Origin of the sequence: Nostoc sp. (assembly GCF_036917755.1) — a bacterium.
GTDB lineage: Bacteria > Cyanobacteriota > Cyanobacteriia > Cyanobacteriales > Nostocaceae > Nostoc.
This window is the reverse complement of record NZ_JBALFC010000064.1, coordinates 1-57,671: the sequence shown is the minus strand read 5'-3', so window position 1 is coordinate 57,671 and position 57,671 is coordinate 1. Positions and strand designations below refer to the sequence as shown.

At 42.0% G+C, this 57,671-nt stretch carries 47 protein-coding genes, 1 tRNA gene and 2 pseudogenes (1 of these 50 running past the window's edge); 29 read left to right on the top strand and 21 right to left on the bottom strand.

All coding sequences use genetic code 11. The features are described 5' to 3' along the window. From V7L05_RS15695 to V7L05_RS15675, 5 genes are all read left to right on the top strand, one after another. Positions 1–640: the 3' portion of a class I SAM-dependent DNA methyltransferase gene (locus tag V7L05_RS15695; protein ID WP_335165282.1), read on the top strand. It extends 107 nt beyond the left edge of the window; the window shows 640 of its 747 coding nt (coding positions 108–747); its start codon lies beyond the left edge, outside the window; the stop codon is at positions 638–640. Positions 641–885: 245 nt separating this feature from the next. Then, complete coding sequence (locus V7L05_RS15690; protein WP_335165281.1) at positions 886–2,385, top strand: glycosyl hydrolase family 57; 1,500 nt, start codon at positions 886–888, stop codon at positions 2,383–2,385. 120 nt (positions 2,386–2,505) lie between these two features. Next, positions 2,506–2,985, top strand: a complete 480-nt coding sequence (locus tag V7L05_RS15685; protein WP_335165279.1) for a hypothetical protein — start codon at positions 2,506–2,508, stop codon at positions 2,983–2,985. A 603-nt stretch (positions 2,986–3,588) separates the two neighbouring features. Then, the gene (locus V7L05_RS15680; protein ID WP_335165277.1) at positions 3,589–4,746 is read left to right on the top strand and encodes an FIST signal transduction protein; all 1,158 of its coding nucleotides are present in this window, start codon (positions 3,589–3,591) and stop codon (positions 4,744–4,746) included. A 7-nt stretch (positions 4,747–4,753) separates the two neighbouring features. After that, a complete protein-coding gene (locus V7L05_RS15675) occupies positions 4,754–5,833 on the top strand; it encodes a sensor histidine kinase (RefSeq protein WP_335165276.1) in 1,080 nt (359 codons plus the stop codon). A 94-nt stretch (positions 5,834–5,927) separates the two neighbouring features. Here the strand turns inward: V7L05_RS15675 and V7L05_RS15670 are convergent, their stop codons facing one another. Then, the gene (locus tag V7L05_RS15670; protein WP_335165274.1) at positions 5,928–7,286 is read right to left on the bottom strand and encodes a sensor histidine kinase; all 1,359 of its coding nucleotides are present in this window, start codon (positions 7,284–7,286) and stop codon (positions 5,928–5,930) included. A 253-nt stretch (positions 7,287–7,539) separates the two neighbouring features. Between V7L05_RS15670 and V7L05_RS15665 the strand changes: the two genes are divergently transcribed. Together V7L05_RS15665 and V7L05_RS15660 are read left to right on the top strand one after the other, a co-directional pair. Then, positions 7,540–8,370, top strand: a complete 831-nt coding sequence (locus V7L05_RS15665) for a Uma2 family endonuclease (protein ID WP_335165273.1) — start codon at positions 7,540–7,542, stop codon at positions 8,368–8,370. Positions 8,371–8,471: 101 nt separating this feature from the next. Beyond that, entirely contained in the window at positions 8,472–9,647 is a 1,176-nt protein-coding gene (locus V7L05_RS15660) for an S-layer homology domain-containing protein (protein ID WP_335165271.1), read from the top strand. A 158-nt stretch (positions 9,648–9,805) separates the two neighbouring features. Here the strand turns inward: V7L05_RS15660 and V7L05_RS15655 are convergent, their stop codons facing one another. Then, a complete protein-coding gene (locus V7L05_RS15655; RefSeq protein ID WP_335165269.1) occupies positions 9,806–10,243 on the bottom strand; it encodes a CAAD domain-containing protein in 438 nt (145 codons plus the stop codon). Between the two features lie 973 nt (positions 10,244–11,216). On the opposite strand from V7L05_RS15655, the gene V7L05_RS15650 reads away from it, so the two are divergent. After that, the gene (locus tag V7L05_RS15650) at positions 11,217–12,941 is read left to right on the top strand and encodes a sensor histidine kinase (protein ID WP_335165291.1); all 1,725 of its coding nucleotides are present in this window, start codon (positions 11,217–11,219) and stop codon (positions 12,939–12,941) included. Positions 12,942–13,057: 116 nt separating this feature from the next. Here V7L05_RS15650 and V7L05_RS15645 read toward each other — a convergent pair whose 3' ends face one another. From V7L05_RS15645 to V7L05_RS15635, 3 genes are read right to left on the bottom strand one after another with little or no spacing between them, the layout of a single operon-like run. After that, the gene (locus V7L05_RS15645; RefSeq protein ID WP_335165289.1) at positions 13,058–13,759 is read right to left on the bottom strand and encodes a carbonic anhydrase; all 702 of its coding nucleotides are present in this window, start codon (positions 13,757–13,759) and stop codon (positions 13,058–13,060) included. A 27-nt stretch (positions 13,760–13,786) separates the two neighbouring features. Continuing rightward, entirely contained in the window at positions 13,787–14,098 is a 312-nt protein-coding gene (locus V7L05_RS15640) for a P-II family nitrogen regulator (protein WP_335165268.1), read from the bottom strand. 4 nt (positions 14,099–14,102) lie between these two features. Then, a complete protein-coding gene (locus tag V7L05_RS15635; protein WP_335165267.1) occupies positions 14,103–15,071 on the bottom strand; it encodes a sodium-dependent bicarbonate transport family permease in 969 nt (322 codons plus the stop codon). A gap of 449 nt (positions 15,072–15,520) precedes the next feature. Here V7L05_RS15635 and V7L05_RS15630 point away from each other — a divergent pair, with 449 nt between their 5' ends. Further along, positions 15,521–15,730 carry a hypothetical protein gene (locus V7L05_RS15630; RefSeq protein ID WP_335165265.1) on the top strand — a complete coding sequence of 70 codons (210 nt, stop codon included), beginning with the start codon at positions 15,521–15,523 and terminating at the stop codon, positions 15,728–15,730. After that, positions 15,720–16,046, top strand: a complete 327-nt coding sequence (locus tag V7L05_RS15625) for an acyl carrier protein (RefSeq protein WP_335165264.1) — start codon at positions 15,720–15,722, stop codon at positions 16,044–16,046. Before V7L05_RS15630 ends, V7L05_RS15625 begins: the two co-directional genes overlap by 11 nt. A gap of 86 nt (positions 16,047–16,132) precedes the next feature. On the opposite strand, the gene V7L05_RS15620 is transcribed toward V7L05_RS15625, so the two are convergent. Beyond that, positions 16,133–16,354 carry a hypothetical protein gene (locus V7L05_RS15620; RefSeq protein ID WP_335165263.1) on the bottom strand — a complete coding sequence of 74 codons (222 nt, stop codon included), beginning with the start codon at positions 16,352–16,354 and terminating at the stop codon, positions 16,133–16,135. Between the two features lie 144 nt (positions 16,355–16,498). Between V7L05_RS15620 and pcrA the strand changes: the two genes are divergently transcribed. After that, a complete protein-coding gene (pcrA, locus tag V7L05_RS15615; RefSeq protein WP_335165262.1) occupies positions 16,499–18,823 on the top strand; it encodes a DNA helicase PcrA in 2,325 nt (774 codons plus the stop codon). Positions 18,824–18,871: 48 nt separating this feature from the next. Here the strand turns inward: pcrA and V7L05_RS15610 are convergent, their stop codons facing one another. The 5 genes from V7L05_RS15610 to V7L05_RS15590 all read right to left on the bottom strand — a co-directional run bounded on the left by V7L05_RS15610 (position 18,872) and on the right by V7L05_RS15590 (position 22,858). Then, the gene (locus V7L05_RS15610; protein ID WP_335165261.1) at positions 18,872–19,165 is read right to left on the bottom strand and encodes an antibiotic biosynthesis monooxygenase family protein; all 294 of its coding nucleotides are present in this window, start codon (positions 19,163–19,165) and stop codon (positions 18,872–18,874) included. A gap of 93 nt (positions 19,166–19,258) precedes the next feature. Then, on the bottom strand, positions 19,259–19,909 hold the full coding sequence (locus tag V7L05_RS15605) for a retron system putative HNH endonuclease (RefSeq protein ID WP_335165260.1): 651 nt from the start codon (positions 19,907–19,909) through the stop codon (positions 19,259–19,261). Then, a complete protein-coding gene (locus V7L05_RS15600) occupies positions 19,906–21,348 on the bottom strand; it encodes an AAA family ATPase (RefSeq protein WP_335165258.1) in 1,443 nt (480 codons plus the stop codon). The genes V7L05_RS15605 and V7L05_RS15600 overlap by 4 nt, the downstream gene beginning before the upstream one ends. Before the next feature lie 60 nt (positions 21,349–21,408). Beyond that, positions 21,409–21,942 carry a GAF domain-containing protein gene (locus V7L05_RS15595; protein ID WP_335165256.1) on the bottom strand — a complete coding sequence of 178 codons (534 nt, stop codon included), beginning with the start codon at positions 21,940–21,942 and terminating at the stop codon, positions 21,409–21,411. Between the two features lie 4 nt (positions 21,943–21,946). Next, positions 21,947–22,858, bottom strand: a complete 912-nt coding sequence (locus tag V7L05_RS15590) for a metallophosphoesterase family protein (RefSeq protein WP_335165254.1) — start codon at positions 22,856–22,858, stop codon at positions 21,947–21,949. A 134-nt stretch (positions 22,859–22,992) separates the two neighbouring features. Between V7L05_RS15590 and V7L05_RS15585 the strand changes: the two genes are divergently transcribed. The 4 genes from V7L05_RS15585 (at position 22,993) to V7L05_RS15570 (ending at position 30,477) form a co-directional block, all read left to right on the top strand. Continuing rightward, entirely contained in the window at positions 22,993–23,856 is an 864-nt protein-coding gene (locus V7L05_RS15585) for a hypothetical protein (RefSeq protein ID WP_335165252.1), read from the top strand. A 201-nt stretch (positions 23,857–24,057) separates the two neighbouring features. Next, positions 24,058–24,891 carry an ATP-grasp domain-containing protein gene (locus V7L05_RS15580; RefSeq protein WP_335165250.1) on the top strand — a complete coding sequence of 278 codons (834 nt, stop codon included), beginning with the start codon at positions 24,058–24,060 and terminating at the stop codon, positions 24,889–24,891. Between the two features lie 303 nt (positions 24,892–25,194). After that, complete coding sequence (cobN, locus tag V7L05_RS15575) at positions 25,195–29,331, top strand: cobaltochelatase subunit CobN (protein ID WP_335165248.1); 4,137 nt, start codon at positions 25,195–25,197, stop codon at positions 29,329–29,331. A gap of 9 nt (positions 29,332–29,340) precedes the next feature. Further along, positions 29,341–30,477, top strand: coding sequence for a peptidoglycan-binding domain-containing protein (locus V7L05_RS15570; RefSeq protein WP_335165246.1), 1,137 nt, complete (start codon positions 29,341–29,343; stop codon positions 30,475–30,477). 131 nt (positions 30,478–30,608) lie between these two features. Here V7L05_RS15570 and V7L05_RS15565 read toward each other — a convergent pair whose 3' ends face one another. From V7L05_RS15565 to lipA, 4 genes are all read right to left on the bottom strand, one after another. Further along, the gene (locus V7L05_RS15565; protein ID WP_334951739.1) at positions 30,609–31,064 is read right to left on the bottom strand and encodes a Fur family transcriptional regulator; all 456 of its coding nucleotides are present in this window, start codon (positions 31,062–31,064) and stop codon (positions 30,609–30,611) included. Positions 31,065–31,483: 419 nt separating this feature from the next. Next, entirely contained in the window at positions 31,484–32,734 is a 1,251-nt protein-coding gene (sigC, locus tag V7L05_RS15560) for an RNA polymerase sigma factor SigC (protein WP_335165244.1), read from the bottom strand. A gap of 563 nt (positions 32,735–33,297) precedes the next feature. Continuing rightward, complete coding sequence (locus tag V7L05_RS15555; protein ID WP_335165242.1) at positions 33,298–34,227, bottom strand: NAD(P)H-dependent glycerol-3-phosphate dehydrogenase; 930 nt, start codon at positions 34,225–34,227, stop codon at positions 33,298–33,300. Between the two features lie 41 nt (positions 34,228–34,268). Then, positions 34,269–35,147 carry a lipoyl synthase gene (gene lipA / locus V7L05_RS15550; RefSeq protein WP_335165240.1) on the bottom strand — a complete coding sequence of 293 codons (879 nt, stop codon included), beginning with the start codon at positions 35,145–35,147 and terminating at the stop codon, positions 34,269–34,271. A gap of 149 nt (positions 35,148–35,296) precedes the next feature. Here lipA and V7L05_RS15545 point away from each other — a divergent pair. Together V7L05_RS15545 and V7L05_RS15540 are read left to right on the top strand one after the other, a co-directional pair. Continuing rightward, positions 35,297–35,370 (top strand) — tRNA-Pro (locus V7L05_RS15545). 101 nt (positions 35,371–35,471) lie between these two features. Beyond that, complete coding sequence (locus tag V7L05_RS15540) at positions 35,472–35,714, top strand: TOMM precursor leader peptide-binding protein (RefSeq protein ID WP_335165239.1); 243 nt, start codon at positions 35,472–35,474, stop codon at positions 35,712–35,714. 229 nt (positions 35,715–35,943) lie between these two features. Here V7L05_RS15540 and V7L05_RS15535 read toward each other — a convergent pair whose 3' ends face one another. From V7L05_RS15535 to V7L05_RS15525, 3 genes and pseudogenes are all read right to left on the bottom strand, one after another. Beyond that, positions 35,944–39,693: a beta strand repeat-containing protein gene (locus V7L05_RS15535; RefSeq protein ID WP_335165238.1), complete on the bottom strand. Its 3,750-nt coding sequence runs from the start codon at positions 39,691–39,693 to the stop codon at positions 35,944–35,946. A 1,082-nt stretch (positions 39,694–40,775) separates the two neighbouring features. Then, a pseudogene (locus tag V7L05_RS15530) lies at positions 40,776–40,922 on the bottom strand (transposase); the annotation flags it as partial. Between the two features lie 288 nt (positions 40,923–41,210). After that, positions 41,211–41,348, bottom strand: a pseudogene (locus tag V7L05_RS15525) (FAD-dependent oxidoreductase); the annotation flags it as partial. A gap of 116 nt (positions 41,349–41,464) precedes the next feature. Here V7L05_RS15525 and V7L05_RS15520 point away from each other — a divergent pair. The 9 genes from V7L05_RS15520 to V7L05_RS15480 all read left to right on the top strand — a co-directional run bounded on the left by V7L05_RS15520 (position 41,465) and on the right by V7L05_RS15480 (position 48,929). Beyond that, entirely contained in the window at positions 41,465–42,307 is an 843-nt protein-coding gene (locus V7L05_RS15520; RefSeq protein ID WP_335165236.1) for a YaaW family protein, read from the top strand. Continuing rightward, positions 42,289–43,728, top strand: coding sequence for an O-antigen ligase family protein (locus V7L05_RS15515; protein WP_335165235.1), 1,440 nt, complete (start codon positions 42,289–42,291; stop codon positions 43,726–43,728). Before V7L05_RS15520 ends, V7L05_RS15515 begins: the two co-directional genes overlap by 19 nt. 409 nt (positions 43,729–44,137) lie before the next feature. Next, complete coding sequence (locus tag V7L05_RS15510; RefSeq protein WP_335165233.1) at positions 44,138–44,650, top strand: hypothetical protein; 513 nt, start codon at positions 44,138–44,140, stop codon at positions 44,648–44,650. Between the two features lie 190 nt (positions 44,651–44,840). Beyond that, the gene (locus tag V7L05_RS15505) at positions 44,841–45,362 is read left to right on the top strand and encodes a Ycf51 family protein (RefSeq protein ID WP_335165231.1); all 522 of its coding nucleotides are present in this window, start codon (positions 44,841–44,843) and stop codon (positions 45,360–45,362) included. Between the two features lie 182 nt (positions 45,363–45,544). Beyond that, the gene (locus V7L05_RS15500) at positions 45,545–45,712 is read left to right on the top strand and encodes a hypothetical protein (protein WP_335165230.1); all 168 of its coding nucleotides are present in this window, start codon (positions 45,545–45,547) and stop codon (positions 45,710–45,712) included. A gap of 31 nt (positions 45,713–45,743) precedes the next feature. Continuing rightward, positions 45,744–46,934: an iron-containing alcohol dehydrogenase family protein gene (locus V7L05_RS15495; protein ID WP_335165228.1), complete on the top strand. Its 1,191-nt coding sequence runs from the start codon at positions 45,744–45,746 to the stop codon at positions 46,932–46,934. After that, positions 46,931–48,136, top strand: coding sequence for an aspartate aminotransferase (locus tag V7L05_RS15490; protein ID WP_335165227.1), 1,206 nt, complete (start codon positions 46,931–46,933; stop codon positions 48,134–48,136). The genes V7L05_RS15495 and V7L05_RS15490 overlap by 4 nt, the downstream gene beginning before the upstream one ends. A gap of 112 nt (positions 48,137–48,248) precedes the next feature. After that, positions 48,249–48,533, top strand: coding sequence for a hypothetical protein (locus V7L05_RS15485; protein WP_335165226.1), 285 nt, complete (start codon positions 48,249–48,251; stop codon positions 48,531–48,533). Between the two features lie 123 nt (positions 48,534–48,656). Beyond that, on the top strand, positions 48,657–48,929 hold the full coding sequence (locus V7L05_RS15480) for a type II toxin-antitoxin system VapC family toxin (protein WP_335165224.1): 273 nt from the start codon (positions 48,657–48,659) through the stop codon (positions 48,927–48,929). A gap of 273 nt (positions 48,930–49,202) precedes the next feature. On the opposite strand, the gene V7L05_RS15475 is transcribed toward V7L05_RS15480, so the two are convergent. Further along, entirely contained in the window at positions 49,203–50,417 is a 1,215-nt protein-coding gene (locus tag V7L05_RS15475) for a ScyD/ScyE family protein (RefSeq protein WP_335165223.1), read from the bottom strand. Between the two features lie 144 nt (positions 50,418–50,561). On the opposite strand from V7L05_RS15475, the gene V7L05_RS15470 reads away from it, so the two are divergent. Together V7L05_RS15470 and V7L05_RS15465 are read left to right on the top strand one after the other, a co-directional pair. Further along, positions 50,562–50,738: a hypothetical protein gene (locus V7L05_RS15470; protein WP_335165221.1), complete on the top strand. Its 177-nt coding sequence runs from the start codon at positions 50,562–50,564 to the stop codon at positions 50,736–50,738. A 108-nt stretch (positions 50,739–50,846) separates the two neighbouring features. Further along, positions 50,847–51,398, top strand: a complete 552-nt coding sequence (locus V7L05_RS15465) for a hypothetical protein (protein WP_335165288.1) — start codon at positions 50,847–50,849, stop codon at positions 51,396–51,398. A 71-nt stretch (positions 51,399–51,469) separates the two neighbouring features. Here the strand turns inward: V7L05_RS15465 and V7L05_RS15460 are convergent, their stop codons facing one another. Both V7L05_RS15460 and V7L05_RS15455 read right to left on the bottom strand, forming a co-directional pair. Continuing rightward, the gene (locus V7L05_RS15460) at positions 51,470–55,207 is read right to left on the bottom strand and encodes a hybrid sensor histidine kinase/response regulator (RefSeq protein ID WP_335165219.1); all 3,738 of its coding nucleotides are present in this window, start codon (positions 55,205–55,207) and stop codon (positions 51,470–51,472) included. A 1-nt stretch (position 55,208) separates the two neighbouring features. Beyond that, complete coding sequence (locus V7L05_RS15455; RefSeq protein ID WP_335165217.1) at positions 55,209–55,463, bottom strand: helix-turn-helix domain-containing protein; 255 nt, start codon at positions 55,461–55,463, stop codon at positions 55,209–55,211. Positions 55,464–56,208: 745 nt separating this feature from the next. Here V7L05_RS15455 and V7L05_RS15450 point away from each other — a divergent pair. Further along, the gene (locus V7L05_RS15450) at positions 56,209–57,276 is read left to right on the top strand and encodes a 1-acyl-sn-glycerol-3-phosphate acyltransferase (protein WP_335165216.1); all 1,068 of its coding nucleotides are present in this window, start codon (positions 56,209–56,211) and stop codon (positions 57,274–57,276) included. Positions 57,277–57,671: the final 395 nt, after the last annotated feature.

Below are 57,671 nucleotides of genomic sequence, written 5' to 3'. Positions count from 1 at the left end.
TCCCGCAATGACAACGCTGATTGAGAAAAATGTTAATCAACGTGATGTGTTAGATTTGGGCTGTGGCTCTGGGAATTTTGCTGCAAAAGTAAAGTCTTGGGGAGGAAATGTTATTGGTCTGGATCAATCGATCACAATGATTGAGATAGCTCGCAGAGAACATCCAGAAATAGAATTTTATGTTGGTACGGCTGAAAAAATCCCATTTAATGATAAAAGTTTTGAGCTAATTTATAGCTGTTTAATGGTTCACTATATTAGAGAATTAAGTCCATTATTTGCTGAGGTTGCAAGAGTAATCCGTAGCTTGGGTAAATTTGTCTTCTCGTTTCATCATCCATTTGATGAAGTTACCCATCAAGTTTGGAATGGTAGTGGTTATGACGTGACCATGCATCCATATTTTCACAACAATGAATATAGATGGAATATGTTTGATGAAATGGAATTAGTAAGTTATCACCATACTTTTGAAACAATAGTCAATTCTTTAAATGATAATTGCTTCGTAGTTGAACGCCTAATTGAACCTACCCCAAATGATTCAATAAGGAATAAATATCCCAGGTTTTATGAAAAGACTTCTAATTATCCATCATTTTGTGCCATAAGTGCAATCTATCTACCTAAAGTGAAATGAAGCCAAGCTTTACTTGGTGCATCCGCAGAGCGTAAACAAACTTTATCAAAAAATAGAACACAAAGATGCGAATATCTGGGTAGATTGCACCGATAATTATTAGACTTGCCTGAGTTCGCAGTTACTGAAAATCACCGAATTAAAAATGTTATGGCTCAGGGGATTTATTGTATCTATACTGAGTCAGGTGCTATTAGATACTCAGGCAAATTTGATAAATACAACTTATTTCGGAGCAACTAGAAATGCTTTCTTTCCCCACAACTCTCACTCCTCTGCCCGAAATCATTGATGGCTTACCAAATATTTCTGGTTGGGAAACAGAGGTTCTCTCTGTAGTTAACCACGATCAACCAGTATTTTTACCAACAACGAATATCCGCTTAGAAGACGTAAATGCTGTGTTTGCGATCGCCTTACATATGCACCAGCCAACTATACCTGCTGGAAATGGTGGTACACTGATCAGCAATCTGCAATATATGTTTGAACATCCAAATGTTGGGGATAACCACAATGCAGATGCTTTTGCTTATTGTTACAGCCGCATGGGAGACTTGATCCCCGAACTTGTAAATCAAGGTTGCAATCCCCGTGTGATGTTGGATTACTCAGGTAATCTTTTGTGGGGACTGCGGCAAATGGGACGCAGTGATGTTCTCGATAATCTTAAACGGATCACTTGCGACCCAACTTATCAACCTTATGTAGAATGGCTGGGTACAATGTGGAGCCATGCAGTTATTCCTTCCACACCCATAGCAGATATTAAATTGCAGATCATCGCATGGCAACATCACTTTGCAGCAATTTTTGGCTGGGAAGCACTAGCGCGAGTCAAAGGATTTTCGCCCCCAGAAATGCACCTCCCAAATCACCCTGATGCTCTCTTTGAATTTGTGAAAGCGCTGAAAGAATGTGGATATCGCTGGCTACTCGTTCAAGAACATTCTGTAGAAACAATTAACGGTCAATCTCTTACTCATAAACATTTACCACATCGTCTGATTGCCCGCAATTCCCAAGGTGAAACAATTAGCATTACAGCCTTAATTAAAACCCAAGGTTCGGATACTAAATTAGTCGCACAAATGCAGCCTTACTATGAAGCTAAAACTTTATCTAAACAACAAATCGGCAGTGTATTTGTGCCACCAATAGTTAGCCAAATTGGTGATGGTGAAAATGGCGGTGTGATGATGAATGAATTTCCTAGCGCTTTTAAACAAGCTTGGTGGGATATGGTGAATAACGGGGGAGGAAAATCAGGTATTGTGGGGATGTGTGGTACAGAATATTTAGAATTAATCGAAGCTGCTGGATGCAAACCTGAAGATTATCCAACTTGTCAGCCAGTGGGACAACATCAGATTTGGGAGCGAATTTCAGCAGACAATAGCCAACCGGAAGCTGTAGAGAATGCGATTCAAGAATTAAAGCAAATCAACTCTAATTTTCACATGGATGGAGCCTCGTGGACAAATCATATCAGTTGGGTGAAAGGATATGAAAATGTGTTGTCTCCTATGTATCAATTAAGCAGTTTATTTCATCAAAAGGTTGATACATTACAGCAAATTGACTCAGCAGAACCTGTTACCAGACAATCTGATTATCGTAACGTTCTTCTACATAACCTTTTGCTGCAAACCAGTTGTTTTCGTTATTGGGGACAAGGTGCTTGGACTGACTATGCACGGGACATTTACCAACGTGGCGAAAGTTTACTACAAACGATACTTTAATAATAAAGAATTCAGTGAGGGAATGAAACAGCCCTGCTTTTTTAAAGGTGGGGCTGGGGGTATATTCTGGGGTAAAATATCACTAAATCAAGTATATTGGTTTCTAAATAGGCACTATAAATGAAAAATCTTTATGAGATTTTAGAAATGATTAGACCAAGACCACAAATGTTTTTAGGACAGCGTTCTTTAACTGCGTTAGACGGCTTTATTGGTGGCTATTCTTTTGCTCTGGGGGAAAATGGGATCTTTTATGGAGAAGAGACACCTCCTTTTACACAGTTCCACGACTGGGTAGCTCGATATTATAAATGGTATGAATCAACAGCAGGATGGAAAAATATCATTCTCCGAGAAGTTGGAGACGAAGCAAAGGCATGTGATGTATTCTTTGAACTTCTTGAATTATTTAAGCAACGGTTTCTTGTAGTCAAGTATCGTGTTTTGTTAAATCCAAACCATAAATCTACCGGAGCTATATATCGACGTATATGTATAGATGGGATATACAAAGACTTAGATCCACCTAAAGAAATTAGAATTGTGCAATATACAACAGATTCTGGCTTTTACCGTTTCGATATATCACAAGCCGGATAAATTTCAGAAATAGGCTATTTTGAAACAGAAAAGTTAGCTATGGAAGAAGTTAATAGAGAGTTTCAAGTTTCTTTGGATGAGTGGGAAACCTCAAATACTATCTAAGTCTCTTAAACTTATAAAAAAATAATTTTAACACTATCTCATGCTGATTTAAAAATCAGTCAGGACTTACGCAAATAATAGCCGAAAAGAATGATTTTCTTCTTAGGGCAATTCATGTAGACGCATTCGCAAAGCATCTCCAAGAGTTGCGGCTTCCCGCAGGGTACATTTGTGTCAACTTAGAGCCTTCGGCACGCTGACGCGTAGCTTGCTTCTCCGTAGGAGTACGCGGCTACACAGGCAAAGTCCGCGAAGGCGGACTAAGGTAAAATTAAAGGTTTGAAAACCACCTCCGTGGGTTTTGTTTGTGTTGATTTTGGAGAAAATGCTCCCAAAGTTTTTCATGCAGTTTTTGTATCGTCAGATCAGGCGGAAAATAAAAAGTCGGGTGAATTGAGATTTGGTTCAACTAAGTGGGAAGACTAAATTGTAGGTTGCTAGGTGCTGCCTTCGGAATTGGATTAGCACGCTGCTATTTAAACTTACAATGAGGTAGTTATGTTTCGAGTTGTTGTTGGTCATAGTGACGATCCTGATTCTGAAAGTGCGATCGCTGAAGTTCTGCAAGAATGTAGTCGTTCCCTAGCAGGGTCAATTCCTCAAGCTGGAATTTTATTCACTGCTATAGACTTTGACCATGCGTTAATTTTGCAGCATATTCAGGATGCTTTCCCCGGAATTGAGTTGATTGGTGGAACTACAAATGGAGAAATCTCCTCAGTTCTGGAGTTTCAGCAAGATTCTCTAACCTTAATGCTGTTTGCTACCGATGAAGTGGAAATTTGGGCAGGTATTGGACGAGAAGCATCTAAAAATCCACATCTTGCAGCCCAACAAGCAATTGAACAAGCAAAAGCAAAAAGTGCATCTCTGCCACAATTATGTCTTACCTTCCCCGAAAGTCTGACTAGTAACGGGGTGTTGATATTACAAGGTTTAAAACAAAGCCTGGGAGAGGATATTCCGATCATTGGGGGAATCACTGCCGATGACTATACCTTTGAGAAGACCTATCAATTTTTCCAGGGTGAAGTATTAAGTGATTCAGTGCCAGTGCTGCTATTTTTTGGAAAACTACTATTTGGGCACGGAGTTGCCAGTGGTTGGACTCCTGTCAGCCAACGTAGCCGTATAACTAAAGTGGATGGCAATGTAGTCTATGAAATTGATGGACAGCGTGCCTTAGATTTCTATCAACACTATCTTGGTGAAGAAGGATTTGCAGCCAACTTTGCGATTCACGCCCTAGCAGTTTTTGATGATCAAGACCATTTCTATATGAGAGCGCCTAAAGGTTATGATCAACAGTCTGGTAGTATGACATTCTTTTCAGATATTCCTGAACAGGCAATTGTGCAAATTACCGATGCTACTCGTGAAAATATATTATCAGCTTGTGAGACATCCCTGAAAAATGCGATCGCCCATTATCCCGGTGTAGAGCCAACAGCAGCATTGCTTATTTCCTGTGGAGCCCGCAGGCGAATTCTGGGAACTCAGACTATAAAAGAGTATCAGCTAATCAAAAAGCACTTACCAGAAGCATTGCCCTGCTGTGGTTTCTACGCTTACGGTGAAATTGCTCCTTTGGTGGACAAAGGTCAAACGCAATTTCACAACAAAACCTTTGTCACACTGCTAATGGGAACAAAATGAGTAATGTATGGATAACCAAGACAATTCCATACAGATTCAAGAGTTAGAAAAGACCACCCGCATCTTGCGGAAAAAGCACGAACGTTGCGAAACTGAGCGTCGTCACCTAGAATCTCAAATTGCCACAAAGGAATTTTTACTTAAGAAGATCATTTGTGAGTTAGAAGAGTCTCAGACAGACTTGCAGCGAAGAAGCCAAGAGTTAGAAAATACGCTAAATACTTTGCATACGATGCAAGCTCAAATGATTCAAAGTGAAAAGATGTCTGCTTTGGGTCAAATGGTAGCTGGCATTGCTCACGAAATCAACAATCCCGTTAGCTTTATTTATGGAAATCTCAGCTATATCAGCCAATACACCCATGACTTACTACGACTGGTACAGCTTTATCATTGTTACTTCCCCAACCCACCTGCTGAAATTCAAACGGAACGCAAAACCATCGATTTAGAGTTTTTGGAAAAAGACGCGATCATGGTATTGAACTCAATGAATATAGGGACGGAGCGTATTCGGGATATTGTGCTTTCACTGCGTAACTTCTCCCGCCTAGATGAAAGTGAGTTCAAAGCCGTGGATGTTCATGAAGGCATCGACAATACTTTGATGATTTTACAGCACCGCTTCAAAGCCACTGATAAAAGTCCAGAAATTCAGATCATCAGAGACTACGGCAATTTATCCAATGTAGAATGCTATGCCGGACAGCTCAACCAAGTATTTATGAACATTTTAGTAAATGCGCTCGATGCGCTCGAAGAATTCAATACCAAACGAACTTATCAAGAAATCCAGCTTAATCCCAGTCGGATCACGATTCATACTTCTATCGTTGATTTGCAATGGGTGAAAATTGCGATCGCAGACAATGGATATGGAATTCCCGAATCGATTCAAAAACAGATTTTCAATCCCTTCTTTACAACAAAACCTGTCGGTAAGGGAACAGGAATGGGAATGGCTATCAGCTATCAAATCATCACCGAAAAACATGGCGGTAAGTTAGAATTTTTCTCGACACCTGGAAAAGGAACGGAGTTTGTGGTTCAAATTCCTATCCAGCAGCAAGTTTTGTCAGAAATTTAAATAATTCGTAATTCGTAATTCGTAATTTAGAGGATGTTTGAAAAGTATTGGGCGAATAATAAATTAGACTTTTCAAACATCCTCTTATAATCAATCAAACTAAAGGCAATAATATTTCAAATTCAGTGCCTATACCAATTTGTGAATGAAAACTCAATTTTCCGCCATGTCTCGCGGTGATAATTCGATAACTTACTGCTAAACTAGTATTTTTACCAGTCTTTTTTTCCAGAGAAAAAGACTCTATAATCTGCTGTTGCAATTCTTGAGACATTCCAGAACCATTGTCAGCAATCCGAATTAAAACCCAGCGAGAATCTGGTGCATCGGGGTTGCTTGCTTCTTGTGAAATAACTTCTGTAGTAATCTCAATTCGGGGTTTTTGAACAGTCTTTGTATCTTCCAGATGCAACTGCTGTCGGACGCCTTCATTGAGTAAAGTATCCACAATTTCGCTGAAAATATTCATCAAAACCTGATTTAACTGCCCCATAAAGCAATACACTGGCGGTAATTGACCGTAGTATTTGACGATTTCAATTTCTCCTTGAAGACGACTATTAATTAATAAGATAATACTATCTATACAGGCGTGTAAATCTACCGGCTTGGGATAAAGTTCATCGATATGACAGAAGTTTTGTAAGCTGGTGACAAGTTTTTTTAATCTTTCTGCTCCAGTGCGGATACTAGCAAGCGATCGCGACAAATCTTGTTCTAAAAAATCAAATTCAATATCTTCTTTAATCTGATTAATTGCCTGGGACGCTGATGGTAATTCTTTGTCGTAAGCCGCTATCAGCTTGAGTAAATCTTGGCTGTAGGTTGAAACATAAATTATATTACCCCAAATAAAACCCACTGGGTCTAAAATTTCGTGCGCTACGCCGTCTACCAAACGCCCCAGATTTGCCATTTTATCATTTTGAATCATTTGGGCTTGGCTGCGTTCATACCGCACCAAATTGTCGATTCCTCGAATTTGCCAAGAAATAATATTCAACTCTTGGACATCTAACAATCTATAAGCACCAGATTGTGTTTGTACTACAATTGGCTCTGCTAATAATTCTGGCGATCGCTTTAAGCTAAGTTGCATCGCAGTTAAAATCGATGTTGTATCAGCAAGCAGCAACATCGGTATCCGTGCATAGCTGTAGAGAACGGTTAATGGTTGCTGAACAAATAACTCTTGTCCATAGGGGCGAATCAAAAATTCCAGCAGTCGCCGCCGCGAAATCATCCCAATGAACTTTCCCTGTTCTACCAAAATTACTCCTGGTAGCAGGGGGTATTTTTCCAAAAAATGAGCGACTTCCATCCCAGTGCGGTTGATTTCCACTGGGAAATTATACATGGGTAGTTCTTGGAGGGTTGACTCTAAACCGAGATCGCGATCGCTACCCTCAGACAAAAATGGCGGTGAGATTTGGTAACTGAATTCTTCTGACACTAGGCACCCTGATTTTTACAAAGATTAGGTAAACGATAAGTTAATATTTTACATTTTGTCACCCTCTAAATTCGCCTTCGGTTTAGGTATCTAGCACGACTAGCCCTTTCAAGGTGAAAATTCGTTTTAATATCTTCCACTAGGCGACTGGAAGCAACTGGTATGCGATTTCTCATCTGGATGGAGAATATAAAGAAGTGCGATCGCAAGCTACACTAAAAACAACCTTTACAAAGAGTGCAAAGGTAGCGTTATGACTTCTACAACCAATCCACCCACCGCCCTCACTCCTTTCCCCGATCATACCCAGCTTCCAGACTCTGATGGTACGTTTGTAAGCCAGTCGCTTGCGGGGGTTCCCCCCGTTGTGCGAACTGGCACGAAAAACTGGCAAGAGCATCCCCAAAGCATCTTACTGACTGACTCGATTACACCCGTTCTCAAGCAATTAAATCCTGAAGGTGAATATTGTATTGGCCAGGATTTAGGCATTTACTGGCGCTTGACCGATCCCCCTGAAAAAGGCGCAGAAGCACCGGATTGGTTTTATGTACCGAATGTACCATTTTTGCTGAATGGGCAAACGCGACGTTCTTATGTATTGTGGCAAGAGTCTATTGCCCCGTTGATTGTCTTAGAATTTGTCTCTGGCAATGGTGCAGAGGAACGAGATAAAACTCCTTGGAAGGGTAAATTTTGGGTTTATGAGCAGGTGATTCGTCCTCCTTTCTATGGCATTTATGAAGTGAGTAAAGCCAGTATAGAAGTTTATCATCTGATTGAAGGACAGTATCAGGTGTTACCAGCAAATGAACGTGGGCATTATCCTATAGTTTCTTTGGGTGTTGAATTAGGCTTATGGCTAGGAGTTTATCAGAATGTGGAATTACCCTGGCTGCGTTGGTGGGATTTACAAGGTAATTTGTTGTTGAGTGGCGATGAAAGAGCAGAACAGGAACGCGAAAGAGCAGAACAGGAAAGTCAAAGGGCAGAACAGGAACGCGAAAGGGCAGAACAAGAACTTCAAAGAGCCGATCGCCTAACTGCCCAATTGCGATCGCTCGGCATTGAACCAGAAGCCTAATAGGTTTACTATGAATTACGAATTACGAATTACGAATTACGAATTAAATTTGTAGCTTAATTTGTTTAGATACAAAATTTACTGCTATCAGGGTAATCACGATGACAAATAGACCTCCTTCCGAACCGGAGTCATCCCAAAAAACTGCCCTTGGCTTTGATGAATTTATAGCCATTCTGGTTGCCTTCACCACTATCGGAGCGATTCTTTTTTGGTCATTGTCCCGCAGGGATTCTAGCTGGAACTTAAACGCGCTGCTGTCGCCTTCTTCCACTCCGTCTGGTAGTGTTCAACCAAATCAAGTATTGCCCTCCCCTACTCCCAAGGTAGAACCAAATGCAGTCCCTAGATTCAGCGTTTTGCCATCATCTTTGCCTGCGGCTGTTTTTGAACCCAAGACGCCTTCATTGCCGACTAACAGCGCAACTCCTGACCGCGCAGTGTTACCATCTGCTCAGGTAATCCCAACTCAATCTCCACAACCACAGACACCTGTATCCTCTTCAACAGGACTTGAGTCATCAATTACATCATCAGCATTGCCTTTAGTAACTCCGGCAAAACCAAAATCAATCATTCCACCACCAATTGCATTTAACGATGTGCCCAATAATTTTTGGGGTCGGCGTTTTATAGACGTTCTTTCTTCCCGTGGTATTCTCAAGGGGTTTCCTGATTATTCTTTTAGACCAAATCAGGCTGTAAACCGCGCCGAATTTGCTGCCATACTCCAAAAAGCCTTTGACCAAGAACCGTCTAAGACTGCGATCGCATTTCAAGATGTATCAGCAAAATTCTGGGCAACTCCAGCAATTGACGAAGCCATCAGTACCGGATTTCTCAAAGGCTACCCGAAAAAAACCTTCAAACCACAACAAAATATTTCGCGAGTGCAAGTTTTAGTTGCTCTTGTCAGTGGGTTGAATTTGAAAGCGCCCACTTCCCCAAATCAGATTTTAAGTGTCTATAAAGATGCTAAAGATATTCCAACCTATGCTACTAAGAAAATAGCCACTGCTACAGCCAATGGTCTGGTAGTTAACTATCCAAATCCACAAATTCTTGATCCCAACAAAGTAGCTAGTCGGGCTGAAGTGGCGGCGATGATTCATCAAGCTTTAGTAAAACGTGGCAAGTTGAAGGCAATTCGATCTCAAAGTATACTGCTGCATCTACGCCCAACCCAGGCATCGCCCAAAATATCTTCAGAACCTTGGCAGACTCCAAAACCGAACCCAAAGGGGAAATTGTCCGACAGAGGTTCGTCTCAACAATAATTCGTAATTCGTAATTCGTAATTAAATTAAGGATAAATTTTGAGAGAAGTCTGATCGCCGACTTTCGGCGATCAGACTTCGGTAATTTAGAATTAGAGCGTACTCCTACACAGGAGCAAGCTAGCAAGAGCGTCTGGTAGAGAAGCGATAATTAGATATTAAGCTTCTGGAATTTCTTTACCGACAACTTGTGATTTAAGAACGGTGATTTCACCAGTTAACTCTTTCCTGGTTGAGGCTTTGAGTAAATAGCGGTAAACAAACCAAGCAGAGTAACCAATACCGATCAACTCAAAAGTAGGTGCTACCAAGGGGATATCATTCAAAGCATCTAATATTGCCAAGAGTACTTTAACCCCAACAATCGCCCCGACAATTAAACCAACTGTTACCAGGGGTTGCTTATATTGATTAAAGAAGCTTCCCAGATATTCTGGCAATGTTGCTAAAAAGGTAGAAACTTGCTCCCCGTATTTTAGCCATTCGTCTTGAGACTGCGCGGGAGGCTGAAGTTTGGTGATGCTTCCCGTTTGGTTGTTGATCTCTGCCACTGTAGTCTCTTTGGATGCGGTTTCGGTAAATTCTTGTTCTGGCATTTTCACTCCCATAAATTTGACAGTTGAGTTTTTCTAATCTGGATAATTACAACCAAAAGGCTGTTGATTAGGTAATGCACAAGTGCATCAGTACAATTGGGTAAAGGGTACAAGAGGGTTTTAGTATCCTATAACCATAATCGCCACCTAATACCTACTGCATCAACTACAAGGTAGACAGTCAGTAGGAGGATATAACTCAGAAGGCAGCAGGATGTATTATAATCAACCTTCTGAGTTCTATTTTTTGGAATCAACTGGAATCCTCAGGTTGTGATTATCCCATTCCGTGTCATTTGCTCATAATCGTACTAAATCTAAGTACAAATCATGCAAAAATCAGTCTACCTCTCATTTATATAAGCCTAGAAGCCGATTTTATCTGATATTAAAGCTATCTTAAGCCGCGTTCGTCAATTAACGCATTCGTATTGATATTAATACGTAATAAAACTTTTTGTGTATTCAGATAGACTAGACTTTTAAGCTATTTTATGATAAGCGTACCTGTGGGACTGCGAAGACGAGGGGGATGAGGGAGATGAGGGAGATGAGGGAGAAATAATCAATGCCCAATGTCAAAGCTTTTGTTTTTTTCCTGATTGTATTAATTTTATAAGGAAGCAGTAAGGTAGAGTAGTGGCATACCTGATGGCAAGAACTCATTGCTATCAACTGTATATTCAGGAAAGTGTTGTGGTAAGGAGAAGACGGCCTTAGACAGGTCTTTAGTGCAGGAAATTATTCCTTGCTGCTGAAAAAAGTGAATTCTATTCACTGTCAGTAAGTGTACTTAGCAGCATTGCTATCTAAATCACTTATACTAGATTATAAGATTATACTAATTATCTAGTGAGCAATGATTTGCTCTTACTATAAAAGAAGATAATCTAGATGTTAATCATCAATTGAAGTGTTTGCACAAGCTAGACTGATTTGGTGATTTTTGCGGGAAGGCAAGGAGGTTTGAGAAATCCGAACTCAAAAGCCAACCCCGATCGACAAAAGTTCAGAAAGCAAAAAAGTGTCAGCCGAAGAGCCATCGACAGACGAACTCCCAACCATAGAATTCCCCTCACGAGGGAAACTCAAAGCTAGTTCTTGGCGCATCCATCAAAAAATTGGCTATGGGTACTTTGTAGCTATCGGAATTGGCTTTTTTGGCTCACTGACTGGGTTAGTGATCGCCAGCTACTACCGGGGAAGGGAAGTCAGGCAATTCAATCAAGCCTATGAACAAGGGCAACTACTGAGTAATTATAAAGATGCAGTAATCGGGGCGCAATTACATAGCTCTAACTTAGTTGCGGTATTAGAAAATTCCCAACAGCTACAAAGCAAAAAAGCTGATTTTCTGAAAAATGTTGAAAAAGCTCAAGAATTAGAGTCAAAAATTGCTGGATTTATCGATAGTAAACCTAAAAGACTAGCAGCAACAAGTTCGACTTTACAGACCTTATTGCTGGATTATAAGAATAATTTAAAAGCTTACGTTGACCAAATCGAGGTCGTCTTACAGAAAATTGACTCCCAACAAGTGCAGCCTCAGCAAATTTCTTCTGCCCGATCGCAGTTATTGACAATTATGCGTGGTGAAACAGCCGTGCGGCTAGAGCAGCTTTCGCAAAACTTGACTAACATCCTGCAAACTGCTGAAGATCAAGAGCAAGAAAAGCAAAAAGCCGTTGAGCAGGCAAAAGTAGTTGAGCGATTGATTGTGATGATCAGTATGCTGGTTTCGGTGGCGATCGCAGCCATTGTAGCTTGGCGTACCAGTCGTGCGATCGCTGAACCAGTGATCATTGTCACCCAAGTAGCTGAACAAGTTGCCAGAAAATCTAATTTCGATTTGCGAGCGCCCGTCACCACTGAAGATGAAATTGGCCTACTCGCCAAATCTCTAAATCATCTAATTGAGCGAGTATCTGAGCGAACAAAAGAACTACAACAAGCTAAAGAATTAGCCGAAGCTGCTAGCAAGGCAAAAAGCATATTTCTGGCAAATGTCAGCCACGAATTACGCACACCGTTGAATGCTGTGATTGGCTTGAGCCAACTTTTAGAAGACGACGCTACCGATCTGGGTTTATCGGGAGACTTTATTACAGATTTAGAGACAATTAACTCTGCTGGTAAGCATCTACTGCACTTGATTAACGAAATCCTCGACTTGTCAAAAATTGAAGCGGGGAAAATGACCCTCTATCCAGAGATATTTGAGATTGCGACGCTGATTCATAACGTCGTCCTCACAGTCAAACCAGCTATAGAAAAAAATGCCAATGTTTTAGAAGTGGATTTTGATCAGCAGCTTGGCACCATGTACGCCGATCAGACTAGGATGCGGCAGGTATTATTAAACTTACTCAGCAACGCCAGTAAATTTACTACAAACGGTAAGGTGACGCTGACAGTCAACCTGGAAAAGGATGAATTCCGACCAGAGGCACCTTTGGGTATGATTACTTTTACCGTTAGCGACACAGGTATAGGTATGTCTAACCGTCAACAGCAGCAGTTATTTCAACCTTTTACACAAGGAGATACCTCCACTACGAAAAAGTATGGAGGTACAGGACTGGGGTTGGCAATTAGTCGCCACTTTTGCGAGATGATGGGTGGTGAGATTATTGTCAAAAGTCAGCCGGGAGTCGGCTCTATTTTCACTATTCGTTTGCCAATGACTGTGCAAGATTGAATGGGTCATGGGGCATTGGGCATTGGGCATTGGGCATTGGTTACTAATTCTCCTCTCTCACTCCCTTATCTCTCTCATCCCCCTCATCCCCCCTCATCTAGCAATTCTTTGCCGAACTAAGTAATAATATTCACCCTCCCTGTATCCAAATCGTAACGACCCCCGACAATTTTCAATTTACCCGATCGCACCTGCTCAGTTAAAAGCTTTGAGTGCTTCAACCGTTCAATTTGATATTGCACATTTGCAACTACAGCATTTTCAACCGCATCACCCGGCTGATTCTTGACCTTTTTCAGGGCTGGCTTAATTGCCTTAACAAAAGTACTAATATCACCGAGTAACGATTCATTTTGGACAGCTGCGGTTACAGCCCCACAACGCTCATGACCCATCACCATCAGCAGTGGAGAACCTAACAAGACAACCGCATATTCAATACTGCCGATCGCTTCATGGGTGGCAATATTTCCGGCAATCCGAACATCAAAGATGTCCCCAATGCCTTGATCAAAAACAATTTCTGCGGGTACTCGTGAATCCGCACAACTGAGAATAGTTGCAAATGGATGTTGAGCTTGAGCAACTTCCTGCAACCGCAGCGCAGTTTGATCGGGGTATTGGGGTTGATGAGCAACAAATCGCTGATTCCCCTCCATCAGCTTTTGCAACGCTGCATCGGGATTGAGGGATTCAGGGGAGTTTGAGGGTATTTCGGCAGCTTTAGCCTGTTTAACCTGCCAGAGTAGATCGCTGGCAGTTAGCATCATCCCAAATGCCCCGGTCATTCCTAACTTCAAAAAGTCACGACGTTCCATGAAATGCTTCATTAAATTTACAATTTTTTACAGAGACGCGACACATCTGACAGAGCGAATTTCCATCACATCGGAAACGTAGCAACTACCTCCGAACTTATTCAGGAGTGGTCTGATATTTTCGACAACACGCTTGAGTTGTTCTGGCATACAAAACGCGAGGACATAAACATTATCAAGCATGGTCATGTCTAAATCTTCTGTCGTTCCTCGTAATCCTTTACCAACAACATTTCTAATTACGGCATGGCTATGTACACCAGACTTGTCTAAACTATCTAAAATTTTGGCAAGCTCAAAGGAGTTGGCGATAATTTCTATCTTTTTAACTACGTGCATATTATTACCTCCAAAATAGGTTAATTCCGTAGAGATATAACGGAATTCCCACAATAATATTGAACGGGAATGTCACTGCTAGAGCGGTAGAAACATACAGGCTGGGATTTGCTTCGGGAACAGTCATCCGCATCGCAGCTGGGACAGCAATGTAAGAAGCACTAGCACACAATACAGCGAATAACAGCGAATTTCCTTGAGGCATACCGATGAATTTGGCAATCACCAACCCAATGCCTGCATTGAGTATTGGAATTAGTATCGCAAATAAAATCAGGAAAACTCCGGTTTTTTGCAAGTCTTTAATTCTTCTAGCAGCGACTAGTCCCATATCCAGCAAAAAGAAGGTGAGAATGCCATAAAACAACCCTTGAGCAAAGGGTTCTAATACGTGCCAACCACGTTGTCCTGTCAAGACGCCGATTAAGAGGCTACCGACTAGTAGAAAAACTGAACTATTAAGAAATGCTTCTTGCAAAACTTCCGACCAAGCAAACTCTCGCTTCTCATTAATTGTGAATATACTCACCAAGATCAGACCAACAATGATCGCTGGAGATTCCATCAGTGCAAGAGCTGCTACCATGTAGCCATCATACTGAATCCCAAGCTCACTCAGAAAAGCGCCAGCAGTGATGAAAGTAACGGCACTGATAGAACCGTAGGTTGCTGCGATCGCCGCAGCATCGTAAGTATCCAATTTCAACTTCAGGATAAAAAAGGTGTAAATTGGAACAAAACAAGCCATCAACATTGCTGCCAGGAGCGTGAGAATTACTTCCTGATTCAGTCCGCTTTTGATTAGTTCTACCCCTCCTTTAAAACCAATGGCAAACAGCAGATACAACGAAAGGAGTTTGGGTACTGGTGGGGGAATTTCCAGATCAGACTTGACAAAAACGGCAGTCATGCCTAAAAAGAAAAACAGGATTGGCGGATTCAAAATGTTGGATACAATTAAGCTAAAATCCATATCCACCCCTCTTTATACTGGTGAAACCTGCAATTAAAGAAATTTTTCATCTTTAAAAATTTAACGGTTCAATGATGATGTATCGTGTATTGCTACCCAATGTCAATTGGGTACTCAAGGAGTGAATAGTCCGATTGGTGACTATACTCTCAGTTAGGTATTACAGCGTTTTTCAAGCAAATAAACCACGGGCTAGGGAACATTGCTGTATCCCTACGAAAATTTGTGGTTCAATTAACTGAAAATAGCTGTAAGCTCTGTTGACAACAGAACAAGTGAGAGTTTGCCCACCATGTTTTGATGTTTGATTCCCCGTCGCTGATTTTACGACACAACGCGCAGGAATAACTAGCGGCTAACTTTTCTACGTAGAAAAGTTAACGTATTGTCGGGACATGAGCCGGAGCAGCCGAGTGCAAAACGGAGCTAGAACAGTTTAAACTGATAAAATGCTGGAAGACCCGGAAAAACCAAAGGAAATCTGGACTGATTATGTTTGGGCTGACACTGAAGCAGAAGCTATGCAAAAATGTCAAATAAAAGCACAAGAAGCGACTGTGGAAGGGAAAGCACTCGTGAAGTTAATTGGTCAACCCAAGAAAGTAGGTAAAGGAAAACGTTACGAATGCCAATTTGAGGGAGAGATTTATGACGCTTGAGCTTCCAGTCATTCCGAAACCTGGAGAAGTATTTTTAGCAGTAGAACTGACTGCTGTGCAAAATATGACTCTTGCACAAACCCTGAAGTTATTGGAAGATATGGGCTACAACCCGTCTTTGCGATATCGGCAATCCCCAGATGGTAGGGTTTGTGTTTATGCTCTGCTCAGACATGATTTTGTCAATCCAGAAATCTTGCAAAATTCTGATTATCTTGGAGAACAACTAGATGCCTTAGCTGAGGTAATTGAACCTGTCGATGCTATTACATCACCTCGTGGCATTAGTAGCGCCAAAATACGTGCTGTTGTATAGAAGACATCTGTGATGATTGTAGAGACGTAGCACTACTACTTATCTACAAGGGTTTCAGGCAACGAATAATTAATTTTTGGAGATGTCTAATGGTGATGCTGGTGTGCTAAATCGCCTATATCTGTATCAACTGCACAGTTTTTAATCAACTGCCTCAGTTTATCCCAATCTGAGTCTTCTGGCGTTGCTGGCCCAGGTATGCGGTTTTCTTCGACAAACACGATTATAACTGACTGCCCCTCATGCCCTTCAATTGGTTCGTTAGGATGAACCACACCGTTTTGGAATGTGCCTTTGACTGACAGCATAGGTTTTTCTTGCTTCTACATAAATCATGATAGAGTACCATTCTGGTTAAGAATATTGCTACACAATCTTTATTGACCAAGTTTCGTTAAGATGTTGTAACCTGGGCAATAGCGACTCTCTCAGGCGATCGCTTTTTCACATCCATGACTACAACCCTCGACTTTCTCAGTCACCTTAACCCTAGCCAACGTCAAGCTGTCGAACATTACTGCGGCCCGTTGCTAGTTGTTGCTGGCGCAGGTTCCGGTAAAACACGAGCGCTGACTTATCGCATTGCAAATCTGATTCTGAAACACCGCGTTAATCCAGAAAACATCCTGGCGGTTACTTTTACCAACAAAGCCGCGCGGGAAATGAAAGAACGGATTCAACGGCTGTTTGCGGAACAACTGGCTATAAAACAACATGGTCAGAAGTGGGATTTGTTGACAGAATATCAACAAATGCAATTGCGATCGCAAGTTTACAAAAATACGATCAAAGACTTATGGTGTGGCACTTTCCACAGTCTATTTTCTCGCATTCTCCGTTTTGATATTGAAAAATACGTAGACGAAAAAGGACGCCGTTGGAATCGAAATTTTTCTATCTTTGATGAATCAGATGTTATAACTCTAATCAAAGAAATCGTTAATAAACAGCTAAATTTAGACGATAAGAAGTTTGACGCTCGCTCTGTCCGCTATGCTATTAGTAATGCTAAAAACCAAGGTTTATCACCTCAAGAATTTGAGCAAGAACAACCCAATTATCGCGGACGAATAATTGCTCAAGTCTACAATTTATATCAAGATAAGTTAGCACAAAACAACGCTCTCGACTTTGATGATCTAATTCTTGTACCTACTAGATTATTTCAACAAAATGAGCAAGTATTGGGTTACTGGCATCGCAAGTTTCACCATATCCTTGTTGATGAATATCAGGATACTAACCGCACTCAGTATCAACTTATTCATTTATTGGTTACTAATGGCGAAACCAGAAAGAGCGAATGGCAATGGCAAAATCGCTCAGTTTTTGTTGTCGGCGATGCAGATCAATCCATTTACAGTTTTCGGATGGCAGATTTCACCATCTTGCTGGGATTTCAGGAAGACTTTGGTGATGGTTTGGTAGATGATGACACCCGGACGATGGTTAAGCTAGAAGAAAACTATCGTTCTTGTGAAAATATTCTGCAAGCGGCTAATGAACTGATTGAAAATAACACCCAACGGATTGATAAAGTCCTCAAACCGACGCGGGGTCCGGGTGAGCAGATTACTTGTCACAAAGCCGATGAAGAACTTGCAGAAGCGGCATTTGTAATTAATCAGATTCGCACTTTAGAAAACCAAAATCCAGAGTTGAACTGGGGTAGTTTTGCCATACTTTATCGCACAAACGCCCAATCTCGCCCCTTTGAAGAATTGTTGGTGAAATATCAAATTCCTTACACAGTTGTGGGAGGAATGAAGTTTTACGATCGCAAAGAAATTAAAGATGTCGTCGCATATTTAAGAGCGATCGCTAACCCAGCTGATACAGTCAGTTTATTGCGAGTCATCAATACTCCTCGGCGGGGAATTGGCAAAACCACTATTGACACTTTGGTGAATGCTTCCCAGCAATTAGGGACAACTTTGTGGGAAATACTCAGTGATGAGACATCAGTTAATACACTAGCTGGACGGGCGACAAAAGCTGTAAATAGCTTTGCCGAAATGATTAGCCGTTGGCAAAAACAAATCGCTACAGTTCCCGTAACTGAGGTTTTGCAAGGAATAATAGAAGACTCTGGTTACGTTCAAGACTTGATGAATCAAGGCACAGATGAAGCCACAGATCGGGTACAAAACGTCCAGGAACTTTACAACGCCGCACTGCAATTTCAAGAAGAAAACGAAGAGGTTTCCCTCCGAGATTTTCTAAGTAGCGCCGCCCTCAGTTCCGATTTGGATAACTTAAAAGAAGGACAGACAGCCGTTTCTTTGATGACTTTGCACGCTTCCAAAGGTTTGGAATTTCCCGTAGTGTTTTTGGTGGGATTAGAACAAGGGCTATTTCCCGGCTATCGTTCGCTGAGTGATCCCGCATCTTTGGAAGAAGAACGCCGCTTGTGTTATGTGGGGATTACTCGCGCCCAAGAAAGGTTATTTTTATCACACGCACGGGAACGTCGTTTGTATGGTTCTCGTGAAGCCGCCATGCGATCGCAATTTCTCGACGAATTACCAGATGAATTAATAAATACTCAACGCCTGAGTCGTCAAACTTATACTAAAAGTGCCTCTACTTCTAGTGGGAAACAAGACACAAAGCACAATTGGCAAGTAGGCGATCGAGTATTACATAAAACTTTCGGACTTGGTGAAATCACTCATGTTTTCGGAACGGGTAGTAAAATGTCTGTGGCAATTAAATTTGCCAGTTTGGGGCAAAAAATTGTTGACCCAAGAGTAGCGCAGTTGCAACGAGTAGAGTGATACAGCCACAAATCCCCGACTTCTTAAAGAAGTCGGGGATTTTGTTTTTCATATTTCAATTTCTTCAAAGTGTTCAACAATGGGAGATGGATCATAAAAATGATGCAGAAGTTTTTTCCACTCTTGAAACTCAGCAGAGCCTCTAAATACAACAGTATGAGCTTCTAAATTTTCCCATTTAACAAGTAATAAATATTTACCTTTGACTTCTATGCATTTATGCAGTTCATGAGATAAATATCCCTTGATTGAGGAAATAAGACTAGAAGCTTTTTTAAAAGAAGCTTCAAAATCAGATTCTAGCCCTGGTTTGATATGAAGAATAACTGCCTCAAGAATCATAAGCTTTTTTGGTGATAATTAAACTAATGTTATTTAGTATAATGTGAATGCGATGTCTACGACGGGCTACGCCTACGCGCACAGTTTATTGAATCAAAAATAATTCTTGAGTAAATAGGTAATTGCAGCGCAAAACGGAGTGTATTGCCCATTAGCATCTAGCTGCTGATAACCTTCAGCAAGCAGTTGTATTTCTATTTCAGTCAAACCTTCAATAGCCAGCAATGCAGCATCAATTGCTACTCTACGCATATTTTGCAGTTTGTCAATGTCAAGTGCAAGCTTCTTAATTGTTGTTTCAGCAACAGCTTTTTTACCTGGATTATCTGTCGGTTGAATCTCACCAGAAGCAGGATATTTAAAAAAATCAGCACAGTTTATTTCCAAAGGTGAAACCATCAAATTTTCATCGTACCAATACTTTTTCTTATGTCCGCAATGCACGGGAACAGTAGGAGGTTCTTCACTTTCTCCTTGACATGAAGCGATGAGATTTGTGTACTCAAGTGCCAGATTGGGATAAGTACTACGAGGTTTGAGGTGTTCTATGTGGCTAGTTTTTCTAGTGATACGCATTCCACAATAGCAACAGATATATCCCTGTTCTTTCAGTAGAGCATCATGTACAACAGGTTTTTCTGGTGTTTGAAAATTATCATCCCAGCTAGGCTTCCAATCATCATTTTCTAGAGCCTTCCATTTGGTAAATTTTTCTGGTTCCTGACTCTTTTTGATGTGCTTCATCGGTTGAGAATTTCCTTGCGCCGAATGAGTACATCCGCTTTGACAAACTCTGGCTCATCTGCTCCAATTTCATTAGCCAATTGTTGACGTAATTGCCTAGCACCTTCAATATTTCCAGCATCAATTAGTCGAAAAAGTTCTAAAAGACTTTCCTTAATTTCCTGCGGACGTTCTGGAACACCCATGAGGTCTTCTAAGATACGATTGCTGTCTCTCCCAAAGGAACTTTCTGGTCTTTTAGCAACAACACCTTCGTCTGTTTTTTCTAGAATATAAATTCCTTCCGGCTTGACTTGGCTAAGTATTTGAGGCGAATGTGTGGTGACAATAAATTGACAATTGGGGAATGTTCTTGTCAACGCTGGAATAATTTCTCGTTGCCATTTTGGGTGTAGATGTAGTTCAATTTCATCAATTAAAACAACACCACTACCTTGGAGGGGATCTGGTAAACTAGGGTTAGCGATCGCTAATCGTCTTGCTAAATCTCCCACCATTGCCAGCAAGCATTTCTCACCATCAGATAGCTGATTAACTATGACTTCTTCACCTTGTTTTCGCACAGTCATTCGCAGGGGTGAACGCTTAACCTGCAAGTTTGAAAATTCCGGTATTAATGATGAGATAGCTTGTCTGACTGCTTCTAATTGTTTATCTCTATAATCCGGGTTATCTCTTCGCTTCTCATTTTCTAAATCTTCTCGATTTCTAAACCATTCAAAAAAGATTTTGAAGTCAATTCTTCCTCCTATAAGTGCCTGATTATATGCATCCACTTGCTTAAATGAACTTACCTCTGAAATCTCTAAAGGCATATCAAGAACAGCACGATTAACAGGGTAGTAAATTACTAAAGGAATGTTGGCTTCAGAACTGTTTTCTAACTGATGACGTAGAGCATCAACCACAGCTTGCAAACCTTTCGTGTATTGAAGACTAGAAAGAGTAGCAGGTTTATCATTATCCAAACTAAGAGGAGCAGAGATTTCGGGATCAAGAATTGTTGATATAGAGTTTAATATTGGTTGCAATCTCTGATATTCACTATTTGATATTTGTTGCATACGAAATTTTTCCTGGAGCAAAAGGCTAAACTGAAAAAGCTCTCTCTGTCTTGTCAGAGATTCTTGAATATCACCTGAATTAATTTTCGTTATATTTAAAACTATTTCCTGGGAATTTTCTATTAAAAATGTAATTTCATTGTGTGTTTCCTCATAGCCATTACTAATGTCTTTATTATTAAAAAAACGTATATAATCCGAAGAATTTTGAATATATGCTGTGAACTGTGATAGAAAAATAGCCAGACAATCAAGAATACTCGATTTACCCACGCCGTTGATACCAATAAGTACCGTTGGACTTGTTTCATCGAACTCCAACGTCAAATGGCCGATTCCACGGAAGGATTGCATTTTCAGACGCTTGACTTTCATAGTTTTAACAACGCTGAACGTAATTTACTCTACAGCTAATAAATCGATTACAAAAAACACCTAATCAAAAGCGGACTTGACATAAGAAACTACAAAAGGTGTGATTTTTTCGACAAGATTATTAATCACCACTCGTTCATATTCAGTCCAAATTCTGGGATGACCAAAAATGCAGGGTTGTAAAATTCCCCAGAGTTGGCCATCCTGGCGGATATGGGCATGAATAAGGGCGCGATGTCCAAAATTATTCTGTTCAAATTCCCGATTTAAAACCTGAGAATCAGCAGTTTCTACATCTTCGACAAAGATTGAAGGTTCAGCACGTAGCGCAGCCGCAAACATCGGATCTTCTTCTACTAAAGTTGGGGGTTGTGCTGCCCAGTCTTCATTGTAGACGGTAGGTATATCTGGAGTGCGAACCCAACAAAAGGCAACTCTACCAAGGTTTGCCTGTGGATTGTGCAAGTATAAAAAACATCTATCAGACTGCAAAAATTCGCCTACAGCTGGCAACAGTGCAGAAAATAGAGCTTTTGGTGTTTGAGATGATTCTATAATATTGGCGATCGCAGAAGGAAGTTCTTGCTGAGTCATGTAACTAAGGTGATTTTAATTGAATAATGCCTTTATCAAAAACGCGATTATCAGTAGCGATCGCACTTATTTCTATTCTATCTTTATACACCTCATAAGAAGCAAAACTTAAATCACTGGTAGAATACTCTGTCCACTCAGAACGTCCTACAGGACGATGGCCAGCACCTGCGCCACAAATTAAATAAGTTGTACCATCAATAGCACGAGTGCGTTCATAATTATGTTCGTGGCCATTGATGTAAAGTTGAACGCCGTATTTTTGAAATAGAGGAGTAAAAGTTTTAATAAAATCTGGATTAGTCCCATACTCACCCGATGAATAAATCGGATGATGTCCAAACACCACTTTCCAAGGAGCATTACTAAGACTTAATTCTTTTTGTAACCAAGATACCTGGTTTTCCCAATCAGCATTACTGTTAGTATCTAAAGCGAAAAATTGTACTTGATTACGTTTAAATGTATAGTAACGTCCCTTCATATTAAAGCCAGCATATTTAACTTGGGGATCACCATTTTCGGTACGAATATCGTGATTACCTAAACAAGCCTGAAATTTCACACCAAGCTTTAGCAAAGCTTGATAGGGACGCTCAAAAACTTCGCCGATTTTTTCAATTTCGCCGTTATTATAAATGTTGTCTCCAGCTAAAACGACTAAATCATAAGGATTTCGCTTGTGATAAGCATTCATTGCTCCAGCCACAGCATACTGTCCTTTAGCGCCAGTCCCCGTATCAGCCACAGACACAAAACGTAATAACAAGTCTTTTTTGGCTGGGTTGGCGGCTATAGCTGTTGTTGAATTAGTAATATCAGCACTTTGATGATTTCGATGAGCTAACATCCAGCCTAAAAATCCTGTACCAAAGGCGCTGAGGCTAATTAAAAATTGACGGCGTTTCAGGTTCATAATTTACCAAATTTAATAAATAGTCAGGTTAGCGGAAACAATGTGCAATGAAGTGATACATTAAGGCAAAAGAGGCAGCACCAGTAATAATGTACGTTGTTTGTCTTTGATTCGCTGCTTTTGGTGAAAGTTCCATGTCACAAGACAATCAATCAAAACCGACGGATGAGCAGGTAACTCAACCTCCCCAAAAACCTTACAAGAGAGTTCAGCCATTTTGGAAGGCTAAAATTATCCAACTTCTTCAAGGGACGATTGGGGTTTTAGAAGTAACGGTGGAGAGACTGGAGACAGCACCCCCACCGGGTAGTGAGGAAACACCCAGTTTTTTCCAGCAGCTTCAGTTGCGATGGGGTGGATTGTTAAGGACAATCCGCTTGTTTATACCATCAAATTTGTCAACAAAGTTATCAGATACAGCTTTGACGGGAATTGTTGCTGGAATTGCTGTCATTCTCGTTTGGACAACTGCAACTGTCTTTACTGGTAAACCTACTGAAATAGCAACAGTTCCCCCAGTTCAAGAGGTTCCTGCACCGACACCAACTATAACTACTCCACCGGAGTCAGTCGTACCAGAACCACAGCCACCAGAGGAAATTACGCCGGAACCTGAAGTACAAACTACGCCACCAACGCCGGAACCTGAAGCAATTCCCACGCCAACGCCGACACCAATCATAGAATTGACACCAGAACAAGCCTTGATTGCAGCGATTGAAAATCAGGTAGCTGAAATTAGCGATCGCATTGCCTCTGGTCTGATAAAGTCAATTCAAGCTAACTTCCGCACGAGTAATCTAACTGTCAAAATTAATGATGATTGGTACACTCTCAAAGAATCTCAGCAGGACAAACTAGCTGCGGAGATATTACAACGCTCTCAAGAACTTGATTTTACCCATTTAGAAATTATTGACTCCCGAAATAGGCTGATAGCGCGTAACCCGGTTGTTGGTACTGAGATTGTGATTTTTAAACGGCAAACGGCAAGTTAAAATAATTCGTAATTCAGTTTTGTAATAATTGGGAGCATCTCAGTGAAAGCAAATATACCAGACGAGAAACAAGATTCTTGCTCCCTGTCCTTGGTAAGGAGAGGGTTGGGGTGAGGTTTTACAAGGCTTTTTACACTTATTGAGATACTCCCGTAATAATTCATCTAAAAAGTTTCTTAGGAAGTTTAACTTTAAGCATTTATGTTGGACAACATTTCGCTATTGCTCCAAGCTTGTGAAAACTTAAACATCAGCTATGAGATTATTCATCCTGCTGAAAACTTAGTCAAAATAAAACTGAATAGTAAACCACATTATTTTTGTAACTTTAGCACTCCGTTAATTAATCAAGCAGTAGCACACCTGATAAGAGACAAAGAATATACTTACCATATTTTAAAAGAAAAAGTTAAACTTCCTCGGACAGTAGGTTTTCTTTCCCCTTTTTGTGATATCCAATATAAGATTTACTTAAAATTTCCAACTATTCAAGATATCGTATTAGAAATAAAAGAAAATTTTGAAACACCAGTGATTGTGAAAAGGAATTCTGGTTCGAGCGGACATAATGTATTTTTATGCCAGAATCAAGATGAAATTGAAACTGCTTTAAAAGAGATTTTTAATATCAATTTTAAAAAGTATGATTATGTCGCTCTCGCTCAAGAATTTATTCACATAAAATCTGAATATAGAGCGGTTTTCTTAAATAAAGAGTTAGTTTTGCTCTATGAAAAAGATATAACTGATGCAAAATTTGAGGGTAATCTCAGTCCTCTGCACTGGAATGGTGCAAAAGCAAAGTATATCAACAATCCACAAATATTGTCAGAGATTGCTAATTTTGCTAAACCAGTTTTTGAAGAATTAGACCTTGATTATGGTGGTTTAGATATCGTATTAGATCGAGATAACCAATATTGGTTAATTGAAATCAATTCTCACCCCAATTTTAGCATTTTCACTAGAGACAATGGAAAAGAGTACGCGTTGAAACTTTTTGAAAAAATCCTAATTAGCCTAGCCTCAAAATAAACAGAAATCAGAAGTCAGAATACTCAATTCAGTGCTTTGGTTAGCTAAATCATCACTCTGGACTCAGCGCAGTTGAGCTTGGAGGTGCTATTATCTCTTGGTTTGGCTGAGTTAGTAGATATTCTAATAACATTTGATTGTGTACTAAAGGATTTCCAAATAAAAAAATATCCCAAAACGGACGCAAAAATCCTCTCTATTTCTCCTCTCTCTGTGTTCTCTGCGTCTGGAGTGGTTCGTTTATTTGGATAATTTATTTTTTGGAAATTCCCAACCAACAGTTTAAAACGGTAAGACAGAATTATGCATCGTATAAGTAGCACATCGGGTGGATGGAATCAATCAGAGGGTTTAATTTTTCTAGAACAAACTCCAGCGCCTTTCGTGTTGATTACGGCTGCTGATACTGACATTCAAACTTTGGCGACTGCGGTGACAAAATTACCTGCAAGCTTTCCTGGATTAAGAGTCGCCAACCTGTTGCAGTTGCAGCAGCAATTAAGCATAGATACTTATGGAGAGCAAGTTTTGGAACTTGCCCAAGTAATTATTTTGCGCCTGTTAGGAGGACGTTCCTACTGGGGTTATGGCTTAGAAGTAGTGCAGGAAATTGTGCAACGTAATGGTAAAACTCTCATTATCATGCCAGGGGACGACGCTTTTGATCCCGATTTAATTTCCCTGTCTACCGTTTCTTTGGGTATTGTTAACCAGATATGGCAGTATTTTAGCGAAGGCGGCGTGGAAAATTTTGTTAATGCTCTGCAATTTATCGCCGACACTTGCTTGTCAACTGCATACAATCCCGCGCCACCCCGGCCGATTCCGCGTGTGGGATTGTATGAATGGGGAGTGGGGAGTGGGGAATGGGGAGTGGAAATTGGGGATGAGGGGGATGAGGGAGATGAGGGGGATGAGGGAGAGTTAGAATCTTGTTCATCCACATCGGAACTGGATTCATCCACCTCGGAACTCCGTTCATCCACCTCAGAACTGGATTCATCCACCTCAGAACTCCGTTCATCCACCTCAGAACCTCAAGGCTTCCAATGCCCAATGCCCAATGCCCAATGCCCAATGCCCAAAGTCGGTATTCTTTTCTACCGCGCCCATTATTTAGCGGGTAACACTAAGGTAATTGATGCTTTATGCGAAGCTTTGGTACAGAAAAACTTACAACCAGTGCCAGTGTTTGTTTCCTCGTTGCGTGAACCCGATGTTCAAATTGAGTTGAGTGAATTTTTCCAACCCAAAGAAGCTGAATCAATAACTGTGCTGCTGAATACCACTAGTTTTTCTCTAGCACGCTTGGAAACCGAAACACCCCAAACCGACCTGTGGCAAAAATTAGATGTGCCTGTGTTGCAGGTGATCCTCAGTGGCGGGTCAATTGAGCAGTGGGAGTCACAGTTTCAAGGGCTTTCTCCCCGCGATATTGGGATGAATGTGGCGCTACCAGAAGTAGATGGGCGGATTATTACTCGTGCTGTGTCTTTTAAAGAAGTGCAAACTCGTAATCCTCATCTAGAGACAGATGTAGTAATTTATGAACCAGTGAGCGATCGCATTGAGTTCGTTGCTAAACTAGCAGCAAATTGGGCGCGTCTACGTTCCAAACCACCTCAAGAACGGCGAATTGCCCTAATTCTGGCAAACTACCCCAACCGAAATGGCCGCCTTGCCAATGGTGTGGGACTCGACACCCCAGCTAGCTGTGTAGAAATCCTGCAAGCTTTACATCAAGCTGGTTATCAAGTAGAAAATCCACCAACTCAAGGAGATGAGTTGATTCAACGGCTGACAGCTGGCGTCACCAATGATTCAGAAGGTCAAGAATGGCTTCCGGTACACCAAAGTGTTTGTTGGGAAGAGTATCAAGAGTATTTTGCTTCTTTACCGCCAGCAGTCCAGCAAGGTATTAGTGAAAGGTGGGGAATAGGGCATGGGGCATGGGGCATAGGGCATGGGAAGAAGGGAGATGAGGGAGACGAGGGAAACAAGGGGAACAAGGGGAATAACCCAATGCCCAATGCCCAATGCCCAATGCCCGTTTCTGGAATTCAACTCGGCAATGTCTTCGTGGGAATTCAGCCACCAAGGGGTTATGATAATGACCCCAGTTTGAATTATCATGCACCGGATTTAGAACCAACCCATGCTTATTTAGCTTTCTACTATTGGGTTAGGGAATGTTTTGGTGCTGATGCTGTAGTTCATGTGGGAAAACACGGAAATCTCGAATGGCTACCCGGTAAAAGTGTGGCTTTATCGAGTAATTGTTATCCAGAAGTGGCTTTCGGCGCCCTTCCCCACCTGTACCCGTTTATTGTGAATGACCCTGGTGAAGGTTCCCAAGCCAAACGTCGCGCTCAAGCGGTGATTATAGATCATCTCACGCCGCCGATGACTCGTGCGGAACTCTACGGTTCTTTGCAACAATTAGAAAATTTAATTGATGAGTATTATGAAGCGGACAGTTTAGATCCTTCGCGTTTGCCAGTGATTCGCGATCGCATCCACGAACTGGTGATCAAAGAAAATCTCCATCTAGATTTAGGAATCCAAAATGAAACCGAAATTTTTAATTCTGAATCTTTAATTTTGAATTCTATCGGTGGCTATCTTTGTGAATTGAAAGAAGCTCAAATCCGCGATGGCTTGCACATTTTTGGGCAATGTCCCCAAGGACGCCAGCTACGAGATTTAATAGTAGCGATCGCTCGGATACCCAATCGCTATTCTTCAGGTATTACCCGTGCCATAGCTCAAGATTGGGGACTAGACTTCGATCCCCTCACAGCAGATTTGTCAATGCCTAGTGGTGAATGGTCAGTAGTCAATGGCACAGAATGCCGTACCCTCGGTGATATTGTCGAAGTCCTAGAAGAACACGCCGCCCTTTTAGTAGAACAACTAATACATCAAAACTCTTGTACAGACGCGATTGATCGCGTCTCTCCCCCCAGCACAGACGCGATGAATCGCGTCTCTACCTGGATATGCGATCGCCTGCTTCCAGCTTTACAACAAACCCACCAAGAAATCACCCACCTATTACACGGACTCGATGGCGGTTACGTCCCAAGCGCCCCCGCAGGCGCACCCACGCGTGGCCGCCCGGAAGTTCTACCAACAGGGAGAAACTTTTATTCTGTCGATATTCGCGCCATTCCCACAGAAACAGCTTGGGATATCGGTAGAAAAGCTGCTGAAACCCTCGTAGAATATTACACTCAAGAGCATGGTGAGTATCCCAAAACACTAGGTTTATCAATGTGGGGAACTGCCACCATGAGAACAGGCGGTGATGATATTGCTGAAGCCTTGGCTTTACTTGGAGTCCAACCTGTATGGGATGGTGCAGCACGGCGAGTAGTGGATTTTGAAATTTTGCCCCTAGCGATTTTGGGGCGTCCCCGTGTAGATGTCACCTTGCGAATTTCGGGATTTTTCCGAGATGCTTTTCCCAACTTAATTGATTTATTCGCTCAAGCAGTATCAGCAGTAGCAGACTTGGATGAACCGCCAGAACAAAACCCCCTTGCCGATGCAGTTCGCCAAGAGACTGATTTGTGGACAAAACAAGGATTAAGTTTACAAGCAGCATGGGTGCGATCGCGTTATCGCATCTTTGGTTCTCGTCCAGGTGCTTACGGCACCGGACTCCAAGGTTTAATTGAATCGCAAAACTGGACAGACGACCAAGATTTAGCTCGCGCCTACATTAACTGGAGTTCTTACGCCTACTCATCAGGAAGCGGCGCAGGGGGAGATGAGGGAGCAAGGGAAGCAACAGTAACATCCCCCTCATCCCCCTCATCCCCCTCATCCCCACTCCCCACTCCCCACTCCCCACTCCCCAATACCGAAGCCTTCGAGCAACGGTTGGCGAAAATGCAAGTTGTCCTGCACAATCAAGATAACCGTGAACATGACCTACTCGATTCTGATGATTATTACCAATTTCAGGGTGGTTTAACTGCTGCGGTGCGTTCTCTACAGGGGAAAAATCCCCAAACTTATTTTGGTGATAATTCCATACCCGCCCAACCACGCGTTCGCCAACTGAAAGAAGAAATTGCACGGGTATATCGTTCTCGCGTAGTTAATCCCAAGTGGATTGCCGGAGTCATGCGCCACGGTTACAAAGGTGCCTTTGAAATGGCAGCGACAGTAGATTATCTATTCGCATACGATGCAACAGCTAAATGTGTCGAAGATTATATGTATCAAGGCATAGTAGAGGCTTATTTACTCGATCCAGTTGTCTCGGAATTTATTCAGGAAAAGAACCCTTATGCTCTGCGTGATATTGCTGAAAGATTATTAGAAGCACACAAGCGCAATTTGTGGGAGGATGTAAATATCGGAACACTAGAAGCTTTGAGGAACCTAGTACATCAAGCTGAAGCAGTTATCGAAGAAAAATCAATGGTGTAGGAAACAAATATGGAAAATCTTGCGTATTTGCACCTAGCTTTCGCCTACGAAGACAGTACACCCAGTGAATTGGTCTCCCTCAGTTCTTTGTTTAAGGACGCAGCTGCACCAGACTGGAAACGGCTTTCTGGTAGGGCTTGGAAGTATATGATGCCCCTTGCTCTGTCTTTATCCATTCTTAGCGCCGTCAGCAGCGTTATGGCACTGGAAAAAGGCGATCAAGGCCCTTCTGTCAGAAATCTCCAACAACAGTTGAAACAAGCAGGCTTTTATCAAGCTCCAGTCACCAAAGTATATGACGTATCCACAGAAGAATCTGTGCGGCGCTTCCAAAAGTCCGCTGGTTTACCAGTAGACGGCATTGTTAGAGCAAGCACTCTGCAAAAATTAGAAAATTGGCAAGCGAAAAAGCCCACAACTACGGCTACACAAGCTAAAAAAACTACTGCTGTAAGCGGACAAGCCAAAAAGCCCAGCACTACTAGTTCAGCTAGTTCAGCAAGCAAGCGCCGCAATTCCAACTACCTTGCTAAGGGAGATGAAGGTGAAGATGTCAGAGTTTTGCAAGAACGCTTAAGAATCGCAGGCTTTTATTACGGAAACGCCACAGGGATATTTGGCCCAATTACCGAAGAATCTGTCAAGCGGTTCCAAGATTCTTACAAATTAAGCGTTGATGGAATTGTTGGCCCAGCAACAGCGCGTAAATTGCCGGGAGTTGGCATCGGTGATGGAGAAGATGCTCCCAAAAAGATAGTTAATCGAGATAAACTCCGTGTAGGCGATCGCGGTGAGCCAGTTAGAATTGTTCAAGAACAATTGATCCAGGCAGGATATTTAGAGGGAGAGCCAAATGGCTACTATGGCCCCTATACTGCCGATGCTGTACGGAGATTTCAGGCAGCTAATTTCTTGACAGCAAGTGGTGTTGCTGGCCCAACTACGCGAGCTAAGTTATATAGCTCAGTTAATACTGCTAGCAAAAGCGAATTTAATACCCTAGAAATCCAAACGCGACTACGGGAGCGAGGTTTTTATAAAGGCAAGCTGAACGGTGTGATGGCAGATGACACCAAAAAAGCAATTAAACAAGCCCAGGAATTTTACGGCATCAGTCTCAAGGATCTTAAGAGCGGACGCTTTTAACATCCGCTTTGGTGTTGTTAGTATCAATCCCCAACTGCTTGCTTGCCTCCAGTAACAGCAAATTACGAACTGCTCAAAATTCCACTTATTTGGTTAATTTGAGTAGTTTCGTTTTGTTATCCACCCAAATGCTAAAGCGGCATCAGCGCCCGTTGGCACTTGGGACACACTGCATGAATGGTCATTTGACAGTCAAGCAGGTGAAAACCTTCTTTTTGAGCCGTTTTCGACCCAATTTTTAAAATTGAGTCGTTTTTAAACTCAATGGTTGAGTTGCATCTAACACAAATTAGGTGATGGTGATGATGGGGATAGGGCTGGTTGATCTCATAATGCTTATGTCCCTCGCCCAGTTCTAATTCCCTTAAAATTCCCATCCTTGCCATCAACTTCAAAGTTCGATAAATAGTTGACAGACTGATCCCTTCACCATCAGTTTCTAGCCGATGATAAAGATCCTCCGCACTCAGATGTTGACCTTGCGGAAGTTCTTGAAAAATGTGTAGAATTGTTTCGCGCTGGGGAGTTAAACGCCAGCCTCGTTCGTTAAGTTCTGCCTTAAGTGAAGTAGTTGTGTAGACAGTCATACTAATATTTCTCAACAAAGCTCGTTAATTGAGAATATAACAAATCTTGGGAGCAATTTGCAACAATCATTGCCTATTGAGAATTGTTACTAAATATTTAAGAACAATTGCTCAAATCTTGAGCAAAATTCAACTAATAAGCTGTAGTGCATTTAATTTGCATACAGCTAATAGTTAGGATACTTATAACGATTGCATCCCTTGACTTTGAATTTTGAATGAGTGAATTTTGAATTGCTTAGTTGATCCCCAGCTTCAAGATATTTGAGTAAAGGTCTAGGGGAACTCTTGTGCAATTAAATGCAAATTATTTGCTACAAGCTTCTGGGAGGGTTTTAACATCAGGATAAAATCAGCCCTTTGTCCCTAGTCATTTGTCAAGTGCAGTTTTTTAATGACAAATGACTAATGACAAATGACTAACTTAGAGACTCCAAATAGTCGCGGATGAGATTGCGTCGCTTGGGTTGACGTAGCTTTTGCAAAGCCTTGGATTCAATTTGCCGAACTCGTTCCCGCGATAAGTCGAGCGCGCGGCCAATTTCTGCTAAAGAATAAGGATGGCCATCTGCCAAACCAAACCGCATCAAAATTACATCGCGCTCCCGGCTAGTCAAATCTGACAAAAGATGATGCAAATCTCTTTGTAAAGATTCTCGCATTAACATCTCTTCTGGGGTTACACAGTCAGTTTCGAGTAATTCGCCTAACTCAGTGTCTTTATCCTTGCCTACTTTGGTTTCCAAAGAAACGGAGCGAGGCACCCGCAACAAAACTTCTCGTACTTGGGTCGGTGTCATCTCTAACTCAGTTGCTAAATCTTCTAGAGTCGGGGTGCGACCTTTTTCTTGAGCAATTTTGCGTTGGGCCTTTTTGATTTTGTTTAACTTTTCGGTAATATGAACCGGTAGGCGGATCGTCCGACTAGAAGTAGCGATCGCTCGTGTAATTCCCTGACGAATCCACCAGTAAGCATAGGTACTAAAGCGATAACCCTTAGTAGGGTCAAATTTTTCTACAGCCCGCTCCAAACCGAGTGTGCCTTCTTGGACTAAATCCAACAATTCCAAACCGCGATTTTGATACTTCTTAGCAACAGACACAACTAGGCGAAGATTAGCCTTAATCATGTGTTCTTTTGCTTGGAGTCCTTGGGACTGAACTTGCTCCAACTCTTCTACTGTCAACTTGCCAATTTCAGCCCAGCGACGTTTGCCATTTGCCAAAGTCGGTCTGAGATCCGATAAAACTATGTCAGCAGTGGTAGCCCATCTTTCCAAAGACGGGCGATGTCCGAGTTCGGAAGTAAGACGTTCTTGAACTTCAACTAACCGAAGATAGGGCGTAATCACTTCATCCCCTTGCTTGGCGGCGTTAGCAAGCACTATCCGCATCCGCAAGTAGCGTTGGACTTTTTGAGCTTCTGAAACCTCTTCATCCCGCCCTAACAAGCGAACTCGACCAATTTCCTGAAGATATAAACGTACTAGGTCTGTACTACGACGGTTATTGTTAGCAGCAAAGTTAGCGTGGTCAACAGAAGCCATCTCCAGCTCCTGTAGGTCATCTGCCGATAACTCACTCTCATCAACAGTGAGATCGGAATTCAAAGCCTGGCGGGACTTTTTGGTGTTGTAGGGGGCATCTGCATAAAAAGATGTTGCTGGCATAAAGATTGTCTCAATGGCTCCAGGTAACAATAGATTACGGTCAGCTTAGATTACGGTCAGCTATTCAACTGTTGCTATTGTTCCCGCGATTCACGATGAACTAACACAGTTGAAGGTTCCATTACAATTTTTTTAGAAATTAACTGTAAGGGTTTTATTCGATACACTATTACTGAACTTAATCGGCTACTAAACTTTTGATTGAACCAATAGCTATTCAAATCCGCAGCTAGGTTTTCAATATTTAAACTACTTAGTTAACATTTCAATCTTCAAGGTTAGTGATAGTAACTTTTGTAACACAGTATAAACATACTTCAGTGAATATCATGCTTTATAATTGGCATAGTCACATTTACATGGCTACAAAAGTAATATCCTGACGATTTACCAATTTTTTCTCAGGATTATTAAGGTATAAGTATAACTAATAGATATCGGGGAAGTGATTAGTATTAACGGCAAAAGTTTTATTGACACGGAGATAGAAGACGCAAAGAGTGGGTGATGTGTCTTCTTCCGTGTCAGTCTTAACCGTCAATTTCAACTTGACAGACTACTAACTAGTAGTTGTACTCTGGCTTGATATCTCGCAGCATCAGTTCATCAAGTGCTTGTCGGGGTGTGATTTCGCCTTGAAGTAACCGATAAACTTGCTCGGTAATCGGAACAGCAATGTTTTGTTGCTTGGCTCGTTGCATCAAAACCTGGCAAGTGTTCACTCCTTCAGCAGTTCCTTGCAAATTTGCAAGAGTTTCTGTAAGTGACTTACCACGAGCTAGCTGGTAGCCAACTTGGTAATTGCGACTTAAGGGACTATTGCACGTTGCTAACAAATCTCCTAGACCTGATAAACCATAAAATGTTTCCGTCTTTGCACCCCAGTCATTACCGATGCGAACCATTTCTGTAAGTCCACGAGTGACTAAAGCAGCTTTGGCATTGGTTCCCAGTTGTAAACCATCGCACACACCAGCTGCGATCGCAATCACATTTTTCAGTGTTCCCCCCAGTTCCACTCCCAAGGGGTCGGGATTGGTATATACCCGGAAACGATGAGAAGAAAATACTAACTGTACTACTTCCGCCGCCGTGGGAATATTACTGGCTACCACGGTAGCTGCGGGTAATTCTAGTTGAATTTCTTTTGATAAATTAGGCCCAGACAAAACAACCACTGCATGGTTAGGGAATATTGTTTGCCAAATTTGCGACGGCGTGCAAGTGGTTTCGGGGTCTAAGCCTTTCGTCGCTGTCACAAAAATTGTCTCTGGAGAAAGGGGGAAAGAGTGGACTTGGGAGGCAACATCTCTCACACCAATCATTGAGATAGCAGACAGAACTATTTGGACATCTTTTAAAACTGCTGGGAGAGTTTGGGAACCCCGACGCGACCAGACGCGCACCTGATGACCATTTGCTGTGGCGAGATTTGCCAGAGATGCACCCCAAGCACCTGCACCCAGAATTGCTACAGATTTTGGATTAGTCATTAATCAAGAGTCTCACCAATCTAAAATCTAAAATCTAAAATCTAAAATTGGCTGCGGGGGTAACGTTCCATTAATTCCCTGACTTGTTCTGCATGATATGAGCTTCTTGTCAAGGGTGAAGAAACAACTTGTAAAAATCCGATTTCTTCGCCGAATGCCTTCCAAGCAGCAAATTGTTCTGGGTTGACAAATTCATTTACTTGCAAGTGTTTTTGACTCGGTTGGAGGTATTGCCCAATTGTCAAAATGTCGCAATCTACAGTTCGCAAGTCTTGCATAACTTGGCGGATTTCGGCATCAGTTTCACCGAGTCCAACCATGATCCCGGATTTAGTATATGTGCTAGGAGAAACTTGGCGAGTTCGCTGCAATAATTCTAATGTGCGATCGTAGTTTCCTTGGGGACGCACCCGGCGATACAGGCGTGGGACAGTTTCGGTATTGTGGTTTAATACCTCTGGCGCAGCTTGTAGAATCAACTCTAGAGCATTCCAATTACCGCATAAGTCAGGAATTAGCACCTCAATTGTGGTGTTGGGTGAAACAGAGCGAACCGCATTAATACACGCCACAAACTGAGATGCACCACCATCAAGCAAGTCATCTCGGTTTACAGAAGTGATTACTACATGATTCAGTTTCAGGCGGCGAACAGCTGACGCCAGTCGTGCAGGTTCCGTGGGGTCTAGTGGTTTGGGTTTTTTCTCAAAATCAATATCGCAGTAGGGACAAGCACGTGTACAAGCCGGGCCCATAATCAAAAACGTAGCAGTCCCAGCGTTGAAGCATTCACCAATATTCGGACAGGACGCTTCCTCGCAAACTGTATTGAGGGCTAAATCCCGCAAAATTTCTTTAACGTTACCGATGCGCTCACGCCCAGGTGCTTTCACCCGCAACCAGTCTGGTTTTACAGTCACAATCCGCTTTTACCACTAGAGTTATACAAATTTAATCGTAGCAAGCAAAGCCTTTGATGAAGCGATCGTATATTCATATATTATATAGATGTAATTCTCTGATTTGGCATCGGTTGTGATATTCTTAATTTATAATGCCATTTTTATGGCGGGATGTGGCGCAGCTTGGTAGCGCACTTCGTTCGGGACGAAGGGGCCGCTGGTTCGAATCCAGTCATCCCGATTTTTTTTGTCGAATAACTAATTATTTGTCGTCGTTAACAAATTAATGTCGTGATTAACGAATTAATATCGCTGTTAACAAATTAATGTCATCGGTCAATATTGCCCTCTACTCTGCAAACTGGCTTAAGTTTAGCGGCAACCAAAATTGCCAAGTGGATTGTTACGGGAGAACATGAACAGCTTGAAAGAAAGCTGATGACTCTCGATTTGGCATCTTTGAATCTGCAACACCATGTCTTGGTTGAGCGCCCTCAATGCCCTGATTGTGGTAGCCCAGATTATCTTACTAACCGTGAACCACAACCTCTGGTGCTAGCGACGCAAAATAAGCAATTTAAATAACTTTTAATTAAAGAATTTGTACTAAAATCTATCTTTTTGAGATATCTCAAAAAGATTTCTAGTCAAGCACTTGAAGCTTATTTAACTTAACTGTCTACGTCAACAGATAGGAAGTTGCTCCCCGCGATCGCTTATCCATTATGACTTGCATTCAGCAATGGAATACGAGATGCTAAAAATAGCACCTCGCAAACCGTAGCGGTTGGTGACAATAGAGCGCTAATTTCGATTAATCAACAACAAAATTATTGTTGGTTAGTGACAATCCACTCAAAAGTTGGGCAAATTTTACCTGACTAAACCCAGATTTACTACCATCTTGGTCAAAGTACAGTCCACCTGTAATAAAGTCATAGATAAATCGTTGATTGCTTGTCGTTGCAGATGTTCCCACGGTAAACTGATTAGCTGAAAGTGAACCTTTTGATAACCCACCAGCAAAATAAAAAGCTGATATCTGAATCAAGTCATTAGTGGCGTTGAAGTCATAAAGATCGTCAACACCTTCATTGTAATTATCGAAAACAAAGGTATCAGTCCCATTCCCTCCAATTAGGCTGTCATTACCGTTTCCACCTGTCAGGGTATCATTGCCGTTGCTCCCCACAATCAAGTCATTGTAGTCTGTACCTGAGATATTTAATCTTTCGATATTGTTGTAATTAACTAGATACGTATCTGCCGTAACCGATCCAGTGTTAGTAGTAGCATTAAAAGTCGAAGCGATCCCTTTTGTAGTATTGTAGTAATACATGGACAATAAATCGTTACCATTACCCCCATTTACCGTTTGAGTCGCTAAATCAGAGTGGACATCACCTGAGGATGTGATGCCTAAATAGAAGGAATCATTGCCATCACCCCCAGAAAGGAGGTTATTACCTTTTGTATTGGTAGCATCCAAGGTATCGTCACCAGCGCCACCGTTGAGGGTATTATTAACTATGGAAAGAGTAGGGTCGCTGCCAGAGATGTCAAGATAATCATTGCCATCGCCCCCAGAGAGCAGATTATTGCCTGTTGAACCTCTACCAAACAAGGTATCGTTACCTGCACCTCCTTCTAGGGTGTTATTACCTGTGGAACGAGAATCTTCAGAGTAGTCAAAGGAGGAGGAGTAGTAGCCGCCAGAGATGTTAAGATAATCATTGCCATCGCCTCCAGAGAGCAGATTATCGCCTGTTGAACCGCTACCAGACAAGGTATCGTTACCTGCACCTCCTTGTAGGGTGTTATTGCCTGTGGAGCGAGAGTCGGAGGAGTAGCTATATCTGTTAATGTAGCTGCCAGAGATGTCAAGAGAATCATTGCCATCACCCCCAGAGAGCAGATTATCGCCTGTTGAAGCGTCAGCACTCAAGCGATCGTCACCGGCACCTCCTTCTAGGGTGTTATTACCTATTGAACCGCTAACATTCAATATATCGTCACCGGCATCTCCGTCAAGGATATTATTGCCTGCACCGCCAATCAGAGAATCATTGCCTGCACCGCCAATCAGAGAATCATTGCCTGCACCACCTCTGAGTATGTCATTACCACTCAATCCGTCGATGATGTCATTACCCCCTTGACCATTGATGACATCATTAGAGTTGTCAAAACCTGTAATATTGTTATTGAGGTCATTCAGGAAAGTAACAGTATTCTTATTGAACAGGTTAGCTTGAGTGGAATTTGCATCAAACACATCAAAACTGTCAGTGACACTAGTTTGTCCATAAAAGAGGATATTGCCAATAGCAGGTCGTGAAGAAGTTGCTGGCAAATTATCCAGGTTTTCTAATTTGAAGTTTTGCAGAATGACTTTGCTATTAGCGAGATTTTCAAAAGTGATTTCTAAGTTGTTGCCATTTTGAGTTAATTGCAGATTTTGAGCAGTGAATCCATCACTTGTAAATTGCAAGGTGTCTAAAGAGGCAATCACCGTTGCTGAAGGATTTGAGCCTTTACCCACACCACCGAAATCGGTAATAGTATCAGTATTTTCCTTGTAAAAAAATTCAGCGTTGTAAACAAATTCATCATTACCAGCGCCACCAGTTAAAGTATTATTACCAACGCCCCCGGAGAGCGTATCGTTGCCACTGTTCCCCACAATTCGGTCATTGTATTCTGTACCTAAGATATTTAATCGTTCGATATTCTTGTAATTAACCTGATTCGTACCCGACCTAATTGAGCCAGTGTTAGTAGTGGCATTGTAAGTTGTTGCGATCGCCACACTACCGTTGTAATTGACGGACAATACATCGTCACCCTCACCCCCATCTATGGTATCACTGCCACCATTGCCCGTGGAGAGCGTATCGTTGCCACTGTTCCCCACAATGTTGTCATTGTAGTCTGTACCTAAGATATTTAATCGTTCGATATTCTTGTAACTAACCTGATTTGTACCCGCTTTAATTGAGCCAATGCTAGTATTAGGATTGAATGTCGTTGTAATTGCCCCAGCATTACCGTTGTAATTGACGGACAACACATCGTCACCCTCACCCCCATCTATGGTATCACTGCCACCATTGCCCGTGGAGAGCGTATCGTTGCCACTGTTCCCCACGATGTTGTCATTGTAGTCTGTACCTGAGATATTTAATCGTTCGATATCCTTGTAATTAACCCGATTCGTACCCGCTTTAATTGAGCCAATGCTAGTAGTAGGATTGAATGTCGTTGTAATCCCTCCTGTAGCAGCGCTGTAATAACTGTAATCAACGGACAACAAATCGTCACCCTTACCCCCATCTACCGTTTGATTCTCTAAATTTAGATAGAAGGAATCATTGCCATTGTCCCCAAAGAGGAAGTTATTTCCTGTTGAATCCTCAGCCCTCAAGGTATCGTCACCAGCACCACCATTGAGAGTATTATTGCCTGAAGACAATAATATACCATCGTAGTAAGTGGGAATACCAGAGATATCAAGATAATCATTGCCATCGCCACCAGATAGCAGGTTATTGCCGGATGTTCCCTCAGCCATCAAGTAATCGTTACCAGCGCCACCGTTGAGGGTGTTATTGCCTGATGAGATAAAATTAGGAGCTGCTCTATAAGTAAAAACACCAGAGGTGGAGAGAGTATCATTGCCATCGCCACCAGATAGCAGGTTATTGCCTTTTGGAGACTCAGCATCCAAGTAATCGTTACCAGCGCCACCGTTGAGGCTGTTATTCCCTGATGAGGCTGTATAATTATAAGGGTTTTGAGAAACGTAAGAGGTGGAGAGAGTATCATTGCCATCGCCACCAGATAGCAGGTTATTACCTGATGAAGCCCCAGCATTCAAGTAATCGTCATCAGTACCACCGTTGAGGATGTTGTTGCCTGTTGAATATTTAACATCTAAAATATCATTGCCCACACCACCAATCAGAGTATTATTACCTGCGCCACCTCGCAGTAAATCATTGCCACTTTTGCCGTCAATAAGATCATCACCCCCCTGACCATTGATGACATCATCTGAGTTATCAAAGCCGCTAACATTATTATTCAGGTCGTTAAGGAAGGTGACTGTGTTCAAGTTGAAGATTGTGCTTTGGGTGGAGTTGGCATTGAAGACATCAAAGCTGTCAGTAATAGTAGTTTGCCCATAAAACAGGATATTGCCCGAGTTGACAGTTGCTCCTGTAGATAAGCTTAGGTTATCCAGGTTTTCTAAAGCAAAGTTTTGCAGGATAAGTTTGGGACTATCCTCCGCGTCAAAGGTGATTTCTAGATTGCTGCCATTCTGGGTCAGCACTAGATTTCGAGCAGTTAAGCCATAGTTGTCGCCAACGAAATTTAGGGTGTCTACTTCGGCAATGACTGCTGCTGAGGGGTTTACACCTTTACCGACTCCACCAAAATCGGTGATAGTATAAGTACTATTGTAGCTGGAGTCGTAAATGTCGTTACCACCTCCACCAGTCAAGATGTCGTTGCTATCGCCGAATAGGGTATCGTTACCCTTCGTTCCAATGATATTTGCCATAACTTTTACCTACCTCAATCGATTTTTTCAGTAATTTCAGTTTTGAAGGGAGCTGTTAGTGGGACTTAAACAAAAAGTAGCCAGAAAAGAGCCTAAAACCTATATGTGGATGTGTATTTTCCTTGCCTTGCATGGGTTTCAGGCTTGTTTCTGCCTCAAAAATGTTTAAGTCGCGTTAGTGCTGTTTTCAGGCACAAACGCCCCCTAAAATTTGATGTTGTCGGCATACTTTTCTCCGTCACCTTTGGGAAATATTACTATTTCTCGAAAATTCAGCCATAAAAGAATGGCTTGTAGTAGCACTGATTTTGATTTCTCTTACTATCTAAGTTTTAAGCATTGTACAAATTCATCAGCGTCTGTATTCAAAATTCCGAATAATCAGTCATTACAGGCTAAATAAATTATCTTTGTCCATTAGAAATCAGTGAACAAGCATCAAAAATCCAGCCTTCATATTTAGTTTTTTGCCAGTGCCTAAATCCTACTAGAAGAGAAAAGAGTCAATAGTTAACTCTGGCTTGGTAAATATACTTTTATACACTTATTGTGGGCAATTATGCATAAATGTCTAATTTGAGAATACAGAACATCTCAATAACCCAACACTGAGCATATACTACCGTATTTACTTAGATGTCTTTGCTTCCACACACATCTTTGCATATTCTTCACATTATTTACTGATAAATTTACGTAAAAATATTTTGATTTATGCACTATTAATGTGTCGTCTTTTCCTCTTGCTAAAGGCTATTACCAATTGGTATAGCGTTTGTAACCAAGAAATTTGCGATCGCAGACATTACTGCTTCTGCCTCCAAAGGACAGATCAATCACATGACCTTTGTTCTCAAAAATTCTCCAATCCTTGAGCGCGGTGTTAATGGATCTCATGGCTGGGTTGATTTCACACTTTTCTTTTGGTTACGTAAGAAACACAAACACCCTAGACATCGCCCTTGCTATAGGACCAATTTGTCTTGGCTATTGACTACCTCAATACCTTGGCCAATTTACATTGAAATATACAAAAGTTTGGGGGTTTAATTCCCCTGCCTAACGACGGCAGCACGTTTTGTCTCAATCCATTCATACTTGATAAACCGCCATAAAATTTCAATTAAATTTAATTCAGGAGAGTAAGAAGGCAACTCAAAAATAGTAATATTACGTTGTTTCCACTCTTCAAGTTTGTCAAAAATAGCATTACTGGTATGAATAGAAGCTGAGATACAAATCGCTCTAAATCTGGTTGATTTAACTGCTCAACTGCCTTTAGTAGTTCTTCAGAAGATAGTTGTACTTCAACTTTCACTATTGACATTTTTTAGAATTCACCAGCTAACTTATTGATATTCTATCAACTGACTCATAAGAGTGAGTGTTTGCAAGGCAAAATAGTCAAGCGATCGCACTCCTAATCTTGACTAAATGAAAGTGCAATGCCAGGTAATATAATTTGAACTTAGTACTTGTCAAAGTTTACACCCCAAGAGTAGGATACTTAATCTTTGATGCAAGTGGCGTGTAGCCAGTCTTTCTCCCAAACCATAGGATTTTTCCACCACTAGCACCGAATATCCAGCTTGACTTAACTGCTGGGCGCAAACTAAACCGGCTATTCCGGCACCAATCACTGCAATATCAGTCATGATTCAATAGTCCCTAGTTATTGGTTATTATCAAAGGACAAAATTACTACTAATGACTGCTGAAAGCTAATAATAGAATAAGGTACAGAAACCTGCACGGAAGGGAGGATGGGAAATTGGATGAAATGAGGGTGGCGCTAGAGTTAGCGACCGAAGAAGAATTACAAGACTTAACGGCAATTCTATTTAGTCGTAAGTTCAATCCCCTAGACTATGTACACACACCCGAACCTATCGAAATACAAAGCCAAGACCGCAAAGCTTGGCTAGACTCGCTAGAGGGTCGCTTTCGCTTTTTGGCGGCAGATGGGATGACGGTATTGCGGGGACGTACAGGCCAGGTAACTTATCGACAAGCGTTAGTTCAAGTATGTAAGTATCTAAAAATTCCCTATTCTAATCAACTGGCAACTATTGATTTAGAAGCAGAAGTATTTTTGCATCTGCTAGGACAGGTATGGAAAAAATTGCCTAAAGAGGAAAAGCAAAAATTGACTGTACAGGTGCAGCGTCAGCTGCTCAAATCAGAACTAAAACAACCGCTACCACTTTTATTGCAACGTGACCCCTTGGGGTTACTTTTCAAAGGCGGTAGTGCGATCGCTGTTACTTCCATGCTCCAACCACTTGTACTTAAGCAAATTGCCCGTCAATTTGCCATCTACTTTGCTACCTATGAAGTAGCCAAACAAGCGGCGATTACAGGCTCAGAAGCAGCTGCAACGCAATTTCAAAGCTATGTAGCTATGCAAATGGCTCGACGGGGTATGACTGTGAGTGCAGCCCGTTATGGGGCAGCCCGCACGATGTTTGCCGTGATTGGGCCGATAATGTGGACTTGGTTTTTTGCAGATTTGGGGTGGAGAGCGATCGCCACTAACTATGGTCGGATCATCCCTACCATTTTCGCCTTAGCTCAAATTCGCCTCACTCGTGAGGAATGTTGGGAGCCAGCTTGAACAAGGTTTTTGACTATTTCAAGTCTCGTTGGCAATCTTCTTGGAACTACTCTCTATGGGGACTGTTAATCTTCCCAGTGAGTCCTTTATTGGGGGCGGTGACTATAGGTTTTGTCTCATTAATAACTTTGCCCAAACAATACCGCAAAATTAGTCGCCGCTCCCTCAACTGGGGATTTGCCCTTTTGAGTGTGTTGCTGATCGTGACTGCTGGGTTTGCCCAAGAGAAGACAACAGCTTTCGTCGGCTTACTTAATTTATTACCATTCTTTTTAGTTTTCGCTGCTCATAGCACTCTGATTCAAACATTTGCCCAATTGCGGCAAATGGCTTGGGTTTTGGTGATCGGTTCCATGCCAGTGATAATTATCGGTTTGGGACAGTTATTTTTGGGCTGGAGTTTGAAGTTCGAGATTTTGTGGATTGTCTTTGCTTGGACGATCAGACCAGGAGGAAATCCGCCAGGTCGCATCGCTTCACTCTTCATGCACGCTAACACCTTCGCTGCTTATTTAGCGATAGTTTTCATCCTTGGTCTAGGATTGTGGCTAGAAAACTATCAGCAACTAAAAGTCAAGAAAAGGCAGTGCGGTCTTCTCCTAAGAGGAGACACCAAGGGCGATGTGGTTTCCCCAAGTAGAGCAACTGCCGTTCAAAATTCATTCCCCCCCCATCTCCCCACTCCCTACTCCCCACTCCCCTTTCTTTTCCTAACCGTGGCGGTGATTGCGAATTTCATTGCCTTGATTTTCACCAACTCGCGCAATGGGTGGGCGATCGCTATTTTTGCTTGTTTAGCTTATGCACTCTACCAAGGTTGGCGCATTCTTGTGGGTGGCGTCGCTGCGATCGTCGCTAGTGTGCTTTTGGCAGCTTTTTCTCCCTCGCCAGTCGCTCAATTTTTTCGTCAGTACGTTCCTGCCTTCTTTTGGGCAAGGTTAAATGACGATATGTATCCAGATAGACCAGTCGCTTTAATGCGAAAAACTCAGTGGGAGTTTGCCTGGTCTTTAGCTGAGGAACATCCTTGGACTGGCTGGGGCTTACGCAGTTTTAGTGGACTCTACAAAGCGCAGATGCAGATTCCCTTGGGTCATCCCCATAACTTATTTTTGATGTTATCTGCTGAAACTGGTTTTCCGAGTACTTTTTTATTTTGTGGCTTACTCGCTTGGATTTTGATTATAGGTATCCAATTACTACAAAAATCAAAATATATCAATACACAAGACAGATTGATATTTTTCAGTTATCTTCTGGCTTTTGTGGCGTGGGTTCTATTCAATACAGTAGACGTAACTCTATTCGAGTTGCGTTTGAATGCGCTCTCATGGTTAATTTTAGCTGCCATTTGTGGAGTAGTACATCGTTTTAAAGAAGTCGGAAGTCGGAAGTCGGAAGTCGGAAGTACAGTTTTGTAACGGGGTAAAACCTCACCCCAACCCTCTCCTTGGTAAGGAGAGGGAGCAAGAATCTTTGGTATATTTGCATCCACTGAGATGCTCCCTTCCTCTTAGAGGTCTTTTGATTCAAGTCAGTTAAGCACTGAGAGTAGCTATTAGTTACTTTTCAGTGTATACACTCAGGACATTTTGAGATTATTAGTAAATAATATTACTATACAGCGTGACTAATACTTAATTAGTCACAGTTGCTGATTGTTGGGAAGGTGTAGGGAGAACCTTTTCGGTTTTTCCTGCATGACGGGCATCTCTTGTAGATGCCCTTTTGTATATTTATTATTTTTCTTAAGTTAAGCACGATTTTAAAAAATATTCAATCAAATTGAATATCTGAAAAAATTTTATCTTTCATAAAGGAACATTGAAGATGATTGCTGAAATTAAACTAGGTCTTTGTAACCCGCCAGAACCGATCTATTTGTATGTGAAAAACGGAGAATTAAGTGGGGAATCTTACCTGTGGTATCACTACGATAATGATAAAACTATTCCTGTACAACAAACAGGGCTAACTGGGTATATATCTGAACTGAAATTAAAACCGGGAGAATTTAAGGGAAAGGACAACACTAAATTAGACATCTTTGTGAGAGCGGATGAAATTTATGTTGTTAGGACTGGCATAGAAACGAACTTTGCTAAAACTTTCCTTTTAGCTGTATCACTAGTTCAGGACTTTTCCAAGCCCCTGATTATCGCTGCAACTGCTGGAAAAGAGAATGTGGTTTTTTGTAACCTCTACGACGCGGCGACTAAAACCCGGATTCGTTCTGAATGGAATAGAGATGCTGATTGGTTAGCAATCATTGATAGTGTTCAAACTAAGTTGCAGACATCTAAAAATTCTCATATCGTCTCTGGTGAGCCAATACTGTTCTGATTGAAGAAGAATTCAGAAGTCAGAAGTCAGAAGTCAGAAGTCAAAATTCAGGAGCGGAGTTGGAGCCGCTCTGCGTCTACGCGCCCAATATTCTGATTGGGATTAAAGACTACGATAACCCTTATGGTGTAAGCTCTCGGTAAAATAGGTGTGTCGGTAACGAAAAAAATACGCCTCCATAACCAACCTTATGCTCACAACAGCTAACTTTCTTCAGTACACCCAATGGTCAGGTATCGCTACCTTGGTATTTGCTGCCTTAGTAGTTTTGGCTTTTATTCTCAAATGGGGCATCCGCTTTCGGCTGGTGGGTGCAACTGGCTTTATGCTAGTGGTGACAGCTGGTTTATTTGGACTCTCGATAGTCCCCTTGAGTCGGACTGTGATTCCCGGAGCAGTCCACTACACTCTAGTTTATGATAATGGCTCAACACAAGCGGTGATTGCCACATCACCCCAAATTACACCCACACAATTAGAAGCAACTTTACGTCAAGCAGCTAGTAATCTGTTTTCTTATGGTCGCTCAGGTACACAGGAAGACGACAAGTTGACAGTTCGCGCCCGTACCATTATCCACCCAGAAACAGGGATTTCTGTACCAGTTTACTTGGGTGAGGTGAAGCGATCGCTCGCTTCTCATCAAAATTCCCCAATCACAGTCAAAATTTATACGGACAATTTCGCCCAATTGCCAAAAACTACCGCTTAAGAGGATCAGAGGGGCGTATATTTGCACGCCCCTACGATGTATTTGTAGCTAAGGATTGTCTGAAATAGCATGACTATCTACACACGATCAATTCTCGATCGCTTTTCTTGAGAATCTGAGAATGGTAATGTTAATTAATTATCCGGTTATTCAAAACTTTGATAGTTCGGAATTTCAGGTGAATGGGCATCATAGATTTAAGCAACGTCGTCAAACTACTCAATCAGTCGGCAACAAACTTTGTCTATTTCCTTGCTTGGCTCAAATCCAAATCAGCCGGGTGTAAGATTGGAGCCATCCAAAAACCAGCTTGGCAACAAGTATCCCCGATCGCCTGTCTATTAGTTTAAGAAATATCAAGGTTTTGGCAAACTAGATTATATGCCTAATAAACTTTCTACTCAACCTTCTTTGTCTACTCAAACCTCTAGTTCATTTTTTACCCTCACAGTTGCCCCAGCAAAAGTAATCCGTGGTTCTGGGGTGTTGCAAGCAGCCGCAGCCGAAATCGCCTATTTGGGAAGTCGTCCCTTAATTGTGGCAGGTGAGTCTACTCTCGCCATCAGCCGAAAGAATTTGCAACCAGTTTTAGAAACGCAACAGTTACATACTGTCCAAGCTTCCTATGGTGCAGATTGCTGCGAAGCTAGCCTGAAATCTTTACAGAAGACGGCAAAAGAACATAAAGCTGATGTGATTATCGGTGTTGGTGGCGGCAAAGCCCTGGATACAGCGAAATTAGTCGCGCAGCAGTTACTATTACCAGTGGTGACAATTCCGACTTCCGGGGCTACCTGTGCAGCTTGGAGTGCTTTGTCGAATGTTTATTCCGAAGATGGCGCGTTTCTCTATGATGTGGGGCTGTCTCGTTGTCCCGATTTATTGATACTCGATTATGACTTGATTAAAACTGCACCACAACGTACTTTAGTAGCTGGAATTGGTGATGCGATCGCTAAGTGGTATGAAGCCTCAGTTAGCAGTGGGCATTTGCAAGACACTTTAATTATTGCTGCGGTGCAACAAGCGCGAGTTTTGCGAGATATCCTCTTGCAAAAGTCAGCCGCCGCCATCAAAGAACCAGGTAGTGAAGTTTGGCGAGAAGTGGTAGATGCTACTGTTTTACTCGCTGGCGTAGTTGGGGGACTTGGAGGGGCGCAGTGTCGCACAGTTGCAGCCCATGCGGTGCATAATGGTTTAACGCACATTTCGGGACATGGCAGTATTCATGGCGAAAAGGTTGCTTTTGGAATTTTGGTACAACTGCGTTTAGAAGAAATGCTACAAGGCAATCAACTAGCAGCATCAGCACGACAACAGTTATTAAAGTTCTACACAGAAATTGGACTACCCCAAAAATTAAGCGATTTGGGATTGGGCAATATTACATTAGGGCAGTTGCAAACAGCCACTGAAATTGCTCTAGTTCCTAATTCTGACATCCATCGACTACCATTTAAAGTCGCGCCAGAACAGTTGATGGCGGCAATGGTTTCTACCACTGCACCTATAGATAGTAGGGATACTATAAATCGAGTTTCGCCCAAGGGAATCAGTGACGAGGTTTTATGAGTTTAAATTGGATTGTCCCAGCAGAACGCATACAAAAACTGCCACCTTATGTATTTGCCCGTTTAGATGAACTGAAAGCTAAAGCACGAGAACAAGGGTTAGATTTAATTGATTTGGGTATGGGAAACCCCGATGGTGCAACGCCAGCACCAGTGGTAGAAGCAGCGATCGCAGCCTTGAAAGATCCCGCTAATCACGGTTATCCTCCTTTTGAGGGGACTGCTAGTTTTCGCCGTGCGATCACCAACTGGTATCATCGCCGTTATGGTGTGGTTCTCGATCCTGATAGCGAAGCCTTACCGCTACTGGGTTCTAAAGAAGGATTAACCCATTTAGCGATCGCCTTTGTTAACCCTGGTGATTTAGTTCTGGTTCCTTCCCCAGCTTATCCTGCACATTTTCGGGGACCTGCGATCGCAGGTGGGAAAATCTACAGCTTGATCCTCAAACCAGAGAATGACTGGTTAATTGATTTAGCTGCGATTCCTGACGAGATTGCCAAACAAGCCAAAATTCTCTATTTTAACTATCCCAGCAATCCCACTGCTGCCACCGCACCCCGCGAATTTTTTGAAGAAATCGTCGCTTTCGCCCATAAATATGAAATTATGCTGGTGCATGACTTGTGTTATGCCGAGTTAGCTTTTGATGGTTATCAACCCACTAGCTTGTTAGAAATTCCTGGTGCAAAAGATATTGGCGTGGAATTTCACACCTTATCTAAAACCTACAATATGGCTGGTTGGCGCGTTGGATTTGTGGTGGGTAATCGCCATGTAATTCAAGGTTTGCGGACGCTGAAAACTAACTTGGATTACGGCATTTTTGCCGCATTACAAACAGCAGCCGAAACAGCTTTACAACTGCCAGATGTGTATTTGCACGAGGTACAACAACGCTACAGTACCCGCCGCGATTTCCTGATTCAAGGATTAGGAGAGTTGGGTTGGGATATCCCCAAAACCAAGGCGACAATGTATCTTTGGGTGAAGTGTCCCGTTGGCGTTGGTTCCACAGATTTTGCCCTGAACGTGTTGCAGCAAACAGGCATTGTCCTGACTCCAGGTAATGCCTTTGGGGTTGCAGGTGAGGGTTATGTCAGGATCAGTTTGATTGCCGACTGCGATCGCTTGGGTGAAGCTTTACATCGCTTCAAGCAAGCTGGCATTCGCTATCAACCTGAAGCTGTAGTCTCTACTTGAGAAGCGATCGCTGATCTCGTCAGTTGAGTAGAGAAAGGAAATCCAACATTGCATAACTAAAATTTTTGCTGATGATGTTTGATATCATGTAAAAAAGTAGATAGAGTGGAAAATGATTGGTACTAATATTTACATCAGTCAGGAAACTCAAGAATCTCTAATTAAAGCTGCGGCTTTAAAAGAAATATCTGTTGAAGAACTAGCTTCTTCTATTTTGAGGGAAAGTATTCAAGAAAAGTTTGGGCAAATTAGCTATTCTTCTAAGAATCAAGGCAAATTTGCCATTAATCCGCTTGTAAAAATGCAACCCTACGCTTATTTAGCAGATCCAAATGAACCCGTTATTTCTCCTGATGATTGGGAAATGAATCAGAATTTTGAAGGGAATGATTTGTGATCATTCTTGATACTCATATTTGGGTTTGGTGGAATCACAATGATTTAAAGTTGACCCTTGTCTACCGTGAGGCAACAAATAGGGAAAGACCTCATTCATGGTTTAGGTGTTTGCTCTATTAGTTTGTTAGAAATTAGCAGACTTGTTACCCAAAATGAGTTAATTCTTCCCTGTTCGATTCAAGAATGGTTTAACATTGCTTTGGCACAAGAGGGAGTAATTCTTCTATCAATCACTCCCCAAATTGCCATTGATTCCTACTCACTTCCAGGTAATTTTCATAAAGATCCAGCTGATAGAATTATCGTTTCAACAGCAAGAATCTATAATGTTCCTTTGGTGAGTGTAGATGAAAAAATACTTGCTTATTCTGATGTAAAAAGAATTCTCCCCTGAATGTTAAGTGCGTCGATTGCTAATTTTATAGTGTAGGCATTACGCTCAAAAATTGGTAAACTCATATCTTGTACCTAACGATTAAAATCGCGGCTACCTGAACAAAGCCTGCCGACCCAGGCTTCAAAACCCTTGATTTCCCTTAGTCCGCGTAGGCGGACGAGAGTTTGTATAGCCGCGACTTCCAGTCGTTTGGGCTAGGTGCAAGATGTGAGTAAATCCCTAAGAAGAAAATCACGGTTTCGGCTATTGTTTGCGTAACTCCTGTATTAATTAGTTCTTAAGTCCAGTGGCTTTACCCTTGTGCAACAAAGTAACGATCGCAGTGCCAAGAAGTGCTAATAAGCTCAAAGTAGAACTAGATTCAGGAACAGACTTGGGATTCTCAATTTTGAGAACTTGTCCAAGTCCAGGGCGATCGCCTCGGTTTGTCACATAAATATCACCATCAGCACCAATAGTCAAAGCAGTAGGAGACTCTAGTCCATTGCCACTAAGAATAGTTGTGCGAGTTCCATCGGTCGCTATTTTAATCACAGAACCATCTAGATTACCTTTCCAGAGTGACTGATTAGCGTATTGCAAAGCATATAAATTACCATCAGGATCAAAAGCTAAGTCAGTAAGTTGGGTAAAGCCATCAGTATAGACTGTTGGTTGACCATCAGAACCAATTCGATAGATTTTTGCTTTACCTTCTGGAAAAGGAAAACCAGTTAATTGGCTAATATAATAAGCACCATCTGGGCCTTTGGCGACATTTGTGGGTACTGCTTGGATTTCAAATGGCGATGACGATGCACCAGAGGGAAAAACTGGATTAGTTAATGTCTGCCGGGGAATTGTGGCGATCGCCTTCAAATTACTTCCATCAGTCCCGACACTGAATAAGTCATTGGCACCCGCATCAACTGCAACAATATTATTTCCCTGTAAAAGAAGAGAGAAGGGATTACTAATTACATCGCCTTTATCAGGATTATTTGCAAGTTCATAATTAGCTAAATCAGCTACACTAGTCCAGGAATTTGTATTGAAATTAGCAGTGATAATTTTTCCTAAGTCTGTGTTACCTAATCTGGCGCGAAATGTGGGATTTGAACCATACCCAACCGCAATATAAGGCTTGCCAGCAGCATCAAATTTGATATCTTGAGGCCCAGAAGTATCAGTACCATCTGATAGTGCTAAAGAAGGAAGTCCTGTAAGTATACGTTCTTGAGTACCATCTCCAATTTTTGTCACTGCACCAGTTGTGCCATAACATAAAGATTGGTTTTCAACGCTCGGTGAAGGAACACAAGCTCCACTTCCGCCTGTTCCTGCTTCTGTGACGTAGAGGCTGCCGTCAGGGCCAAAAGTTAGACCCCGTGGATTATCAAGACCATCGGCAATTACCGAAAACGATGCCGCCTCTGCTGCTTTCATTCCCGAAAAAGCAGCAATACAAAGACTCAAAAATGTAATTCCAAATTGGTTTAGTTTCATTAAACCCGTCCGAAAATTAAATTTGCGTAATAGAATATACCAGTTGAAATCTGAATTTCTTAATTTTCAGTCGAATTATACCATTGATAAAAATTTTTGCAACACATGAAAAACTCCACCCATAAGGGGATGGAGTTTTTGGGCATGGGGCATGCGGAAGAATCACCAATGCCCAATGCCCGAAGTCGGGGGGCGGTGAGTCCAGCCCATGTCTTGGCTTCTGCCGAGATGGGGGACTGGCTTTCCCGTTGGGCTATCCCTCTCCACCCACAATGGGTTGGAGTTTACCGCCAACTTTCAATAAAAGAGCAAGATTTATGACGATTTTGAAAAACTATCCTGATTTGCCTAGAATAGCAGTGTAGTTACTAGTCTACAGAGTGTTAGATAAATTACAACACTAGTTAATGTAGGATAAATAATTTTATGATGTTATCTAATTTAGATTTAGTTCGAGAATTTATCGGCAACTCTATCCAGAAAAAAGATATTTTATTGGCAAATCGTTCTTTAACAGCACAAACAATTGATCACATTAGCAATCTGGCAACAAAAGCTGAAGGCGTAATTGCCACTGTCCAACTAGATAGCCCACTAACTGAATTCTTGATTTTGTCCCAATCATCCCATTGGGAATTACTGAATCAGACTTTACCAGAATGCAGTTATCTCCTGAAAGGAAACATAGATAGTCACCGTTTCTATCACTATGAATACTGCCAAATCCCTAAGAACTATAAGTTGCAATGTACTAAATCTGTCATTTTATGGCAAGCTTGGTGGAAATATCGCAAGAATGCTTTACAACTAGGAATTCCATTGGATCTTTTAATTCAGACAAGAGATTCATGGTATCCAATCAGAGATTTAATCATTAGTGATGGAATTCTGTATGTCAAAACTTTAGGACATGAGATAGGAATTGATGCAAATGACTTAGTGATTTGGTTAAGCAAAATTGATGTAAATTCTCAAAATTAGTTATTAGTCATTAATCATTAGTTATTGCTTAAACCATAAGTGTTTTGGCTTTTCAAGCGTGCCATTCATCGTTAATTATGTCTTTTTCGAGCTTCCAAGGGTTGTAAGTTAGTTTTCAAATCGCTACAATCACAAATCAGGTTAGCGATCGCTCGAATTAATTTCGCTGGCTCCACAGGTTTGGTGATATGCTGCCCAAATCCGGCGGCAATTGCCTGTTGGTAATCAGCCTCACCAGCATAAGCGGTTATGGCGATCGCGGGAATTTCCCCTCCAAGTTCTGGTAACATAGCCCTAATTTTACGCATCAGCATATAACCGTCTACTTCCGGCATTCCAATGTCACTTAACAGCAGATTTGGCTGGAACTCAGGCATAATTCGTAGTGCTTCCACAGCCGATTCTGCCTGAATTACTATCGCGCCAGATTGCTGCAAAATGAAAGCAATTAACTCTCGCGTATCACGCTCATCATCCACAAGCAGAACTTTCACCCCATTTAAATCAGGCAAATCATCAGCTTGATAGACAATCTGCTGGCTATTTAGATGAATCTTGATCAGTGGTAGCATGACTGTAAAGGTTGCTCCCTGTTCTTCACCCAAGCTTTCTGCCTTAACTGTGCCGCCATGTAGCTCTACGATGTGACGAACAATAGCTAATCCTAAGCCCAGTCCGCCGAATTTTCTGGTAGTTGCACCATCAGCTTGTCGGAAGTAGTCAAATACGAATGGTAAAAAATCTGGGCTAATTCCCTTACCTGTATCATTGACTCGAAGTTGAACCTGAGAACCAACAGACTCTAAACTGATTTCTATCTGTCCACCTTGGGGCGTAAACTTAATCGCATTGGAAAGGAGATTCCAGATAACTTGCTGCAAACGACCGGAATCACCTGTTACTAAAAATTTGGAGTCGCCCCTTTGGTGTGCTTCTAGCGCAACTAAAATTTCGGATTTGAGATTGTCAGGTTGCTTGTTAAAATCGTGAGGATTTCCTAATCCAAAATCGTTCGACTGAGCCAAGCCGTTCGCGTAGCGTTCCGCAGGAAAGTCTAAAATCGTCAGTCGCAAATTGATCGATTTGGCTTCAGCAGCTAAACGTACAGTTTCTATTGCTGCGGCGATCGCAGTTTCCAGATTTACAGGAGCAATATTTAAACTGAGTTTACCTTGCAAAATCCGAGAGACATCCAGCAAATCTTCAATTAGTTGCGTCTGAAGCTTGGCGTTGCGTTCAATGGTTTCAAGAGCGCGAGTGGTAGTTGCTTGATCATACTTTTTAGTTTGCAATAACTTCGCCCATCCCAGAATCGGGTTTAGCGGCGTGCGAAGTTCGTGAGAAAGAACCGCCAAAAATTCATCTTTGATCCGGTTAGCTTGGACTAATTGCTCTTTTTGCTGCTGTAACGAAGCCATCAACTGAGCGCGTTCCAGAGCAACCGCCACCTGATCGGAGGTTGCTTGTAATAGGGCAACTTCCCCAGAAGTGAAGTGTGTACGGGTGCGACTGGCAAAGGAAAGGACACCAAGCAGTTTTCCCTGAGCAATTAACGGTTGACCTGCATAGGCTGTGATTCCCAAAGTCTGGAGGATGTCAGCATTTGGATGAGTAGAGTGCAGCACATCATTAACGACGATTTGACGGCGTTCTTGCACCACTAGTCCGCACATCCCTTGATTAAATTCTAGGTATTCAATTGCTTGAAATACTTCATCACTAATCCCGTTCCAAGCTACTAACCGAAGTTTCTGCTTATTTTCGTGTGTATCAATTAGATAGTGGAAGTAAAAATCCAAATCCATCTGCGCCGAGAGTTTACTAAACAAGCTGTTCATTAAATCCAAAGGGCGCTCGGTTGAAAGCAAATCGCTGGTTGTTTCAGAAAGCAGTTTGAGTCTTTCACTGCGCTCTTGCAAGGCTTTTTCAGCCAGCTGGCGTTCACGAAGGGCGCGTTCGCGTTCGGTGATGTCAACTGCAACCCCTCCTACCAAGCGTTGCCCAGATGCATCGGCAATGGGAAACTTATATACCAAAAATTCCCCCAGTGTGCCATCTGTGCGTGGGGCAGATTCGATCGTTTCCACAACCTGATTCGTCTCGGCAACCATTCTAATGTTATCCAGCAAAGGTTGAGCGATTTCGGCTGGGTAGAGGTCAAAAATGTTTTTATTAATCGCCTTATTTGTTGCTAAATCAAATGTGGTTAGATAAGTTGGACTGAGGTAAAGTACACGTCCGTCTGCATTCGTAATCCAGGCTGCGGCTGGAATATTGTCCATAAAAGCTTGAAATTGCTCTTGACTCTGATTCAGCGCTTTTTTAGCTTGTTTAAGATCACTAATATCGAGAATGAATACGACTGAGTTCTGGCGAGATTCTCCTAATAGAGAGTAGCCAACTACAACCGGAACGCAGGAACCATCCTGGCGAATACATTCCTTTTCATAGGGAGTACAAGTTCCCTTCGCTTTGGCCTCGGCAAGAGCCAACTCATCTAAATATTGGTACTCAGGAGGCGTGATATCAGTCCAGCGTAATCTACCTGCTTGGATATCTTCTTGGGTATAGCCGACAATTCGCAAAAACTCGTCGTTAGCTTCAGCGATCGCACCATTGACATCACCAAAGAGAATCCCAACTACATTTGCTTTCACAAAACTTCTGAGACGTTCCTCACTTGCTTGGATTGCTTTCTCTGCTTGCTTGCGTTTGCTGATGTCACGGTAGAAAATGTCCAGACCATCTTCACAAGGGTAGGCGTGAATCTCTAGCCACAGGTCATACTTGGATGGGAAGTAGTAGTGATGCTCGAAGTGGACGGGAATCTGTTCGGCGATCGCCCGCCGATACTGGCGCTCTACATTCGTGTCTACTGATGCAGACCACTCCTCCCAGTGCGACTTACCGATCACCTCTGTCCGGGGTTTGCCGTTAATTCGCTCTGCTTCAGCATTTTGGTAAATGATTCGCCAGTCCCGGTCTAGAGTAATAAATGCATCACTCATATTTTCCAGAGTGCGCGTGTTCCGCTCATTGGCTTGCTGTAATGCCGCTTTTGCTTGTTTGCGTTCGCTCAAATCCACAACAAAGCCAATGACTGTTTCTTGAGTATCTCCCACAAAGACAGAACCGAGCAAAACGGGAATGCGATCGCCATTTTTACAAATGTATTCCTTCTCAAAGGGCTTACATACTCCGGTAGTTTTCAGTTCTTGGATTGAACGCTCACTTAAAATAAGATGCTCCGGTGGGGTAATCTTGCGCCAGTTCATTTGGTTAGCAGACAAATCTTCTCGCGTATAGCCGACCATCTTCAGAAAAGCATCATTGGCTTCGATGATCGAACCGTTGTTCATATCAGTTATAATCACCCCAATGATGTTAGATTCTGCCAGTCGGCTAAACCGCATTTTGCTATTTTGCAACAACTTCAGGCTTGTCTCTGCCTTGCGTCTAGCAGTTCGCAACTCTGAAGAGAGGGCAGTAATTAAGAAAGAGACTAGTGAGAATGTGGTTAATCGTACCAAGACGCTCAGGCTAAGAATATCGAACGAGTAGACTGGCTCAATAAAAAAGTAAAAAGCACTTGTAACAGATAAGGCGATCGCTAGCACTCCAAGTCTCATGCCGCCATACCAGGCACTGATTGCCACGGCAGCATAAAAGAATGTAAATACGCTCGGATCGAAGACGGGCAATAACAGCCGCGTTAGTAACAGCGCCGCTATGACTGTCAGAATCATTACACTATAAGCTATTAACCGAGAACGTATCATCAAAATTTTTTCGGGTACTTTCACGATCATTTTAGAAGTCCTCCCGTTGCTCCGGTTTTGGGAGATACTCGTTCACTAGTCTTTTGCCTGGTTTGCCCATCTTCTGTAACATTTCTTCAATTAGCTTAAGTGCCATCTGTGAAGGCAATGTAGATCCGTTCTCCCAGCGATTGACTGTTCGCAGGGAAACTCCCAATTTGGCTGCAAACTTTTCCTGAGAAAGATTGAGTTGCTGCCGAAGTTCATGGATTAAATCTGAAGTTTTTAGTGGCTTTCCTAGTTCCATAATATGAAGATTAGGACAGTTGTCTCGCCATTTGTCTCCAGCTTGAGGAAGAATTTAAACAGTCATCAGTAGTTATCAATTTCATCTTTTGGTGGAAGACTGATATCAGTGGTTACTGTTAACTGTAGAAAGTATCTAGAAAATAAACCTGAAATTTTGTCTGGTATATGATGCCACAATAGTATTATTTAAGGCGATTTGATGATTCTCAGCTATCATGTACCGCCAAAATTTATCGGTGGTGCATTACATTGTACAGCTTAACCTCACCCCGATAAAGCGGTGCTTTATCTCCCCTCTCCTTATTAAGGAGAGGGGATTGTGTTTTATCTCCCACTTAACTTTTTCTCAAAGTCAATTTTTTTAACGAACCGCTAAGGAAGCAAAGAAGAGGCAGCGCGTTGCGGGGGTTCCCCCCGTTGTAGCGACTGCCGTCGCAAAGGAAGAAAAGGAAGAAAAGGAAGAAATGCTTAACCCAAAACAAAACCTCAAAGAGTCCTGAAGGACATCCCTCTCCTTACCAAGGAGAGGGACAGGTTTTGCGTAGCAGAACCAGGGTGAGGTTTTATTTAATACTTGGCATTTATAAGCTTTTCCAAAGCCTCGCTAATTTTGGCAACACTATCTGAAATTTTTATCAAAAAAATACGTAGTTAATTTTAATTCTCAGGTAAGATGCCAATGGCAAAGCTGTAAAGCTATGATAATATTTAAATAAAATTTTTGCCTAATTTATATCACTATTTTGATTAATCAACACTCTGAAAACCTCCTAAACACTCAACTGGAAAATGCACGAGGTAAAAGTTATATATTTAGCTGGTTTGATTGGTTTTGTCTTTGGTATCCTCCAGGCTGGCTAATTTTATTCAACCGCCATTGGCAGCACTATCAAACCGATCCAGATGGTTGGAATTGGCTAGAATATGGATTATTTTTAATTCCAGGCGGATTTTATCTAGCGTTGCTGAGTCGCTGGTTGCGTCTTGGTTTTCGTTCACCCCGAAAAGAAGTTGGTGAATTTGATCCCAAATATCAACAAGCTTTTAGCGAAGAAGTTCTCAGCCCCATCGTTAAATACTATTTTCGGGGAGAATTGCAACAAATCGAAAACTTACCGCCAACAGGGCCATTAATTGTGGCAATGAATCACGCCGGGATGTCTTTTCCTTGGGATTTTTTAACCTTGGGTTATTTATTAAGTGAAACTAGAGAATGGAAAGTCCAACCCGTAGCAAGTCCAGCATTATTTGAGCATCCTTGGGTGATTTGGTGGCTACCACCTAAATGGTCGCAGGTTTTGGGTGGTGTGCGAGCCGAATTAGATGATTTTGAAACAGCGATCGCAGCGCCAACGCCTCCGGCAAACCCTCAAGGTAAAATTCTCTTATATGCACCCGAAGGTATCCGTGGCCCTCTGAAAGGTTGGAAAAGACGCTATCAACTACAAAAGTTTGATGTGAGTTTTATTAAGTTGAGCGATCGCTATCAAACTCCCATTCTGCCAGTAGTTTGCATCGGCAGTGAATCTTTACATCCTTGGGCTGTTAATTTTACCAAATTGCAACGACTAGTCAAATTACCATTCTTACCTTTCTCGCCTTTAATGCTTGTCTTAATTCTGTTTCCCTCAATGGGAATTTGGGCAATGAGAACTCGCCTGCGTTACTTTATTCAGCCTTTGGAACAATTAGGGTTGAAAACTAACTCCGATAAAGGGCGTGCAGCAATCTATCAACAGGCGCAACAATTACGAGAAAAATTGCAAACTAAAATTACTTTGATGGTAAATAAATCCACGCTTTACGGGTAAAGCGTTAGGCACTTTTAGATCCCCCCTAACCCCCCTTAAAAATGGGGGAACCCAGAGTGGTTTCATACAAGCAGAGAAAAACTAAAACTGGGTTTTAAAGCCTCTCCCCGCTTGCCTGACGGCAGGCTGACGCCAACGGGGAGAGGAATGGAATCGGGGTCAAAATCTATGGTTATACACGAGAAATAAAGACTTCCATATTTTTCTTTTTTCGTATGAAACCACCCTGCCTTAAAAATGGGGGAACCGGAATCAAAGTCCCCCTTAAAAAGCTATCCATTACCCACATCTTTCTTAACATAACGTGAGTTCGACGGAACTAAAAAAAGGCAGGAGGTAGTGCAGGCAAATCTTTTGGGTAAATGTCAATTGAAGGTTTTTTAGGCAAATAGGTA

What these genes read in the sequence shown, in the direction of transcription:
- V7L05_RS15690 (WP_335165281.1), top strand. Translation starts at nt 886, where the DNA reads ATGCTTTCTTTCCCCACAACTCTCACTCCTCTGCCCGAAATCATTGAT.
- V7L05_RS15685 (WP_335165279.1), top strand. Translation starts at nt 2,506, where the DNA reads ATGAAAAATCTTTATGAGATTTTAGAAATGATTAGACCAAGACCACAA.
- V7L05_RS15680 (WP_335165277.1), top strand. Translation starts at nt 3,589, where the DNA reads ATGTTTCGAGTTGTTGTTGGTCATAGTGACGATCCTGATTCTGAAAGT.
- V7L05_RS15675 (WP_335165276.1), top strand. Translation starts at nt 4,754, where the DNA reads ATGGATAACCAAGACAATTCCATACAGATTCAAGAGTTAGAAAAGACC.
- V7L05_RS15665 (WP_335165273.1), top strand. Translation starts at nt 7,540, where the DNA reads ATGACTTCTACAACCAATCCACCCACCGCCCTCACTCCTTTCCCCGAT.
- V7L05_RS15660 (WP_335165271.1), top strand. Translation starts at nt 8,472, where the DNA reads ATGACAAATAGACCTCCTTCCGAACCGGAGTCATCCCAAAAAACTGCC.
- V7L05_RS15655 (WP_335165269.1), bottom strand. Translation starts at nt 10,243, where the DNA reads ATGCCAGAACAAGAATTTACCGAAACCGCATCCAAAGAGACTACAGTG.
- V7L05_RS15645 (WP_335165289.1), bottom strand. Translation starts at nt 13,759, where the DNA reads ATGGAACGTCGTGACTTTTTGAAGTTAGGAATGACCGGGGCATTTGGG.
- V7L05_RS15640 (WP_335165268.1), bottom strand. Translation starts at nt 14,098, where the DNA reads ATGCACGTAGTTAAAAAGATAGAAATTATCGCCAACTCCTTTGAGCTT.
- V7L05_RS15635 (WP_335165267.1), bottom strand. Translation starts at nt 15,071, where the DNA reads ATGGATTTTAGCTTAATTGTATCCAACATTTTGAATCCGCCAATCCTG.
- V7L05_RS15630 (WP_335165265.1), top strand. Translation starts at nt 15,521, where the DNA reads ATGCTGGAAGACCCGGAAAAACCAAAGGAAATCTGGACTGATTATGTT.
- V7L05_RS15625 (WP_335165264.1), top strand. Translation starts at nt 15,720, where the DNA reads ATGACGCTTGAGCTTCCAGTCATTCCGAAACCTGGAGAAGTATTTTTA.
- V7L05_RS15620 (WP_335165263.1), bottom strand. Translation starts at nt 16,354, where the DNA reads ATGCTGTCAGTCAAAGGCACATTCCAAAACGGTGTGGTTCATCCTAAC.
- pcrA (WP_335165262.1), top strand. Translation starts at nt 16,499, where the DNA reads ATGACTACAACCCTCGACTTTCTCAGTCACCTTAACCCTAGCCAACGT.
- V7L05_RS15610 (WP_335165261.1), bottom strand. Translation starts at nt 19,165, where the DNA reads ATGATTCTTGAGGCAGTTATTCTTCATATCAAACCAGGGCTAGAATCT.
- V7L05_RS15605 (WP_335165260.1), bottom strand. Translation starts at nt 19,909, where the DNA reads ATGAAGCACATCAAAAAGAGTCAGGAACCAGAAAAATTTACCAAATGG.
- V7L05_RS15600 (WP_335165258.1), bottom strand. Translation starts at nt 21,348, where the DNA reads ATGAAAGTCAAGCGTCTGAAAATGCAATCCTTCCGTGGAATCGGCCAT.
- V7L05_RS15595 (WP_335165256.1), bottom strand. Translation starts at nt 21,942, where the DNA reads ATGACTCAGCAAGAACTTCCTTCTGCGATCGCCAATATTATAGAATCA.
- V7L05_RS15590 (WP_335165254.1), bottom strand. Translation starts at nt 22,858, where the DNA reads ATGAACCTGAAACGCCGTCAATTTTTAATTAGCCTCAGCGCCTTTGGT.
- V7L05_RS15585 (WP_335165252.1), top strand. Translation starts at nt 22,993, where the DNA reads ATGTCACAAGACAATCAATCAAAACCGACGGATGAGCAGGTAACTCAA.
- V7L05_RS15580 (WP_335165250.1), top strand. Translation starts at nt 24,058, where the DNA reads ATGTTGGACAACATTTCGCTATTGCTCCAAGCTTGTGAAAACTTAAAC.
- cobN (WP_335165248.1), top strand. Translation starts at nt 25,195, where the DNA reads ATGCATCGTATAAGTAGCACATCGGGTGGATGGAATCAATCAGAGGGT.
- V7L05_RS15570 (WP_335165246.1), top strand. Translation starts at nt 29,341, where the DNA reads ATGGAAAATCTTGCGTATTTGCACCTAGCTTTCGCCTACGAAGACAGT.
- V7L05_RS15565 (WP_334951739.1), bottom strand. Translation starts at nt 31,064, where the DNA reads ATGACTGTCTACACAACTACTTCACTTAAGGCAGAACTTAACGAACGA.
- sigC (WP_335165244.1), bottom strand. Translation starts at nt 32,734, where the DNA reads ATGCCAGCAACATCTTTTTATGCAGATGCCCCCTACAACACCAAAAAG.
- V7L05_RS15555 (WP_335165242.1), bottom strand. Translation starts at nt 34,227, where the DNA reads ATGACTAATCCAAAATCTGTAGCAATTCTGGGTGCAGGTGCTTGGGGT.
- V7L05_RS15535 (WP_335165238.1), bottom strand. Translation starts at nt 39,693, where the DNA reads ATGGCAAATATCATTGGAACGAAGGGTAACGATACCCTATTCGGCGAT.
- V7L05_RS15515 (WP_335165235.1), top strand. Translation starts at nt 42,289, where the DNA reads ATGTTGGGAGCCAGCTTGAACAAGGTTTTTGACTATTTCAAGTCTCGT.
- V7L05_RS15510 (WP_335165233.1), top strand. Translation starts at nt 44,138, where the DNA reads ATGATTGCTGAAATTAAACTAGGTCTTTGTAACCCGCCAGAACCGATC.
- V7L05_RS15505 (WP_335165231.1), top strand. Translation starts at nt 44,841, where the DNA reads ATGCTCACAACAGCTAACTTTCTTCAGTACACCCAATGGTCAGGTATC.
- V7L05_RS15500 (WP_335165230.1), top strand. Translation starts at nt 45,545, where the DNA reads ATGGGCATCATAGATTTAAGCAACGTCGTCAAACTACTCAATCAGTCG.
- V7L05_RS15495 (WP_335165228.1), top strand. Translation starts at nt 45,744, where the DNA reads ATGCCTAATAAACTTTCTACTCAACCTTCTTTGTCTACTCAAACCTCT.
- V7L05_RS15490 (WP_335165227.1), top strand. Translation starts at nt 46,931, where the DNA reads ATGAGTTTAAATTGGATTGTCCCAGCAGAACGCATACAAAAACTGCCA.
- V7L05_RS15485 (WP_335165226.1), top strand. Translation starts at nt 48,249, where the DNA reads ATGATTGGTACTAATATTTACATCAGTCAGGAAACTCAAGAATCTCTA.
- V7L05_RS15475 (WP_335165223.1), bottom strand. Translation starts at nt 50,417, where the DNA reads ATGAAACTAAACCAATTTGGAATTACATTTTTGAGTCTTTGTATTGCT.
- V7L05_RS15470 (WP_335165221.1), top strand. Translation starts at nt 50,562, where the DNA reads ATGGGGCATGCGGAAGAATCACCAATGCCCAATGCCCGAAGTCGGGGG.
- V7L05_RS15465 (WP_335165288.1), top strand. Translation starts at nt 50,847, where the DNA reads ATGTTATCTAATTTAGATTTAGTTCGAGAATTTATCGGCAACTCTATC.
- V7L05_RS15460 (WP_335165219.1), bottom strand. Translation starts at nt 55,207, where the DNA reads ATGATCGTGAAAGTACCCGAAAAAATTTTGATGATACGTTCTCGGTTA.
- V7L05_RS15455 (WP_335165217.1), bottom strand. Translation starts at nt 55,463, where the DNA reads ATGGAACTAGGAAAGCCACTAAAAACTTCAGATTTAATCCATGAACTT.